This window comes from Brumimicrobium oceani (genome assembly GCF_003143775.1).
Lineage (GTDB): Bacteria > Bacteroidota > Bacteroidia > Flavobacteriales_D > Crocinitomicaceae > Brumimicrobium > Brumimicrobium oceani.
Map to the genome: position 1 here is coordinate 1 of NZ_QFRJ01000008.1, position 57,671 is coordinate 57,671.

Below are 57,671 nucleotides of genomic sequence, written 5' to 3' on the forward strand. Positions count from 1 at the left end.
TTAGCCAACTTAATTTTCAAAAATTAGGAGCTGTTTTGTTTTGTGTAGTTTTCATGATTTATGGCTTTTATGAACTTAGAAAGGTAAGGGGTTGAAATAATTTAGTTGAGTTTGTGATGTTTTGGAGGTGGGATTGGTGAGGATTTTTGTTAGATTTGGGTAGAAATATAGGTGGGATATGCACAATTGCGTATAGCCACCTGTTGTAAACAATTTACGAAAACCGAGAAACTGAAATAAATAATGGCAAAATTTTTAAACACGACAGGTGTTTCATATCATTTAGAAGAACTAATAAAAACAACAAAAGACCGACTGATTTTGATTAGTCCATATCTTCAATTTCACAAAAGAGTAAAAGACCATTTGGAAAATCTAAACATTCAAAAAAGAGATATCCGAATTATTTACAGAGAGAATAAACTACAAGTTGAGGAAAGTAATTGGCTTGAAAGTCAAATCGGAATTAGAACAAGTCTGTGTAATTCCCTTCACGCAAAATGTTATCTGAACGAAAATGAGGCAATTGTAACTTCAATGAATTTATATTCATTCTCACAGCAGAATAATGACGAAATGGGAATTCACGTTACGAAAGAAAAAGACGCTGATTTGTATAATGATATTTATGACGAAGTTCAGAGATTATTAGCGATTAGTGAGGAAATAAGAGTTTCTGTCAAAAAAGTTGATAAGGAAATAGAAAAGAAAACTGAAAGCACAATAAAAAAAGTTCAGGAGAATAAAGACTATTCAAAATCTAAATTATTGACCACTAAAGAATTGTCAAAACTGACTGGATTGAGCAGTCGGAAAGTTAATAAATGGTTTACCGACAATAAACTGATGTATAAAAAGGAGGACGATTGGATAACAACAAAACGTGGAAAAGAAACTGGCGGAATTGAAAAAAATGGACAATATGGACAGTTTGTTGTTTGGCCAGAAGATATTGCTAAACATATAACCGAATAAAAACTGTTTAAATAACTAAGTATTCGGCGTGCCGATTACGCCCTACGGTTGTGAGATCGCTTCGCTAAGTTGGCCAACGCTGAACTACGAAGTACTCATGAATACAAATAAAAAAAAACAGACAAGAATGAATAATACCATGTTGACGGATCCGGATTTCCTTAGCCCTACTGAGCTTGCCGAACGTATGGGGAAAGCGGTTTAATACATTATTTTTGAAAGATTATTTAGGCAATTATATTCACCCCGTTAGAAATATCTATCAATTTTCTAAACGGGTGAATTATCTTACCATTTCTAACGGGGCAAGTAGAGTGGCGATTTCTAATCAACGAATTTTAAAGCACACTGATGGCAAAGTTATCTTTGGATATAAAGACTATAAAAATGCTGGTTTAAGAAAAACAATGTCCCTTCCAGAAGAAGAGTTTATCAGGCGTTTTCTACAGCATATTCTTCCTTCAGGTTTTAGAAAAATACGCTACTTTGGATTTATGTCCTTACGGTTCTTAAAAGAGAATTTAGATAAATGTGTTGAAATATTAAACAAAGCGGTGTTTCTTCCTATGTTGGAAGGCTTAAACGCATTAGAAGTTGTCAGTTTTACTCTCAATAAGGACATGACTGCATGCAAAAAAGGAAGAATGAGGGCAAAACACAAAATCATTGCCTCACCTACATGAGGCACTTGATTTCATTGAACGTTCTTTTACTTATTGTAATGATCTACAAACGCTAAAAAAAGTGTAATGGGATAAATATGTCTTGTTGCAAATGAATTTATATGAAGAGCGTATTATTACATAACGAAATCATTTTATTTCTTCAATTTACCACTGCAAAAATGAAGGAAATATCTTTCCAAATCAAATCGGCCTTTTAGTTTACCCATAGCGACTACTTTTTAGACTCAACCACAGCGCGGCATAATTCAACTCCATTTTATCAATTATTTTCTATTCGTCATTTAATCGACTGTCTGGTTGATTTTTAACTTTTTACGTTTATCTTTAGCTATTGAAAGAAAACAACTGATAAAACGCTTATAAGTTATAGGTAATTAAACCAGAACAAATGAAATATTTAATAATTGCACTTAGTTTGTTAACCATTGTATCAAGTTGTGATACGAAAAAAATGTCTGAAACTCCAGACTCACAATTTATCGGTAAGTGGAAATTGTCGGAAAGAGGAATGCTCGAAGGAATCGAAATTGAAATATCTAAAGACAAAAAAGGAAATTTCATTGGATTAGTTACAAAGCTAAATGACGATAAATATGTCAATATGTTCATGGAAAAAGGCGATAAGCTCCTCTCTGCTATCAAACGTAATTCGAATTTTGAATTTGTAATAACAGAAAAAAAGATTGCAGCGCCATTGTTTTCTGCTTATGGACAATCTACAACTACTGAATTCAAGGCGGTATTTAGTGGGACAAACAAAATATTACTTGGAAACAATGGTTCAGATGGAACTTATCTCAAAGTAAAATGATACCTATAACAGCACCTACATTTCAAGCCTTTTTATGCTTATCTTGTGCTAACGGCTCGAAAGTGTAGCCGCAACTCGTTGGCAAACATTAAAAGATGCTCTATGATAAAACTAACGACTCTTTCAATATTTATATTAATAACTAATCTTGCATGTGGTCAAAACAGTATTTTTAATAATTATGACTTCAATACTGGAGATTATCATGTTCAAGGTATATACCTAAATGAACATAATTTCCCGAATATTGCAGATACTATTTCTGATTTTTTTATAGATGATATAAAAACATTAAACATGATGAAATCAAGTTGGCAATTTGCGGACTTGTCAGATAGATATATCGAATCATATACTTATCGAATAACCATTTTTAAAGATAAACAAGCACTAGAATCAATTTGGATTAATCTTATAAAAGGTGTAATTAGAACAAGTAAGGGCACATTTGTATTTGATTATAATTTATTTTTAGAATTGAGAAACAATTTAAATCCTATTACATTTCATGAATACAAATTTTCATCAGTTAAAGTCGGAAAAGACAGCCTCAATAATATTATCAACAATGACAGCATTCTATCTTATTTTTGTTACTGGGACAAATTTGACGGCACATTTTCGGCTAAAATACCAATCACTGAAGAACGATTAAGTACTGAAGATGTTAAATTGAAATTAGAAAAAGAGCTCTCTAATCAATTCCCTAATGAAACATTTCAATTAACCTATACTACCACTCTAGATTTTGCTGAAGGAGCCGTGCGATTCTTTGAAGTAAAATGCTCAGAGACCATGTATATTAATTTCAGGTGGGACAAATCTGAATGGAAAGGTTACGAACCTGTCTTATATCTAAGAATTAAAAATTAGAACGATTTGGCAACAAAACCTAAACTGCATTAAAACGCAGTTTAGCCAAACACGTTAGCATTCAGTGGGAGAAAACTCCACAACAAACATGAAACAGTAACAAAAACAGATAAGTAAAAACGAGTATTAACAATTAAAACAAGTAATATGACAAAAAACAAATCAAGACCGATAGTACTCCTCGTAGCAGGACTGCTATGGGCAGGCTTGACACAAGCTCAAGAAAGTGCAAACGCCTCAGGTGGTGACGCCACTGGAAGTGGTGGTACAGTTGCTTACAGCGTAGGACAGGTAGTTTACACCTCCAATACAGGAAGTAGTGGAAGTGTTGCCCAAGGCGTTCAACATGCCTACGAAATTTTCACCGTTGGAATTAAAGAAACAGCATTAAACATTTCGCTGTCTGTTTTTCCAAACCCAACAACAGAAAATTTAACCTTACAAATAAGCGATTACAACAACGAAAAATTGTCGTATCAGTTATTTGATATGCAAGGTAAACAACTAAGCAACGGACAAATAGTAGCACAGCAAACGCAAATTGATATGAACAGTTTGCCAACAGCTACATACTTCATAATCGTTTTAAACCAAGAAAACAAAAATGTTCAATCATTTAAAGTAATCAAAACTCAATGAGACAGTATTTTTGAAAAAATACGTAGTCGAATTAGTCCCGATAGCAAAGCGTATCGGGAACAAATAGTAAGAATATTAAGATTAAAATTAAAAAATTATGAAAAAGATAATTACAATTTGTGCAGCATTACTAATGACTGCAAGCGTGTTCGCTCAAGCACCCGAAAAAATGAGCTATCAGGCAGTAATCCGCAATAGCAGCGATGCTTTGGTTACAAACACACAAGTAGGCATACAGATTTCTATTTTGCAAGGCTCGGCAAGCGGAACAGCCGTTTATATAGAAACCCAAGCACCAACCTCTAATGCCAATGGTTTAGTAAGTTTAGAAATTGGAGCAGGTACGGTTGTAAGTGGAGACTTCACCACTATCGATTGGGCAAATGGACCTTATTTCATAAAAACCGAAACCGACCCAACAGGCGGTACAAGTTACACAATAACAGGTACAAGCCAGTTGTTAAGTGTGCCTTATGCTTTACATGCAAAAACGGCTGAAACAGTTACAGGTGGCATTACCGAAACCGACCCTGTTTTTGGTGCATCCGTAGCGAGTGGCATAACAGGAACTGATACTACTAACTGGAATAACAAATTAGACAGTTACACCGAAACCGACCCTGTTTTTAGTACATCCGTAGCAAGTGGCATAACAGGAACTGATACTACTTATTGGAACAACAAATTAGACAGTTACACCGAAACCGACCCTGTTTTTAGTACATCCGTAGCAAGTGGCATAACAGGAACTGATACTACTTATTGGAATAACAAATTAGACAGTTACACCGAAACCGACCCTGTTTTTGGTGCATCCGTAGCGAGTGGTATCACAGGAACTGATACTACTTATTGGAACAACAAATTAGATAGTTACACCGAAACCGACCCTGTTTTTGGTGCATCCGTAGCGAGTGGTATTACAGGAACTGATACTACTTATTGGAATAACAAATTAGACAGTTACACCGAAACCGACCCTGTTTTTGGTGCATCCGTAGCGAGTGGTATTACAGGAACTGATACTACTTATTGGAACAACAAATTAGACAGTTACACCGAAACCGACCCTGTTTTTAGTACATCCGTAGCAAGTGGTATCACAGGAACTGATACTACTAACTGGAACAACAAACAAGACCAATTAGTAGCGGGCTCAAACATTAGTATAGTAGGGAATACTATAAGTGCAACAGGTGGTTCATCCAACGACTTTTATTTGGGGCAAGATACCTTAGGTGGCATCGTGTTTTATATCTATTTAGATGCGAATGGAGACCAACGTGGGCTCATTGTAAATAAAAACGAAAGCACAGCACAATGGCAAAGCAGCGGCACAACAACCAATGCCACACGCAGTTGGGATGGCGTTTACAATACAGGATTAATGACAAGTAGCCCTGCTGCTAATTATGTAAATGGATTGACTGATGGTGGTTTTACAGACTGGTATTTACCATCAATTGACGAGTTAAGTATATTATGGCACAACCGCTTCCATGCTAATAATTCCTTAAATGCTGGAGGTTTTACACTGTTATCAAATACTGCCTTCTATTGGAGTAGTACGGAGTACAGTGCTTCAGGCGCGTTCCTCTTCGGCTTCGGCAATGGCTACGCAAACATCTACAATAAGTCAATAACTTATAGTGTGCGTGCCGTTCGGGCTTTTTAACCATTTAACTATTTATCAATTTAATACCGCGAAGCGGTCGATTTTAAAAAAATGGCACTATATTACGATTTACCAGTTTTTAAGGATGTTTATAAGCTCGTGTTGAAGATTTTTGATTATACCAAAGATTTTCCACGAGAGTATAAGCATACCTTGGGGCAAGATATGAAGCGAGACAGTATACAATTGGTAAGGAGTATATATAGAGCCAATAAAGCAAAAGAAAAAAGGGCGTATCTCGAAACATTTCTTGATGACTTTGAATTGCTAAAATTCGAGATACGCCTTTGTGTTGATATGAAAATTTTAGCAATAAAAAAGCAAGCCGAGCTATCGGGTTTAATGGACAGCATAGGCAAACAAATTACCGGTTGGCGTAATGCCAATCGGTAAATGCCGGAATTGTATGTGTTAAGGCATATACAAGCGAGCAAGGTTTAGTTTAAAAGCGATAAAGGGACTGTTCGGTGAGCAGTTAAAACGAGCGTTATTTGATGCTAAGTAATTAGTTTTGAGTAACTCTATAATAAATATGAGATGCCTTGTATTTATATGAACGCCTTTATTTTTGCGGTTGGCGGTTTTGCTAGTGCCTACTATTGGAGTTCTACCGAGAACAATAATAACAACGCTTGGAAACAGAACTTCGACAATGGCAACCAGAACAACAACAATAAGAACAACACAAATAGGGTTCGTGCTGTTCGGGATTTTAAACAAGCCATTTTTTCAGAAAACCTATCAGCGTCAGCAAAGGCGCTGATAGTGTTTTCTTTCTTAAAAAACATTAAACTTTACAAACTGATTTGTGCAACTTTCATTATTCGACATACCACAACCCAAAATTGAACTTGAAGAACTATTCACGGCCTATTTCGAATGTCGCAAAAACAAGCGAAATACTGCCAATGCGTTGGCATTTGAAATTGACTACGAAAATAGCTTGGTGCAATTAGGTGAAGAAATAAACAGCGGAACATACAAAATAGACAGGTCAATTGCTTTTATCGTAGATAAACCTGTTAAGAGAGAGATTTTTGCAGCCGATTTTAGAGATAGAGTGGTTCATCATTTAATTATCGGTAAACTAAACCATCTGTTTGAAAAACAGTTTATACACGATAGTTACAGTTGCAGGGTTGAAAAAGGAACGCATATTGGAATACAACGAGTTGACAGGTTTATTCGTCAATGCTCTGCCAATTACACCAAAGATTGCTACATACTAAAACTCGATTTGCAGGGCTTTTTTATGAGCATAAACAAAAACATACTTTTTGCAAAACTCGAAAAGTTTATAAAAGAAAAATACCAATCAACAGACAAAGATTTGTTGATAAAACTATGCAAGCAAATAATTTTGAACGCCCCCACAAAAAACTGCATTATTAAGGGGTACAAAAGCGACTGGGATAATTTACCACAAACCAAAAGCCTTTTTCACAGCAAACCTAATTGCGGCTTGCCCATAGGCAACCTTACCAGTCAGGTTTTTGCCAATTTTTATATGGACAGCTTCGACCATTTTGTAAAACACAACTTGAAAATAAGGTATTATGGCAGATATGTAGACGATTTTGTGATAGTGCATGAAGATAAAGAGTATTTGAAGAAACTTATTCCCATATTGTCTGAATATCTGCAAACAGAATTACAAACAACCATTCACCCCAAAAAAATATATCTTCAACACTACGGCAAAGGAGTACAATTTTTGGGGACGGTCATAAAACCCAACAGAATTTACATTGGCAATCGCACCAAAGGTAATTTTTTCAATGCCATAGAAAAGCAAAATAAGATAGTGCTCGACAACAAACCCACTAAAGAAGAAAAGGCAGCATTTTTGAGCAGTATGAACTCGTATTTAGGTATAATGAAGCATTATAAAACCTACAATCTGCGAAAAAGAATGATCTTTAAAAGGCTTTCAGGTTATTGGTTTAACCACGTATATCTCAGCGGAGGAATTGCCAAATTTGTATTGAAAGAAAGACCAGTTAAAAAGAACCAACGAAACGCTAAATAACTAAGTATTCGGCGTGCCGATTACGCCCTACGGTTGTGAGATCGCTTCGCTAAGTTGGCCAACGCTGAACTACGAAGTACTCATGAATACAAATAAAAAAAAACAGACAAGAATGAATAATACCATGTTGACGGATCCGGAGTTCCTTAGCCTTACTGAGCTTGCCGAACGTATGGGGAAATCGGTTTAATACATTATTTTGGTGTGTTACGCTTTGATTATGAGCGTGCATTTCGAATTTAATTTGGTTGATTACTATTCAGTGTCACGAAAACCACGCATTTATCAGGACTTTCGCCAGTTTGATGTCGATTTTACTAATTCTAAGCCATAACTTCCTCATTACGCGCTAGACGTTGCATTTATTCTGTTGATTTATTGATACTTAAAGTTTCTCTCCAGTTTTCTGGTGGACCTCTACCGTCAAAAAGTAAAACAGTAATGATAGAACCAACTTACACATCGTAAGTAAGCCTTCTCCTTGCTTGACAGATGTTGCAGTGTACTTAACAGGAGGACGATACCAATTCAACACCTTTTATGTAGACACAGATTTTCAAGGACTTTACATCATCCAACGAATTGATGATCTAAAAACTGTTTCTGTTTCACTAAATAATGGAGTTAAACCCACAACAATCGATAGTTTAGGATACGTTGCTATTCAGCAAAATCTTTCACCTTGCGACATTGACCACTTACAGCAACTGGAAGACAATTTTACTGAAACCTTAATCCAATCAAACCCGACAAAACTATTTACGGTTAAAGAAAATCATATTTTAAATGGAATCCTAATGTAAAAAACGATTACTTAAAAACAGATATAATAAACAAAAATATTCCCAAATGTAAAGAGCCATAATAATACCTTAGTAAGGTAGATCAATTAAATCTCAAGGCTTGCGCTAACTCACTATTTTTATTATTGTTACATGAAATCAAATTGAAAACCGCGTATGTAACTAATGTTACACGGTATATGAATTACAGCCCATACTTTTGAGGTAAAACATTTTCAATAAATGAAAAAAATAATTCTACTCTTAACTTCTAGTATTTTATTGTTCCTTAGTTGCAATGGAAAGCCGGAGAACACAAGTAAAGTATTAGGCACTGAAGAAATACCAGAAATTCAGAGCATCAATACACTGCACAAAAGCGAAGGTTTAAGTCTGCTTAAAAACAATTGTTTTTCTTGTCATAATCCGAACTCTGAATCGCACGACAATATGATTGCACCACCACTTGCAGGAATAAAACACAAGTACAAGCAACTGTACAAGACCGAAGAGTTATTTATAGCCCAAATGTCTGATTTTGTAAACAATCCTACAAAAGAAAATGCAATAATGAAAGGACCTGTTAAAAGGTTTGGTTTAATGCCAAAAACACCTCTCAAAAAATCTGAAATTCAGGAAATTGTTAAATTTATTTACAAAACAGAACTTCCAAAACCAAAATGGTTTAAGGAACACTTTGAAGAAAAACATAATATAGAATGGGAAAAAAGATAATCTTTCTAGTGCTGTTTTTAGGTCATACTGTTGTGTACGCCCAAAAATTAGAAAACAACCTCAAAAAACATATAGAAATATTAGCTTCAGACTCTCTACAAGGAAGATTAACAGGTACTATTGGAGAAGAGATGGCGAGTGAATATATTCAAAACCAATTTAAAGAGCTGAACCTTTCTCCACTGCCTAATTTTAACTTTATTCATAGCTTTTCTTTTACTTATAACCTAAATCCACATTCCAATCCTACAAATACAGATACTATTATCGGAAAAAACGTGGTTGCTTTTTTGGATAATGGTGCGACAAATACCTTTGTAATTGGCGGTCATTATGACCACTTAGGTCATAATGAATATAAGCTTTCTAGAGATACAAATTCCACAGGATTAATTCATAATGGAGCTGATGACAATGCTTCTGGGGTTTCAATGGTACTGGAACTCGCAAGAAATTATAGTCAAAATAATACAATAGAACCTGTTAATTTCATTTTTGCGTGTTTCTCAGGCGAAGAACTTGGATTGATGGGGTCAAAAGAAATTTCTAAAATTATTAAACAAGAATATCCAAATACTAGTTTAATGGTCAATTTTGATATGGTTGGTAGAATGGATGCGAGTAATAATTTAAGCATTGGAGGTGTAGGAACTTCACCAAGTTTTGCTTCCGTTTTAAATAAAAATAAGCCAAATGAAATAAATACAAAACTAGATTCTAGTGGTGTTGGTCCGTCTGACCATAGTTCGTTTTATTACCAAGATATTCCTGTTTTATTTTTCTTTACTGGGTTACATAGCGATTATCATAAACCAACAGATGATACTGAAAAAATCAATTTAAGTAAAATGGGAATGATTTTTTCCTATACAAAATCAGTAATTGATTCATTGGCTATAAATCCAAATTTAACTTTCACACCTACTAAATTAAAGAAAGAAACAAAAACACCTAGTTTCAAAGTTACTCTAGGAATTTTTCCAGATTATAAAGACTATGGGGATGGTTTGCACATTCAGGATGTGATAGAAGGTAAGGTTGCTCAAAAAAACGGTTTACAAAAAGGAGACATCATTACTAAAATAGGGAATGTTGAAATAACTGATATTTATACCTACATGGAAGCTTTATCAAAACTAAAAAAGAATAAAAAGTATAAAACAATTTACATAAGAAACGGTATTAGGAAAACCATAACAATAAAATTATAAGAACATGAAATTTATTAAGAACTACATTATTATCAGCTGTATTACATTGGTGTCATTGCCTTTATTTTCTCAAACAGCACCTTTCGAAATTAGTATCGAACCGATTAACATATCCGGCTTAGGTGGTATTCAATCCTATGCATATGGACAAGCAAATGGAAAGTGGCTTATCATTGGAGGAAGACTTGACGGACTTCATAGAAGACAACCATGGGCCTCATTTGACGTTGCCGGACACAACAATCAATTACTTGTTGTTGACCCGGTTTCACTTCAAAAATGGAGTGCACCATTAACATCATTACCTACTTCAATTCAAGAACAATTAAGTTCTACAAATATGGAGTTTTATCAGGAAGGAGACTATTTATATTGTATCGGTGGTTATGGATTTAGCCCAACAGAAAACGATCATACTACATTTGATAAACTAACAGCAATTAAGGTTTCTGATGTTGTGAATGGAATTATCAATAACACTACGATTTCTACTTTTTTTAGACAAATTACAGATACTCAATTTCAAGTTACCGGGGGTAGGTTAAAAAAAATAAATAATACATATTTCCTGCTAGGTGGTCAAAAATTCATTGGAAAATACAATCCAATGGGCCCAAATAACGGACCAGGCTTTGTACAAGAATATACCAATGCTATTAGAAAATTTAATCTTCTTGATGATGGGACAAATATTAGCATAACTCATTTACCTTCTCACTTGGATCCTACCAATTTACACCGTAGAGATTACAATGCTGAACAACAAATTTTACCAAATGGAAATGAAGGAATTACAATGTTTTCAGGTGTTTTTCAGCAAAATGTAGATTTACCTTTCTTAAATTCTGTAACTGTAGATGATAATAATTACACTGTGAATAATACTTTTCAACAATACTACAATCATTATCATTGTCCGGTATTGCCAATATATTCAGAACAAGAAAATGAAATGCATTCTGTTTTCTTCGGAGGTATTGCTCAGTTTTATGATAATGCCGGAACTTTAGTTCAAGATGATAATGTCCCATTTGTAAATACAATTGCTAGAGTTACTAGAGATAATTCTGGTAATATGGCTGAGTATAAATTACCTGTAGAAATGCCCTCACTTCTTGGTGCAGGAGCAGAATTTATTCCTAATTTAAACTTTCCTCATTTTAATAATGAAGTTTTTAAATTAGATAGTGTTTCCACAGATAATGTTCTAATTGGTTATATATATGGAGGAATAAGCAGTTCCCAACCTAATATATTCTTTATTAATGATGGAACACAAAGTAGTGCCAACAATCAAATATTTAAAGTTTTAATCAAGAAACCCACCGTTTTATCTGTTGATGATTTAAATGAATCAAGTACAAATAACTTAAATCTAAAAATATATCCTAATCCAAATGATGGTATATTAAAAGTTGCATTTAATTTAAAGGAAGTTGAGGATGTTAAATTAATTATTTACGATTTAAATGGTAAAATTATTGATCAAACGACATTGACTAATTTGTCAATTGGGAGTAATTTTTATGAAAAGGAGATTACCAAACTAATTAACGGTAGTGTATATTTCATTTCAATAGAAACATCGAATACAAAAACGACTCACAAATTAGTAGTAAAAAGGTAAAGAATCAGAATATACTATAAGCAATTGTACTGAAGTACGTTTGGTTGATGAGTTTGGAAATACAGACGATAAAAAAATATTTACTTGGATTTGCGATGGCGAGCAATTGTAAATATTTCATCCTCATTTGAAGGTAGAAGTTGAAAGTGAAATTATGTTTGTAGAATTAGGGTAATACTGATCGTCAAACGGTAACTGGGCTAGTTACATCTCTGTGTTAAATTCACGCGACAAAATGAGTACGAGTTGGGAATTATCATTAAGGATAAGACACATTAATCAACTTTTTATTAACTTTGAACAAAGAATTGAACCTGAAAAATAAATGGGGGTTTTTCAGCTAAAACACAAAATTTTGGAAAGTCTCTGCACAATTGCGTATAGCCACCTGTTGTATGCCATTAGAAAGATAGCTAAAACTTAAATAATTAAACTAAATTTGTAACTACTCACAAATTGATTTATGACATCAAAAAAACAGAAAGATAAAGCAAGACAATACAAACCATCTACTGTTAGACGTTTGGATACTCTTTCTGGAAACGAATGCGCCAACCCAAATTGTCAAAAAAAATTAATTGCAGAAGATAATATCTCTATTGTTAGTAAAATCTGTCATATTGCTGCAGCAAGCAAAGAAGGACCTAGATATGATATTAACATGAATGATGATGAACGAAGAGGATTTGACAATCTAATTTTACTTTGTGATGAACATCATGTAATAATTGACAATAAAGAAAATGAATCTCTATATCCGACTAGTCTTCTGAAAAAATGGAAAAGTGATCACGAAAAAAAGATTTTAGAATTAATATCAAGTAAAAATTTATTATCTAAACATCCTTTATCGTTAAACAAAGTGATTAATGCCATTGGAAATAAAATGGATGAAATCCTTAATTTAACTGAAGCTGTAAATGCTCCAAACACTGATTTGAAAATATCTTTTAATAATATTAATAGGTATGAGTCTATTATAAGAGAGTTTGCACCATATCAAGGAAAATTAAACAAGATTTACGAAGAAATAGAAAAAGAAGGTTCAACAAAGAAAGAATTAGTATTACATAACATTAAAAGAGTATACCTTAATATTAAAGCGGATTACAAAAATATAGATGAAATTAGAATAAATGCTGACATAATTTTTGATAGAGTAATCGAAAAAATATGGAATAACATTGATAAGGCTCCAAATAAACTTGATGAATATGACCAAGAAACAATAGACTTTAGTTTGATGATTGTAATTGTTGATGCTTTTATGCGTTGCAATATTTTAGAAGAACCTCCTAAAACTGTTTGAGATGATAGTAGATAAAAATACTAATCCAGAAAGAGATTTATACTATTTAGGAGGGATTTTAATTGATGTTATTGCAAACAAGAATAGCAGCGAAATTGATTATATGGATTTATACAAATTATTCAATCAAAAACAAGAAATAACTATAAATCTATATTCTTTAACTTTAGATTGGTTATTTATACTAGGACTCGTTACTAAAGGAGAAAATGGAAAAATAAAAAAATGTTTTTAAAAAATCTTAAAATAGAAAATAAGCTTGCTGTAATCCGTGAAATTGATTTTCATAAAGGACTCAATTTAATAGTGGATGAAACTCCTATAACCAACAAAAAAACTACGGGTAATAATGTTGGTAAAACAACATTATTAAGACTTGTTGATTTTTGTTTAGGCTCAAGTGGAAAAAACATTTATCAAGATTCTGAGTTTAAAGAACAAGAAAATAGTACAATTAAAGATTTCTTGATTAACACAGAAGTTGTTGTCACATTAAACATTGTTGACGACTTAGATTTTACTTCTGAATCTGTTCTTATAAAAAGAAATTTTTTAAAGTATAGTAAAAAAATTCAATCAATAAATGGGGAGACCATCTTAAATGATAAAGAATTTGATGCAAGACTTAAAGAATTAATATTTAATTCTGAAGCTGAAAAACCTACATTTAAACAAATTATTTCTAAAAATATTCGAGACGAAAAAAATAAGTTAGCGAATATTGTAAAAGTTTTAAATCCCTATACTAAAACTGAAGAGTATGAAGCTTTGTTTTTATTTTGGCTAGGTATAAATACAGATACACACAATCAAAAGGAACTCTTAGGGAAAGAAAAAACTAGAGAAGAAAGCTTTCAGAAAAGGCTAAAAAAAGAAGGAGAATTATCTTTAATTGAGCAACAACTTGAACTTGTAAATTCAAAAATTTCAGAGTTACAACAAGTAAAGTCCAACTTTAGTTTTAATGAAAAATTTGAAGCTCAAATTAAAGAGTTAAATGATGTAAAACTTAATCTATCAAAACTTTCTACTGAACTTAGTAGATTAAATATGAGACGAGAATTAGTTCTCGAAAGCAAGGGGGACTTAACAAAGGAAAGAACAAATATTGATGTAAGTCAAATAGAATCTCTTTATAATAAAGCATCAAAGTTAGTTCCTAATTTACAAGTAACATTTCAAGAAACAGTAAGTTTTCATAATGATTTAATTGATGAAAAAATCAAGTACATTGATAAAGAATTGCCTTCTTTAACAGAGAATTTAGTATCAATTTCAAAAAACATTTCATCCTTAAGAAGGAAAGAAAAAGAATTGTCGGAGTTTATAAGTGCTTCTGAATACAGTGACGATTATGATAAAATATTGATCGATTTAAACTCTTTATTTGAAAGAAAAGGAAATTTAGAAGAAAAGAAAAAATATTGGATTAATTCTAATGAAAAACTAAGTAGAATAAGCGAAGAGTTAAAAACAATAAATTCCGAAATCAACTCAAAAGATAGCATAATTCAAAACCGAATAACTCTTTTTAATAAGTTCTTCACAAAAATATCAAACGATTTATATGGTGAAGAATATTTGCTAAGCACGCAAAAAAATGAAAAGGGTTACGACTTGATTGTTACAAATATTGAAGGTAATCCGAGTACTGGAAAGAAGAAAGGTCAGATTGCAGCGTTTGACTTTGCATATATTTTATTTGCTGAAGAAATTGAAATGAAATATGTTCATTTTATTTTACACGATCAGTTAGAAAATATGCACGACAATCAATTAAGTACAATCTTAATTGACTTAGCAAACTCTATCAATTGCCAATTTATTTTACCGATAGTGACAGATAAAATTCCTGCTGACTTAGATATTGATAAGTACGTAATTTTAAGCTTGGCAGAAAACAACAAGTTATTCAAAGTATAAATAAGAAAACGGCATACAATAACTAAGTATTCGGCGTGCCGATAGGCCAACGCTGAATACCATGTTGACGGATCCGGATTTCCTTAGCCCTACTGAGCTTGCCGAACGTATGGGGAAAACGTTTTAATACATTATTTTTGAAAGATTATTTTGGTGTGTTACGCTTTGATTATGAGCGTGCATTTCGAATTTAATTTGGTTGATTACTATTCAGTGTCACGAAAACCACGCATTTATCAGGACTTTCGCCAGTTTGATGTCGATTTTACTAATTCTAAGCCATAACTTCCTCATTACGCGCTAGACGTTACATTTATTCTGTTGATTTATTGATACTTAAAGTTTCTCTCCAGTTTTCTGGTGGACCTCTTCCATCAAAAAGTAAAACTGTGATTAATTTTCCTTTTTTACACCTTGGACATCGCCTGTGATGTGTTGGGTTTTCCTTAATAATTTCGGACGTTTTCTTTTCATTCAATAACTTTTGAAGTTGGGGTAGCTTTATCTTTTTCCAACTGCTGCTTAATATTCCAAAATGTCGTATTCGAGTAAAGCCTTTAGGTAAAATATGTAAAGAAAACCGTTTAATAAAGTCGGAAGTTTTAAGTGTTATATCGTGTTTTTGTCCACCTTTTCTATAATTTTTAGCAGAAAATGTGACTGTTTTCTTAGTATAATCAATGTTCTTTATTCTGTGATTAGAAATAGCGATTTTGTGAGTGTATCTTCCAAGATACTGCACCCCGTTAGAAACCTAGAATTTGCCCCACCTTAGAAAATCTGTAAAATATTTTTCTAACGGGGCAAGCAAGTTCAGGTTTAAAGAAAGATTGTTTTGCATAAACGACCCATTTTTTAGAAAACACTTTATCGTAAATACCTTGTGGTATTTTTAATTTGCTTTTTCTAAGCAAAGCAATATACTTTGCCCGAAAAACGGTACTCATTGACTTCACATTGAACAAGTATTTTCCTTTACTTCGTGAAGACTTCCACTTGTTGTCTTTTGTCACGCCACCGCCAGGAACTATACAATGTAAATGAGGATGAAGTGACATATTTTGACCCCAGGTGTGCAATATGCTTATCATTCCCATTTTCCCTCCAAGATGCTTTGGATTATCACCAAACTGCTGCAAAGTCTGCCAAGCAGCTTTAAATAATGAACCATAAATGATTTTGCCTTCTCTTAAAGCATATTCATTAAATTCTGATGGAAGGGTGAACACAACATGAAAATACGGAACTTCTAAAAGTTCATTTTCTCGTGCATTAATCCACTCTTCTCGCTTGTGACCTTGGCAAGTTGGGCAATGTCTATTCCTGCAGCTGTTGTAACTGATGTGTAGTTTATTACAACAATCACACTGATCAATGTGTCCGCCCATTGATTGTGTTCTGCATCTTCGAATGGCGTGTAATGTACGTAAATGCCAAGTTGTGGGAGCTAATTTGAAAAGTTGATTTTGCTCTAATTCAAGAACATCGGCAACTTTATATTTACTCTTCAAGTATTGTAAATCAGGTCTAGCGGACTGTATTTTTTTGAAGAACCTGAGTTTGAAACATGTAGATAAACCAGCGTTGTTTCTATTCTAGCATGACCAAGTAGTTCTTTTAAGGCAAGTAAATTCAAACCACTTTCTAGTAAATGCGTAGCGTAAGAATGGCGAAGTGTATGTGCTGTTATCTTCTTTGAAGTCCCGATTTTACTTCGATTTTCTTTGAATACCCATTGTATTGCTCGAACTGTGATGGGTAGAGGTTTTCCATTATCAGTTACTTGACTGTTAAACAAATAAATACACGGATTCTCTGTTTTAATATACTTTTTCAGACCTCTCGATAAATGCGCACTCAGTGGAACATATCTATCTTGTTTCCCTTTTTGTTTTTTTATAAAAACAGTGTTTCGATCAAAGTCAACATCAGATAATTTCAAAGCACAAAGTTCATAACTTCTCAGTCCGCAACCGTAAAGCGTTGCAATTATAAGTCTGTGCTTTAAATATTTTGGCGCATTGATTAATTTTTTCACCTCCTCTAAACTCATCACCACAGGAAGATCGTTTTGTCTTTTTATTTCAGGAAGTTGAACTTTATGACCATCCATTCCAAGCAATTTGTAGATCGCCCTTAGTCCATAAATCGTGTGTTTGAAAAAACTATCCGAGGGAGTATTATGTTGGTTTTTACAGTGAAAAAGATAGTCATCAATGGCTTCTTTATCTAGATGTTCTGGACTTTTCTTGTAATGCAAAGCCAAGTGCGCAAGGCATCTGGAGTAGTTATTTAGGGTGCTTTCTGACTTTCCATTAATCGAGAAGCTTTTGGTTAGTTTCTCGTGCAAGTCTTCAAAACCTGCAACCTCCAAAATTGCAATTTCAACGAGGGTTTTACTTTTTTTTATACATAATATTTGATTTAATTTGTATTCAAATATAGTAAATTGCTAATTTAGAGGGTGAGAGAAGCTTCCGACGTTAGGAGGATTCGTTCAACTCTGTGTAATAAAAAAAAGCACCACCGGTGCTAAAGAAACAAAAGCATAACCCATGCAACTATTTGAAAAACTAGAATATTTCACAACCCAAATCGATACGACAATCATCGATGAAGAACGTGAAAAAACCCTTCAACCTTTAATTGAATTTATTCAAGAAAAAGTGGATAAAAACGATGAGGTCAAACTCAATTTCATTTGTACACACAATTCTAGAAGAAGTCATTTAGCTCAAATTTGGGCGCAAACGGCTGCGCATTACTTTAGTGTTCCAAACGTGCTTTGTTATTCTGGGATATGTATCCTATTAATTATTATAAGTGGCTTTTCTCCATCACATCTAGCTTTTAAAAATTCAATCCTACCTCTAGGTTTTGATCAAATCCAATTTGTTCGTTTAAATGTATTTTTTGCATTTTGGGAAATATCATAGTTTACTACAAACATTTAGATAAACGTACTGTGTCTAGCCAATCCTTCCCATCAAATATAACAATATTCTTATTTGAAAAGCCAAGGAATTCAAGCATTTTCAATGGCTTATATGGGAGATTCAAGACAACGGAATTATTAAGCGAATGTTCTAATCGCATAACTATTGATTTATAACATTGCTCAAAAAAACTTCACAAGTTATTGATTAGAAGCATGTGCGAATGTTAAATCCATAAAATATGCATATTTTTAGGGCCTAAATTAAAATTCTTAGCATGCATAAATTCATAGGCTCATTATTCTTTATTTTTGTTTGTATTATTTCGTTTGGACAAGAGATAAAATATAAAGGTTACATTGATTGGAATTCTAAAAATCAGTTTTGGGGACTGATCAAATTTGAAGAAGGAAAAGAGTCTGATACTGTTCTTAGAGATGTTTTTGAATACATCGATATTCGCAAGAACTCCATTGTCACTATTGAGCATTTAAATAAAAAAACGCAACAAGTTGCCACAAACATTAATATATATGATTACGATTTAAACTTATTAAAAAAATTCTCCGGTAAGCATGAGTATTATTACCACCAGATTTATATAAAGAAAGGAAATAAGACAAGTGTTTATGATGTTGACGCTAATAACTATATTTTAAAGGATGTTGTGAACATTCAAAAAATTGATAATGTTGGATTTATCAGCAATCATAAACAAGAAGCCATTCTTTACGATTTGGATGGAAACATTTTAGTAAGAACTCAAGGTAAAGGAAGCTTTGAATTTGATAAAGAGTACAACTGGTTTGTTTTAAAGAGAAATAAGAAATATGATATTTATTCACAAAACGGAAAGCCAATTGCAGCAAACGTAAAAAAGGTTACGCCTATTGAAAACAATAAAGAATTCAACTACAACAATCCCAATAACAATCTATTAATCAGTTTAACTCACGCTAATCTCACAGAAACAATTCTATTAAACACAGTTCACCAAGAAAAAGATGGCTATGGAAATTTACCTTATGATAACACTACCTTATCTTACCGAGTATTAATTAAGAAATTTCCAGGGACGTTTATTAAACAAACTAATCACTATGATAAACTTATTGTAAAAAAAGGAGAGGTTATGATGTTGGTAGACTCGAGTGGTAACCAAATATTCAAAGAAAGCTTTCAAAAAATATATCCACAATCTTCTGACACAAAAGATGTTTATTTAGTAAAAAATAATGACCAATATCACTTCTTTTCTGGGAATAATAACCTCGTCACAAATAAAGATTCTATTGAATATTTTGACGAAGTAAAAGTGGTTAATGGAAATTACAATACTTACATGTACTTAATGAGACAAAAAGATGTTGAAAAATACTATTTATACAATTCATCTGGTAAAAGATTAATTGAAAATCCAATTGAAGATGCCTTTTTTGGAGAAGAAAACCTTTTTCTAATAGCAAAGAATAATGGAATGTTTGCCTTTTCAGGTTTTAGTGATAGATTCACTTCATTTAAATATACGGGATACAATACCATCAATTATTTTGATTATGCTTTGGTGGAAGTTCTTGAAGGTGACAAAGCTAGTTTGTTTGTCTCAGACTTGGATTCTGTTATTCTTGCAGAATATAATTTCTCTCGAATCAAAGGAATTGAGGGAGATTCCGATATGATAAGTAAAACAGTAAGAGCTTTTAAAAAAGGATCTAACGAATTTGTGTTAGTTAGTATATTATTTTACAATTACGAAAACGATATTCAACTTCCATTCAAGATCATGGAAAACATTAGTTTTGAAGACTACATTTTTGATGCTAATCTCGTTGAAGAATATTTCTATGAATATGCTCCCTTGCTCGTGAAAAGTAATAGTAAATGGGGAATTATCAATATGAATACATGGAAAATGATTCTAAACCCAGAGTACGACAAATTAATATATAACGATTATAAATCATTGAATAAAGGTAGTATTGTGCTCAAAAAGGAGGGGAAATACGGACTGTTTAACATGTCGGGAAACCTTTCAATTTTTTCTAATAAAACAGTCAACAAAGATTCTTTAGGAAATGAAGATCGTGGCGTTTTAGAGCCAATATTTGAAGAAATTGAATTTCTTGATGAAGAATTTATGGTGACTAAAAAGGATGGCTTGTACGGGATTTGTTCATTAAGTTCAAACACAGTATGGTTCAATACTATTTTAAAAGATAAACCAAATAATATATATGAACTTATTGATTTGGATGATATTATCAATGCTCCTAACGCAGTAGTAGAAGGAAAAGAAATGCAGTGCTATTCTCAGTATGGTACAGTAACATGTTATGACAAGATTTACGCACCGGAATGGGGAAAGGAAGAGCAAATCAGAATAGCGCATAAAGAAGACTCCTTATTTGTGCTGAATTACTCTGGGGGGATAATAGTGAAAGGAATAATTGAAAATGTAAAAAGACATCCGAACCAAGATTACTGGATCACCAAAACAAATGGTAAATGGGGAATAAGAGGATATGACCTATCAGAAATCATAATTGAAGAAAAATATGATGAATTAATTAGTCAGAATGATGATAATGTAGATTTTCTTATGGCTCGCATAAATAAAAAGTATGGTGTAATACAAGGAGGTAAAGAAGTTATTCCTGTAGAATTCGATGAAGTAAAATTTGATGAGGATTATATATTTTTTCGAAAGGAAAAATTATGGGGTGGTAAAAAAGTATGGGGAGGAAAATCAATTCCCGCAGAACAATCATCAATTGATTCTGTGCGAGAGATACTTGAAAATCAATAATAGAATTTAAGGTATTTAAATTAAAGTGCTAATTTAATAGCTTGCCGAAATGGTCTCCATTGAGCCAGCCGAAATGTTGGCCAACTTGGCGAAGCGATCTCACAACCGAAGGGCGTAAAACCACCAATTTACCCCTTAAAAACAGAAAAAATCGAAGGTTTACAGTATTTACAGCCTAAAAACACATGAATAGTGAGAATGAAACTTAAAAAGTTCTAGAGCGGTTTTGGGTAAAAAGAACAGCTATTGTCAAAATCAATACTTAAAAACGCATTATCTCAGCAAATCAGAAGCTTAAAAGTGTTTCTGTTTGACAAAACAGCTTGTTTTTAAAAATAGAAAGTCCAATTTTTAGAAGTATAATTTGGGTTGGAGTGAATCAGTAGATGAAGCACTATGTTTTGGGTGGATTGACAGCACGAAAAAGACGATTGACAAAGAAAGTTTTATACAATGTTTTAGCAAGCGAAAAGCTAAAAGTAACTGGTCTCGTGTAAACAAAGAGAAAGTAAAGGCCTTAATTGACCAAGGACTGATGCGGGATGCAGGATTTAAAAGCATTGAAGTTGCGAAAGAAAATGGTTCTTGGACATTTTTGGATAGTGTTGAAGCATTGATTCTTCCAGAAGATTTAGCCGAAGAATTTTCAAATTTCGAAGGAGCACAGGAATTTTATGATGGTTTAAGCAATTCAGCCAAGAAGATATTATTGTACTGGGTTATTTCAGCTAAAAAGAAAGAAACTCGGCAGAAGAGAGTTATGGAAATCGCTGAAAATGCTGGCAATAATTTGAAACCAAAACAGTTTAGGTAAGTAGTAAACCAATTTTACCCCAGAATGACCATAAGAAATAAAGAGCTTTTCAGATTAAACATCATTTTAGGAATCGTTTTATTGATCCTAATATTATTGTTTTCTTTAGGATTCAGTGCATGGTTTTCCATTGGATTTGTTTTTGTGTCCATAATCTGGGGGAAATCAAAAGGAGTGGAATTTGATTTCAAAAACAGAAAATACCGTAAGTATAGCCAATTATTTATATGGAAAACTGGAGATTGGAAAGAAATTACTGACAAAATTGATCTGGTTATTTTAGTAAAACATGGAGTGAAATCAACTTCAGGGACGATGCTTACCTCAAGTTTAAAAATCAAAGGAGGATTTAGTGAATTATATTTCATGGATGAAAGTCACACCCAGAGATTTTACATAGCCTCATCAGAAAACCATGAATACATTGAATCGTTAGCTGATGATTTGAGTTCGAGATTGATGATTCCAATTGCAGCGTATAAACCGAGGACTTATTCAATTTGATTTCGTTATTTCCAAACATCTATTTTCTCTATTTCCCATTTCTTATCATACATCAATGCACAGGCTTTATGTTGTCCTTATCTTTGTATCAAAATAAAAACATAATTAACTAAAACATAAAAAAATGGGAACAACAGAAAAAGCAAAATGGAACATTGATTTAACTCACTCTGAAATCAACTTTAAAGTAAAACACATGATGATTTCTACTGTAACAGGTAGCTTCGGAAAATTTGATGCTAGCGTTGAAGCAGCTGACGATACTTTCAAAGATGCATCATTCAAATTTAATGCAGAGATTGACTCAATTAACACAAACAACAAAGACAGAGATGCGCACTTGAAGTCTGATGACTTTTTTAACGCAGAGGAATTTCCAAAATTAACTTTCGAATCAACATCTTTTGATGGAGAAAAAATGAAAGGAAATTTAACAATCAGAGACGTAACCAAAGAAATTACAATGGACGTAGATTTCAACGGAGTAGCTGTAGATCCTTACGGTCAAACAAAAGCTGGTTTCGATATGGAAGCAACAATCAACAGAAAAGACTTTAACTTAACTTGGAGTGCTGTTACTGAAGCGGGAAGTATTGTTGTAAGTGATAAAGTGAAATTGATTGCCAACGTTCAGTTTGTAAAACAATAGTACAATAGATTAGTACATATATTTTTTAAGAAAGGTGGGTTTGTCTTAGACGAATCCACCTTTTTTGGTTTAATGAGATCTATTACCTTATTTTAACCCCGAGAGAATAACTATAATAGATTGGCTAAAAGCTTTTTTTTTAATAGTAAATAATTGATTATTAACGTCTCCCCCTTTGGAGGGGGCTGGGGGGAGGATTTGATGAAATATACTTTTATTAAAAAGTACATTGCCAATCAAATCATTAATCGTAATTTTGCGATTGATATGGAGGTAAAGACAACAGCAACGAAAGAAAATAGATTCACCGAAGAGCAAAATCAGATTGCTTTGTTTGCAAAAGCACTCGGTCATCCGGCGAGAGTGAAAATATTACAGTATTTATTTGAAACGAAATCTTGTGTTTGTGGTGATATCGTCGATGAAATCGGTTTAGCACAATCTACAATTTCTCAACACCTCAAAGAATTAAAGAAAATTGGTCTTATTCAAGGTTCCGTGGAAGGAACTAGCGTTTGCTATTGTATCAATAATGAGAATTGGACTAAAATGAAACAGTTGTTAGGAGAATTTTTTAATCAAGACCAAGAGTTACAAGCTCGCGATAGCTTGATAAAAACTGATTGTTGTTAGTATAAACGAAAAGAAAAAAATTTGAAACAATTCATCGTAAAATCACGATGAAGTAAATGTAACTAAAAATTAATAAAATGAAATTATCAGAAGTAAAAACAGCTTTAACAAACTTGAAAACAATTGCATTTCAATTGCCAAATGGAGAATTAGTTCCTAATCATTTTCACGTTACAGAAGTAGGGAAAATCACCAAAAACTTTATCGATTGTGGTGGAACAGTGAGAAACGAAGAAGTAATTAATTTCCAATTGTGGAATGCCGATGATTACGATCACAGATTGCATCCAGGGAAATTGTTGAACATTATAGAATTGTCAGAAAAAGTATTGGAATTAAAAGACCAAGAAATCGAAGTAGAATATCAAGGTCAAACTATCGAGAAATTTGCTTTAGAATTTGATGGGAAAAACTTCTTGTTGACGACAAAACAAACAGATTGTCTAGCTCCAGATAAATGTGGTATTCCTGAAGAAAAATCAAAATTACAAATGATGGATTTAGGGAAAAATGAAGCTGAAGTTTGTACTCCAGGTAGAGGATGCTGCTAGAAATCAGTTTTGAGTAGGGAATTTTGAGTAGTGAGGCTAGATCAATTGATGATTGCTTTTATCTTGAAACCCCCATTAATTTTTTTTAGCTAGAAATACTCAAAAAAAATATATAATCATAGTTTCTCGGAAAAAGATGGTTCGGAGCACCTCTCCCTTTGGAGGGAGACACAGAGGGAGGATAATACATCAGAAATTAAAATCAAGTGAATTAGAATTTTATAGCAAGTAAAATGAAACTATTTGAAAAAATAACGGATTTCGTGACACAATTAGATGTGTCCACCGTAAACGAAGAAAGAAAACAAATTCTTCAACCACTTATTGACTTCATTCAAATGAAGCAGAATAAAAATGAAGTGATAAACCTCAACTTTATCTGCACGCACAATTCTAGAAGAAGTCATTTAGCTCAAATTTGGGCGCAAACGGCTGGGCATTACTTTAGTGTTCCAAACGTGCTTTGTTATTCTGGAGGAACAGAAGCAACTGCTGTATTTCCTGCTGTGATTGAAACTTTGAAGAATTCTGGATTTAATATTTGCACGATGACTTCCTCGGAAAATCCAAAGTATGCTATAAAATACTCTGAAAGTCAATCTTCAATTATTGGTTTTTCAAAGCGATGGGATGATACTTCAAACCCAAAAGATTCATTTTGTGCCGTGATGACATGCTCTGAGGCAGATGGCGATTGCCCGGTAGTTTTTGGTGCCGAAAAACGTGTTCCAATTCATTATTTAGATCCAAAAGCATTTGATAATTCTCCAGAAAAAATGGAGGAATACAATAAAACAAGTGTACAAATTGCAACCGAAATGAAATATGTATTCGGTCAAATCAAACAAACGAAGTAAGATGAAAAGCATGAGTTTTTTAGACAGAAATCTAACACTATGGATTTTTGTAGCAATGGCAATTGGAGTTGGAATCGGTTATTTCGTACCTACATTTCCAGATTTTGTAAATTCTCTAAGTAGCGGTACAACCAATATTCCTATTGCAATCGGATTAATTGTGATGATGTATCCACCTTTAGCGAAAGTGAATTATAGACTTCTTCCAAAAGTATTTCGGAACACCAAGATTCTTTCTATTTCCCTTTTTTTAAATTGGATTGTCGGACCCATTTTGATGTTCACTCTGGCAATTATATTCTTGAGAGATTATCCAGAATATATGGTCGGAATTATCTTGATTGGACTCGCAAGATGTATTGCAATGGTCATGGTTTGGAACGATCTTGCAGAAGGGAGCAGCGAATATGGTGCTGGATTAGTTGCACTAAACAGCATTTTCCAAGTATTTGCTTACAGCTTTTATGCATGGCTTTTTATTACAATCCTTCCTCCATATTTCGGATTCGAAGGTGCAATTATTGACATTTCAATTGCTACAATCGCTGAAAGTGTTGCCATTTACTTAGGAATTCCATTCTTAATGGGGATTTTAAGTCGACAAATTCTCATCAAGCAAAAAGGAGAGAAGTGGTTTACAGAGAAATTTATTCCTGCAATTTCACCTTTAACTTTGATTGCTTTATTGTTTACAATCGTCATCATGTTTTCCCTCAAAGGAGAACTAATCGTTGAAATACCAATGGATGTTGTGATCATCGCTGTTCCATTATTATTGTATTTTACCTTGATGTTTTTCATTAGCTTTTTCTTCACAAAAGCCATGGGTACTTCCTACGATAAAACCGCTTCCGTGGCATTTACCGCAGCAGGAAATAACTTTGAATTAGCAATAGCAGTTTCCATCGCAGTGTTTGGACTCAATTCAGGTCAAGCTTTCGCAGGAGTTATTGGTCCGCTGGTGGAAGTTCCAGTATTGATATTATTGGTAAAAGTTTCCTTGTGGATGAAGAAGAGGTTTAAAGTAATTCAAGCCTAGGAACTTGGTTTTAGCTATACAATCTATGCGGATCCTCAACTTGTTTTAACTTTTCTTTTTCGCGGTGAACCTTTATGTCAGCAAGCACAGCATAAGTGTGAAAGCTCTGCTTTTTTCTCTGTGAAATAAAATCAAGTGCCGAAGGTGCTCTCTTCGAACCTCTAAGCAGTTTTCCTTTCGTTCTTTCTTCTTATTTCCCTTCTTTTTCTCTGCGAATCTCCGCTCCTCCGCGTAACTCTGCGTAATTTTCTATCTTTACCCCAAAACGAAAACTCCCAAACATGAAACGTCGCGACTTCTTTCGAAACTCCTCTTTAACTGCAGCAGGCTTAGCATTGTCTCCACTGTTATTTTCTTCGGACGATAACACTTCTTTATTGCTCGAAGACCTTAACGATGAAGCCAAAAACATTATCTTTTTAGTGTCCGACGGAATGAGTATCGGAACGTTAACCATGGCGGATATGCATTTGATGTCAACCACAGGAAAACACACGACTTGGATTGAGAATTACAAAAACGGCCGATTCAAAAGAGCCATGATGGACACCGCTTCTGCGGATTCTTTGGTTACAGATTCGGCAGCAGGAGGTTCAGCTTGGGGAGGTGGAGTTCGTGTTCCAAATGGTGCTTTGAACATGGGAGCAAATGGAGAAAAGTACACACCAATTTTACAGAAGTTTAAAAACGAGGGTAAAAAGGTAGGTTGCGTAACAACGGTTCCAATTACTCATGCAACACCAGCTTCTTTTTGTGTGAATAACAAAAGCAGAAGGAATCAACCAGAAATCGCAGAACAATATTTGGACTTAAAATTTGATGTCATGATGGGAGGTGGAGATCAATATTTCTCAGCCGACAAGCGAAAAGATAAAAAGGATGTTTACGGAGGTTTCGCTTCGGCAGGTTATGATGTAGTGAAATCAAAATCTCAGTTGAATGCAGTTTCAAATTCAGAATCTCCACTTTTAGGCGTTTTTTCTGATGATCCTTTGCCATATACAATTGACCAGAAAAATGATAAAGAATTACAAAATACTGTTCCAACTTTAGCCGAAATGACTTCTGTTGCCATCAACAAAATGAAAGATAATTCTCAAGGATTTGTATTGCAAGTCGAAGGAGGAAAAGTGGATTGGGCAGCGCATGCGAATGATGCTCCAGGACTAATTTACGATCAAATCGCATTTGACGAAGCACTAAAAGTTGCTTTAGATTTCGCAATTGAAGACAAGAATACTTTAATAATCGTAACCACAGATCATGGAAATGCGAATCCGGGTTTGTTTAAAGGAAGAAAAGCCGATGAGAATTTTGCGCGCTACCAAACGATGAAGAAAAGTAATACTTGGGTAATGCAAAATCTTCATGCAAACTTAAAACCAAATCAACTGAAAGAATTAATTGAATTTGGTCAGGGTTTTGCCATTTCTGATGATGAGGTGAAAATTATTTTGAATCACGTGGAAGGATTAAACGAGGAAGAACTCCAAGACTACAACAAAATGCCCTATGAGAAATATGGTTTGATTCATAAAAAATACACCAATGTAGGCTTTGGAGATATGAGTCACTCCGCTGATTTTGTAGAATGTGCTGCTTTTGGACCAGGAAGTGAATTGTTAACGCCTTTTATAAAGAATACATTTTTACATAATATGATGTTGAAATCTGTCGGAATTACGTTCCGATAATTATCGGAATACGAATGAGAGAATTACGAACGGCGAAGCCCTCAACGAAGTTAATTGTGTGCTTCCCTAAATAGCGATATGCATTCTGATTAAAAATACTATGGAAAAATCCGTGTTAAATCCGCGTTCGAAGATCAGCGTCATCCGCGTGCCAATAATGCGTGTGGTTTGTTGTGGCTCATGACGGAACGCAGATGACACGGATGCCAGGGCAGCGCGGATAATCACGGATTTATTAGGGTCTTAATTCTATCAACTCTTTTGAGTAAACCAATTGCATATTCTGAATTTTCGCTGTTCATCATTTTCTCACTGTAAACATCAAATATTTCTTTTTGATCCTATTCATTTAATCTCTTTTCCTCCGCTGTCACATTCTTTCTCACTCTGAAATTCCATCCACCGTCCAATGAAAAAGCGGTTGCATTAAAGGCAATTCTCGCCAATTGAGTTCTTTACCATGAATCGTCCAGCCAAGTTCTTTTGATTTAATTTCTAATGTTTTTGAAGCATCAGAATAACTGTATTCTAATTCAATTTCTTCTTCATCATAATTGGTCAAAATGAGTTTGTTTTGTTGAATTTCTAAATGAAAATCCTCCATGGAATCGTCTTCATATTGAAAAATAAAATAGCCTTGTCGGTGAATAAAAAATCTTTTAATATTTAAGTTTTCTAGAATTCCATCGGGTTGACTTTTTAATATTTCATAAGCTCCGTGCATTGAAATTCTTGGCACTTTATCATCGTTATAATTTCCAGTTTGAATATAAGGAAAAAGCGATTCACTGATGATAAACAAAACAATAATTCCTTTTATCGAGAATCGTATAACTTTAGAATTGATAAGATTCTCTTTAGTAAAATAGGGAAGAGAAATCATTTTATTCAAGACAAAAAACTGAATGACGTTTTTTAAAGATGGCACCAATAAAATCAAGGTGATCAACAGTAAAAAAGTAGAAAATAATTTGACCGAAATGTCGAATCCGAGATTAACAAAAAGCACATTGAGTAAAACACCTGAAAGAATAAAAAGTCCAAGAATTCTCGTTTTTTTGAAGAGCAACATGAATGCAGGAATAACTTCTAATAATCCAATAAACACGTTGTAGGAATGTGAAGAACCAATTGTGCTCCAATACAAAATGTCTTTGTCTAACATTCCAAGCGGAGTAAATAAGGTATTGGGTTCTGGAAGATAAAACTGGGCTTTAAAAATCTTATCGAAACCGTATTTCAACATGATTAAAGCGAGATAATAAGCTAAAACCAATTGAAAAACAGTGATGATTTTTTGCTGATTATTCTTCCATAATCTTAAAAATTGTAGAATAGAATTTAGAAATACCGCCAATAAAATCAACACCAGAAACAACATATAAAAGGTCGTAGAATCTGATGATATTTCTGGATTGCTGACTTTAATTCCATCAAAGGAATTAGCTACTTCTAGAATTATATCTTCAAATAAAAATCGAGTTATATCGGATTGAAAACTCCAATTTCTGAATGAAAAAGGAATGAAAACGACTCCTAAAACTCCGAATATTAAGAGGGAAGAATAAAGAAAAGCAATCGATTTTCTCATTCTTGATTACTTTTTAAAACCAATAAATTCAACTTCATTTACCTTATTGGAAAAGTGAATTGGATATTCATTTTTGTGTATAGATTTTATAAATTTTAAGGAATTCTCTCTGTTCAAAAAGCTGTGATTATATAAAGTGTCTCTCTTTAAAGTGTAACTAGATTCATCTAAATCTTCAAAATTTACCCGTCGGGTAGCAAGACAAAAATTTGCAGTTCTGTGTACTAAAATGGTTGTTGAATCATTTATTGAAATTACAGAATCCAACATTACCGTTGGCGGAATATATGGATTCCCAAAATTTGAATTGTTGATTGTAAAAAGATTGTTTTTGTAAGCTTTTGAAAAGGATTTTACTGATCCGCTGTGACTTTTATGTGCGATGATTTTGGTTTGAGATTGCGCTAATAATCCAAAAAATAAAAAGGGAATTAAAATGTATTTCTTCATGATAAAATGTTTTTGTTTTCTCGATGTACATTTCAGAATGGAAATGGTTCATAATCAATTATGAATCGGGGAGCCAATGTGCGGTTAAGTCGCTCGGTGGTGCTCATGACGGAACGCGAATGACACGGATGCGAAGGCAACGCAGATAATCACGGATATTTTTAGCAATGCTATAAAGTAAAATAAATCCGTGTAAATCCGCGTTCGAAGATCAGCGTCATCCGCGTCCCAATACAGCGCAAGGTTTTGCCAGAATACGAACATGCTTAAATTGGAACAATACATTCAATTATGCGATGCGATTGATAATAATAAAAAGGAAGAATTATCAAGACGGCTAATGACAAAAGCGTTATAATTACAAATTCACCGCACTTTCTATCTGTATTCTCGCCATATCAAAGACATTTTTACCTTGTTTTGATAATGCAACAGACAATTCCGTACAGGCAATTACAACTGCATTTTCTTTCGAATATTTAGCAACAATTTGATTAAACTCAAGAAGCATTTCTTCTGTTTCTAAATTTTGATAAACTTGTTTTCTCACATGGTCGATAAAGATGATTTCTTCAATTGATGGGGTCAGTATTTCAATATGGTTTTCTTCTAATTTTGACTTTATATAATCCGATTCCATTGTGAATTTTGTTCCAAATATCATCGCTTTTTTGTGCTGAGATTTTTGAATTTCAGTTAATGTCAAATCAATAGGATGAATGATTTTGATTGCTAATTCTAAGCTGTCTATCGTTTCATGTAAAGTAATATTGGGAACTAAAATAGAACTGACTCCCAAAGCAATTAACTCCTCCAAATAGGTCTTTACAATTTTATCTAACTCGTCGGAAGTATTAGGCAATAAATTATTGATTTCATCAAAATTGGCATTCAACATTTTAAACGGAAAAGTGCTAAATCCACCATGTTTTTTATTGTAAAGCGCATTCAATTCTTTAATGTAAAAAAGAGTAGAATAACTTCCTAATCCTAAAATCCCAAGTTTATTTGACGCCATATTTTAATTGCGATTTAAAATGTAATTAGCGAAATAGTCTTTGCTATCTGTGAGTTTTGAAATAACAGAAAAATTAGTTTTCTCAATTAAATTTTGAATAATTTTATCATTGTATTTTCTTGAAATTTCTGTTGCGATTTTTTCACCTTTTTTAAAATGAAATGTCTTGTCAAGTTTTTCAATATAAACAACTTGCTCAGTTTGACTCACGATAAAACTTTTTGCAATTCCTTCTGATTTCTTGAAATTTGGATAAGCTAAATAGGAACTGTTTGTCCATTCCCATCGTTTTCCCCAATCAAATTTTTCTGATGCAATTTCCCATTCAAATTCATTTGGTAAACGCATGTTTTTCCATTCTGCATAAGCATAGGCTTCGTAATAACTGATGTGCGTTAAAAGAGAATCAGGATTAACTTTTTGCAAACCCGAAAGTGTGAAATGATGCCATTCACCGTCTATTTTTTTCCAGTATAATGGAGAATTAACTTCCTTTTTGGCCTTCCAATGTAATCCTTCTTCTAGCCATAAATTAAAATCTTCATATCCACCTGCTTCTATAAATTCAATGAACTCTCCGTTGGTGACGAGAGATTTACTGATTTCAAAATCGTTGAGATAAACTTTGTGTCGTCCCAATTCATTGTCATAACAGAAATCATCTCCTTGATGTCCAATTTCGTACACTCCTTCTTTAATAGCAGCAAAGCCTGAATCAGTATTTTGACTATTTATAATATTGAAATTAGCATCATAAACGGGATAGAGTGGGTTGCTGGCAAACATGAATTTCAAATCAGTAATCAATAATTCTTGGTGTTGCTCTTCGTGATTAATTCCTAACTCTAACAATTCCAAAACCTTTTCACTTGGATTTTGAGATAAGAATTCAACCATTTGTTCTGTCACATAGTTCCGGTATTCAAAAACCCTTTTTACAGTCGGACGCGTTAAATAGCCACGATTTGCTCTGCTGATTCGTTTCCCGGAATTATTATAATAACTGTTGAAAATAAAATTGAAATGCTCATCAAACAATTGATATTCTTCTTTAAATTGTTTCAAAATAAACTCTTCAAAAAACCATGTTGTATGAGCAATATGCCACTTAGTTGGACTTGTGAATGTTGCAATTTGAGCTACGTAATCTTCCGTTTCTAAGGGTTCGCATAATTTTTCTGTGTGTTTTCTAGTTGCTTTAAATTTGTCTGTGATGTTCATGGTAATTCTGTGTTTTAAGGATCAACTTTCGGTGAATTAGTGCTTTCTATAGCCGTTGGCACATGTCGAGATAAGATGGGATTTACTATTAAATTATCGTTTCCATCTTCTAGTTTTAACTCACTGCTTTATTCAAGATTCTTAAAAGTAACTGAAAATCACCACCTATCAAAGTTCAAAATGGTTAATAAAATAGAAAAGGAGAAATTCTCGCTGCTCTTTTTCATGCTGAAAAATGCTTTAGAAAACGAAATCGAATGGTGGCAGAGAGAGTAAAACTGTTGCTGGTGCTAGAGATGCTGGTTCAAAATCATCAATGTGCTACAGCTAAAGTGCCCAAGCTTACTTTAACATTTTTGTCATCTTCAAATACGGCCCTTGCAGCAAATTCTAGAGTTGCTCCTGTTGTTAAAACATCATCAATGATCATGACATGTTTTACCCCTAGAAGTGCACCTTTTTTCAAGGCGAATTTATCTTTTACATTCTCGTACCTTTCTTCCTTGCTTTTTCGGGTTTGAGATTTATCATGCCTTTTTCTGTACAAAACATCCAAAATAGGAATGCCTAACTCTTCACTAACGCCTTTTGCAATTAATAAACTCTGATTGTAACCTCGCGAAAATTTCTTTTTCGAATGAATGGGAACAGGAAGTAGCACTTCAATATCAGCAAATTTAGGATTGTTTTTTAATTTTCTTGCCAGCATTTTGCCCATGAAGTGAGCTAAATCAACCCCTTCGCTGTATTTTATGTGATGGAGAATCTTTTTTGTTGAGGTTCCTGCTTCATAATAGAGTAAAGCAAAAACATTTTCAATATTCAGCCTGCCCCAAAATACTTGGTCGGCTATTGAATAATCCTCATATTTTTCGAAGTAAGTGTAGTGCAATTCCTCCTCGCACGAGAAACATAAGTGCTCGGTTTTTTGATTTAATTCAGATCCACAAACAACACAAAAGTGTGGGAATATCAAGGAAGTAATTCCTTCAAAATATTGTTTTCCTATTTTTAGAAGTTTGGATTTCATTAGTAAATATGCTTTTAAGTACATATCAAGGTCCGGCTTTTCAGTGCAAGAAAACAAGTTTGAAATGTGTTTAAAGAACTAAAAATAAGAACATTTTATTTAAAAAATAGCTTAAAACTCATGAATTATAAATAAATACCTATCTCATTTCGTCAAAATCCTCTAACAATTCACAATTATCACCTATAAATCATCAATTGTAAAGACAATTCTTTAATTTTGGAAATCAAATTTAAATGAGAAAGAAATGAGCACAACAGACGCGATAAATAAGGGAGATGTAAAATATTCAATCAATGACAAAGGAATTGCAACAGTGGTTTTTAATCACCCGTTGAGTAATTCTTTACCGGGTCGTGTTTTGAAAAAATTAGCAGATACAATTACAGAGTTAGGTGAAAAAGACGAAGCAAAAGTTATCGTATTAAAATCTGAAGGTGATCGTGCTTTTTGTGCTGGAGCGAGTTTTGATGAATTAATTTCAATTAAGGATTTAGAGACGGGAAAGAAATTTTTTATGGGCTTTGCCAACGTGATTAACGCTTGTCGTAAATGTCCTAAATTAATTATCGGTCGCGTGCAAGGAAAAACTGTTGGAGGTGGAGTAGGACTTGCTTCGGCAGTGGATTATTGTTATGCTACAAAGTTTTCATCTGTGAAATTATCAGAATTAGCAATAGGAATTGGACCTTTTGTGGTAGGACCAGCAGTGGCAAGAAAAGTAGGTGTTTCTGCTATGAGTCAGTTGGCTACAAATGCTACAGAATGGCAAACAGCAGATTGGGCAAGAGAGAAAGGATTGTACGCAGAGCTTTTTGATACCGTGGAAGAAATGGATGCTGAAATTGATGTTTTGGCCCATAAATTAGCTTCTTCCAACCCAGAAGCAATGAAATTATTGAAAGGGATTTTCTGGGAAGGAACTGAAAATTGGGATACATTACTACAAGAAAGAGCTGCAATGAGTGGCGAACTTGTGCTTTCAGATTTTACCATCAACGCAATTAATGCATTCAAAAAGAAGTAATCACTAAATGAACGAACAGTTTTTTTTAGAATTGAAAGATAAACTCTTAGATTTTCTTTGGAGCATAGGGCCTACTTTTTTGAAGGCCCTTGTAGCTTTGGTTCTTGGTGTTTTCATTATTAGAATTTTAAAAAAAGTACTGAAGCGTTTTCTAAAAAGAACAAAAACAGAGCTCTCCTTAAAGACATTTGTTGAAAGCTTGACAACTTTCGTGTTGTACGGTGTCCTTTTCGCCACGGTGGGTATTATTTTAGGAATAGAAACAACATCTTTCATTGCTATGTTTGGAGGTGCAGCAATTGCTGTGGGGCTCGCATTGCAAGGAAGTCTGGCGAATTTTGCTGGAGGAGTTTTGATTCTTGCTTTTAAACCTTTTCGTGTGGGAGATCTCATCTACGTAAATAAAACGCTGGGGGTTGTCGAGCAAGTAGATATTCTCTATACCCGCATCAAAACGCACGATGGAAGAATGGTAACAATGCCGAATGGAAACGTTGCCAATAGCGATGTGGATAACCGAACCATGAATAATACACGAAGAGTAGATTTGAATTTTCGTGTTGCTTTAAACGAGGATGTCGATAAAATAAAAGCAATCGTAATGGAGGCTTTGTTAGTCCATCCTGATGTTTTAAAATATCCAGAACCTGATATCTGGTTAGACAATATTGAAGAATACAATTTAAAAATCACCGCACGATCTTGGGTTAAATCAGAAGAATATTGGCCTATGTATTGGATTCAATTGGAGAATGTCAAAAAAGCATTAGACGCTCACGGAATTAAAATTCCTGTTCCAAAGAGAGAAATATCTTATGCAACACCAGCGGAAGAACCAAAACTCTAATTGTTTGTCTATTATATTAAGTTGTTAAGTCATGAGTAAAAAGAAAGCGCTTTGTATGCAATGTAGACAATGGTCATATGACACAAATGTATGCGAGCATTGTGGTTATATTATTAGTCAAGAGAAGAAGGACGAAATTGAGCAGAAGGAATATGATAAATTAAATCCGCCAAAACCACCTTCCAAGTTAAAGAAGGCAATGGAGTATTTGCGCACCTCTAAGAATCCTTTGCTAAAAGTGCTTTACTATATTTTAATGGGGATTTGGATGTTTTATGTGGGGATTGTGATGATTGTAATGTATATCGCCTCGATGGCTGCAGGATAATGAAAACGATTGCTCATCCTCTTTTTATTGTATTGGCATTAATTTATGCCTCATATTACAGCTTAAAACAAACGGACTTAGTGTTTCCAGTTTTAATTTCTAGCTACCTTGCCGATTTACTCAGTATATTTTTGGTGAATACTTTCACACTCTGGTGCATCAGAAAAATCAAAAACAGACCAAGTTTAGAGCTTCCTCCAATCTTGGTACTGTTCAGTGTTGTAATGTTCTCAGTGTTTTTTGAATTTATTCTACCTCAAAAAAGTTCGCTTTACATCTACGATCCTTGGGATATTCTTTGCTACGCAATAAGCGGAGTTGCTTATATATTTTGGCGAAGAAAATAATTGGAAATTATTAATATGAGCAGTATGGACGATTTGCGAATCGTCCATACGTTATTCAAATTACTAAAATTTCAACAATCAATTATTATTTCAACTCTTCAATCAATTCACTCAATCTTTCAATGGTAACGTGATCCATTATTACAATTTTATTCCATTTTGGAGCAGCATGATTATCAGGAACCAATCCATATTTTTTAGCAATCTCGGGCGAAATAAATTCACTTCTAATGGTAATAATGTTTGAAGAAGGGTGACGATAATACTTAATTTTTAGCTTGTCTAGCTGTTCGCACATCCAGGCGGTTCTTTTTTGTAGAATGAAGACTTTTTCCATCCATCCAAAAGGGCCATATTTAGATAAAATCATCCAAACGGCTACTGCATTAGCTCCAGATCGACTACCAATTAGAGTAGAATCTTCTCCTTCAACATAACTAGCTTCTTTAGTATTTGCATATTTTATCAAATTTTTACGAATCACAAAAATACCTGTTCCATAAGGTGCTTGCGCCATTTTGTGAGCATCAAGTGTTACGGATGTGATTTTTGAGTTTCTGAAGTCTAAATGGTGTTCTTTTTGTGCAAAAGGGAAGTAAAAACCGCCATAAGCTCCATCAACATGAATAAAGTAATCAAGACTTTCTTTTTCTAAAACTGTAGCATAGAATTCTGGTTCATCTACAGAGCCAAACATCGTTGTCATCATGTTGGCCACAACAATAAAAGCTTTCACCCCCTTAGCTTTCTGTATATCTACGGCCGCTTGAACGCTTTCCTCCGAAATAAACCGACCATTATCCGAAACTCCTGCGTGTTGAACGGATATGCAGAAAATGTTTCCTGCTTTATCCATAGAGTAATGATTATCGTCGGAAGTTAAAATACAAATCTCCTCGTTTTTTAAACCTTTTACCTGGTTAAAGTAATTGCGATAAATCCAAATGGCTTGCATATTTGCTTCCGTACCACCAGAGGCTACATATCCATCATATTCATCATCCTCACCACTTAAAATGTCGTGAGCGCAAATCTTAATTAAGTCTTTCTCAATTTCTTGAGTACCTGCAAAAAAAGATTCAGAAGCCCCCAAAGTATGACAACCTATATGGTTTGGGTTTTTAATCATTGTGGAAAGAAATGGAGCATCTTTTAAAAATGCAGCATCATGATTAAATACATTCCTGTCTAAATAAGAGGCTGGAAGACCCAAAACATTTTGTTCATCGTAATTCACGTTTTTGGCCAAAGAACTAAATACAATTTCTTTGATTTCCTCTTCTGACTTTTTATCCCAATATTTATACATGATGTTTTCTTATTTTTTTGCAAATTTAAAATAAACTATAGATAGTAGATGAGGAAAGTATATGACCTTAATCAGTATTTTTTGGTCTATATTACAGCAAACGATTTAAAGCTGCTGCCCTCCGTTTAATATCTTAATCAATGATTACACGTAAAGTGCAACTTATCATAATAGTTCAATACTATTCATTACTTCTCAATTCTTACCCGAATATCTACTGCTTTAACGCTGTTTTTGGTCGCTAATAATGGGTTCAAATCTAACTCTAGAATTTCTGGAGCAATGTGAACCAAAGCACCTACACGTACAATAATATCTATAAATCTTTCCTCGTCTAATGGTGGGTTTCCTCGGTAGCCTTCAATAATTGGGTAGCCTTTTAATGAACGAATCATGTTTTTCACCTCGTGTTTTTCCAATGGAGCTAAGGCATAAACCGTGTCATTTAGAAGCTCTAGGAAAATACCTCCAAAACCAAAAATCACCAAGTGACCAAACTCTCCTTGTTTTATAGATCCCACAAATAGCTCTTCCCCCTTTATCATTTCTTGTACTAGAACACTTGTCGCCTTTGGAATTGCCATTAGCTCCTCAAAAGCGGTTTCCATCTCTGCGGGTGAGCTTATATTTAAACGAACTCCCTTAACCTCTGTTTTATGAACAGGACCCACGACTTTCATTACCAATGGGAATTGAATGCTTTTTTGAATTGTCTTTAATTCTTGACTGCTTTTACAAGTGAATTGCTGGGCGATAGGCACTCCTGCTGCTTTCATTAAGTCAGCGGCGTCGTTGGCGTTTAAGAAGCCATTTTTGGATGCGTTTATAATTCCACGAATACTTACAATGTCCATTTTGGGCAGCTCCACATCAAAGTAATCCGATTTGGGCATGGAGTAAACATGGGCTAAGGCATTGCCTAAAACCACCTCGTCTGCAAAATTCACCCTGCCGTTTTTTAAAAAGGATTGAATTTCGTTTTTGGCGTTCATGACTGATGGCAATACTGGATAAATAGGATGCTTGCAGCTTTTCATCTTTTCCTCTAAAACTTCATAAACGTCTTTTACATTAAACAAGCCGGGACTTCCAAAAACAACGACCATTCCATCAATTTGTGGATGTTGATCACAGAAATCAATAATTAGTCCCAATTGCTTGGCATTTCCTGTAGCCAAAAAATCTATGGGATTATCTACGGAAGAGCCAGGGTGTAGTTGTTTTAATAATTCTGCCGTGTCTTTGGCGTCCAACTGTGGAATTTGCATACCTTTTGAAGAAAGTGCGTCGGTAAGCATAACTGCGGATCCTCCGGCGTGGGTAATGATGGCTATGTTTTTTCCTTTTAAAGGTTTGGTTTGGAAAACACTTGCAACGGCAATTAATTCTTCCCTCGAACTGCAATAAACAATTCCTGCTTTTTGGAATAAAGCGCGCACCACTGTGTCAGAAGTAGCTAAAGCTCCTGTGTGTGAAGAGGCGGCTCTTCCTCCGGCTTCAGAGTATCCAGATTTTATGGCGGCGATTTTACATCCCTTTTTGATGAGCGAAGTGGCGTGTTTTAAAAATTTGAAAGGATGTTTAATTTGTTCCAAATAAAGTAGTTTTACTTTTGGACTCGTTTCAGGATCAAAATTTTGATCCATGTGTTCCAATACTTCCTCCACTCCAATATGAGAAGCGTTTCCTATTGAATAAATGTTGGAAAAACGCAAGCCATTTAAAATTGCTGCCTCCATAAAGAACACTGCTGTTGCTCCTGAGCTAGAAATTAACTCGCAACCCTGAGGGTCATATTCCGGGATAGGAGAAGTGAAAACTCCTTTGTAGTTTTCATTGATTACACCAATGCAATTGGGTCCAATCAGTGAAGCATTTGCATTCTCAATGAGAGCTAATAATTCCTTTTCTAACTGAATTCCTTCTTCGCCAGCTTCCGAAAAGCCTGCTGAATAAATTATAAATGCTTTTGTACCCGTTTCAATAAGTTCTTTTATGATTTTCACACACACTTTGGCGGGCACAGCTAAAATGGCTAAATCAACTGTTTCGGTCAAATTTTGAACTTCTTCAACATGAGTTACACCTTGAATGTCGATTGGTTTTTTATTCAGCGCATAAATCTCACCTGTAAATCCACCCTCTAGCAGGTTGAGAATTACTTTACCTCCTGGTTTTTGTTCGTTCATTGATGCGCCAACAACAATAATATTACGCGGTGATATAAGTTGGGAATTAATCATTTTAGTATAAATTTTAGCTTGAATATAAAGTCTGTTTAACCCTTTTCAGCTTTGTAAAATTGTTTGAGGTCAAAAGATAACCGTATTCTTTTTTAGATGAAAATATATTTTTCCGTTCATAAAAAACAAGAGCCTAAATTATGTTTATCTGTTGAATAAAAGATAAAATCATCCAGTTTAAAGCTTTTTACTGAGAAAAATCATTTATTTCGGCTCATTTCGGATTCAAAAGATTACAATTGTCAGTTAATTCACTAATTTTGTCGCACAATTTTAAATGAAAACCTGTTTTAAGGTTATGGCTAAGAATTCAAAAATTAAAGATTACGGACTATTTACCAAATTTAGGTTATCATTTTCTGTGATTATTTCTGCCTTGTCGGGATTTCTATTTGCTGGTGGCGGAACATGGATGGAAGCTTTTTACCTTTTAGTGGGTGGACTTCTTGTAACGGCGGCAAGTAACGGGAGTAATCAAATATGGGAAAAGGAACTCGACAAAAAAATGTTGCGTACCGAAAAACGTCCGCTTCCACGCGGTTCCATGAGTCTTGCAGAAGCCTACACAGTTGTTGTTGTTTCCTTAGCAGTGGGTTCCTGGATGCTATTTCAGCTCAATCTCAACGCCATGATTTTGGGATTAGTCGCCTATGTTTCCTATTCTTTTATCTATACACCACTAAAACAAGTTACACCTTGGGCGGTAATTGTGGGTGCATTTCCTGGTGCAATTCCACCAATGTTGGGAGCTATTGCGGTAACAAATGAATTTTCAGCTATGCCAGGCGCATTGTTTTTTGTTCAATTTGTATGGCAGTTACCTCACTTTTGGGCCATTGCTTGGGTTGCACATGAGGATTATCAGAAAGCTAATTTTTATTTGTTGCCTTCAATGTCGGGGAAATCAAAAACCTCTGCATTTAGAATTGCGCTTTCTGCACTTTTATTAATCCCTTTTTCGCTTTTTCCTTGGGTTCTTGATTTTGTAGGTCCTTTTAGCGTTATGGCGGCTTCAATTTTAGGATTAATTTTCTTCCTGTATGCCTATAAATTGTATTTGACATTAGATGACAAAGACGCTAAAAAATTAATGTTTGCATCATTCATTTATTTACCTTTGATCCAGTTTGTCTATGTCATTGATAAATATTTCTTTTTTACATAGTTCGAATTATACGTTTAAGAAGGAAGAAAATAAATAATAAGTCATGAAAAAGAATTTCGACGATTCATATCCAAGAGAAGTACAAGCGAAAGTTAAAAGAAACTTAGTTTGGATCGTTTGTGTTAGTATTAGTATGATGTTTGCTGGTTTTACATCAGCTTACATTGTATCCATGGGTGGAAGCTTTTGGGTAAAAGTAGACCTACCAACAGCATTTTTTATAAGCACAGCACTCATCGTGTTAAGTAGTATTGTTCTGTTTGGAGCCACAAGAGCAGCCAAGGCGGGAAATGTTTCTCGTGCCAGAATGCTGGTTGTTCTGACGTTGATGTTAGGTATAGGCTTTGGAGTTTTTCAATTTCAAGGATACAAAGCACTGGTTAAGAGTGGAGCGCATTGGGTAACCAATATTATAGTAGATGATGGACGTTACGGAGATTATTTTGAAATCAAGAAAGATGGAGAATATCTAACGGTAGATAATAATCAGTATTACTTTAATGATGAACAGTTGGAAGGTGAGGACAAAAAACGTTTACAAGCTTTTGCAGATCAATTCACAGTTCCAACTTTAAACGATTTAAAGGGTAAAAACATCGACTATGGTGAATTTACACTTTTATACAAAAGTGAGCCGTTAACATTTTTAGATGGAGAATTTATTCGTCCAAATGGAGAAAGATTAGAAGAGCTAGATTTTGGGAGATTAAGAGATTTAGCACAGAATATTAGGGATGATAGAGCAGATTTTTTCATGCAGGGAGAGATGGGGAAAGATTTCAAATTATTCTATAATGGAAATGAGCTCGACTATAAAGAGCGTACCTTAATGTATAAAGGAAAGCCGCTTAGTGCAAACCTTCAGAACAAACTATTACGAGGGAATAAAGATATGAGTACTGCTTATTTCTATGTAATTACTATATTGCACCTTTTACATGTGGTGGCCGGATTAATCATGCTCATTGTGATGTCAGTTCGTTCATACACAGCAGAAAATGCTTATAAAATGGCCATGTCCCTAGGCGCTGGATCTATCTTCTGGCACTTTTTAGGCGTTTTATGGTTATATTTATTACTATTTTTACTTTTTATTCATTAAATTCGCACACAATAAATAATTGAGAGATGGCAGGACACGCTTCAAATGAAATTAATGCTAATGTCGGTTGGGACGGAAATGGTTCCCCGTTTAGCGTAGGTTACGGTAAGTTAATGATGTGGTTTTTTCTTGTTTCGGATGCATTAACATTCGGAGGATTCCTAATCGCTTATGGTTTTACAAGGTACTCTTACGGAGGGGCTTGGCCAATTGGTGAAGAAACTTTTGATGCTTTACCATTTTTACAAGGTAGTTATCCATTGGCCTATGTGGCGTTGATGACTTTTATATTAATTATTAGTTCGGTAACTATGGTGCTTGCAGTTGAAGCAGGTCACAGAATGGACAGAAAAGGAGTAACGAAATGGATGCTTGCAACTGTTTTAGGTGGACTTATTTTCGTTGGTTCTCAAGCTTGGGAATGGTCACACTTCATTCACGGAACAAAATTCGGTAGAGTAGAGTTGAGCGATGGTTCCATTGCCACAGCTAAGGGTGATTTTGGTAAAATTCAAAGTTTCGAAATTGTGAAGCCTGGTGCTCATTATGCTGGAATTGGAGAATTAATCACCAACGATAACATCACTAAGGAAGACGGAGATTTAATGCACGCATTTCAGCATGCTGCAGCAAAAAGAAACTTGTCTGGAACTGCAGGTGCAATGCTGATTACCTTGCACGATGGAACTGTGGCTAAAGTAAATAAGGAAGCAGACAAAAATTTAGAGCTAATCGTTAAAGTAGCTGGAAATAACCATGCAGTTTCTGTTGCAGCAGACGAGAGTACACGCATTAATGAAGAAGAAGGTTCCGTTGCACTTTATTACGAGGCACTTTCCAAAGGGAATGTTGTTTATGGAGCTAACCTTGATGAAAATGAATATGGGCCACAAACTTATGGTCACTTCTTTTTCTTCGTAACAGGGTTCCACGGTTTCCACGTTACCATAGGGATTATTCTTAATATCGTTATCTTTATTAACGTATTAAAAGGTACTTACCACAGAAGAGGTCATTATGAAATGGTCGAAAAAGGTGGACTTTATTGGCACTTTGTCGATTTAGTTTGGGTGTTTGTATTTACATTCTTCTACTTAATTTGATATAACTTTTATTGTATCAACAGTTATTCACTTGTATATATTATAAAATGGAACAAAGAGACGACATTATAGAATATTCTTTATATAACCATCACTCAGAAGAGGAAGGGAAGAAATTAAGAAAAAAGATTTGGAAAGTTACACTTATTCTTTCAGTTGTTACTGCTGTAGAAGTACTCTTGGGTGCTCTAGTAAAACAAGGTAGTGATATGTGGCTGACAGTAAAAGTTCTTTTCATTGTATTGACAGTTTTAAAAGCAGCCTACATCGTAATGACCTTTATGCACTTAGGTGACGAAAAAAAGGCCTTGAAATGGATTGTACTTCTGCCTTACCTTATTTTTATGGCTTACCTTATTTTTATAGGGTTAACTGAAGGTGCTGCAGTTGCTGCAAAAATGTAGTTACTCCCATAAAAACATATTGTTTTGACAAATAAAAAAAAGAGAGGCGGTTTTTTTAAGCCGCTTCTTATGATGGTAGTGGTTTTTGGTCCGGCGGTAATCCTAATCACGATTACAATGGGGAAGTGTGAACACAATTTCCAAACATTGCCGGTTTATTCCGAAATGCCAGACTATGAGTTTATTGGCGCTAATGGTGAAGTGGTCAACAACAAAACGCAAGAAGGAAAAGTTACATTGTTTACTACTCTTCAAACCACTTGTCCTCAAAACTGTGCGATTGATATTTTTAAATTCAATCTTCAGATATATCAAGATTACAGAAAAAACCAAAAGAGTCTGGGCCATGTGAAAATCGTTTCTGTGGTTACCGATGAAAATGGTAACCCCGTGGACAATATAGACGAGTTACTTTACACCATGAATGATATGATTGAAGGTTACGATTCAACAATCTGGAATCTTGTAACAGGCGATCCTAAGCAAATCTATGACATCGAAAACAATGGTGTTAATCTATACTCTACAACTTCTGATAGTACTTTTGCAGGAAAGTCTTTCCTTGAAACAATGTTGATTGTAGATAAACAAAACCAATTACGACTTGTTAGAAGAGGAAATCAAGAAGGATTAATTCGAGATTTTAAGCAACACGTTGCACTTTTACAGAAGCAGTATGATAAAGATGCCAGAAATTCAAACGAGGAAAAGTAGAAATTTAATTTTTACTACACTTTTCTTGTTCTCCCTATTTACAGCCTGTTCAAACGACAAAGCAGGACAAAACTCAGTAAATCTCCCCTATATTGGACATCATGATGTGGTCTATGAGGCTGTAGAAGGCTATGAAATTGGAGATACAATTTTCCACAAAGTTCCAAAATGGGAATACCTAACCCAAGATTCTACGGTCTTAAGTTCGCAGGACATCGATAACAAAGTTTGGATAGTGGATTTCTTTTTTAGTTATTGCCCAACTATTTGTCCACCTATGACCAAAGCTATGCGTGGAATAAGTGATAGCTTATCAGACTACAGTGAAGACTTTAATATTCTTTCGTTTTCTATAGATCCAGACAGAGATACTCCGGCAAGGTTGCGTTTATATAGAAAAAGGCATGAGGTTACTTCAGAAAATTGGTTTTTCTTAACCGGAGACGAGGAGGAAACTCATACATTGGGGATTGAAGGTTTTCAAATTCACGCCAATGCCGATGAGCAAGCGCCAGGTGGTTTTGCTCACAGCTCTAACTTTGTTTTGATAGATAAAAACCAACATATCCGTGGAGTTTATGATGGCTTAGAGCCAGAGAGTAGAGAACAACTTATTATTGACGCTAAAAAATTACTAAATGCAAACTAAAGAGAGAACACCTGCGCAAATCAAATCCTTTAAGAAATTGATTTTGGCCCTTTCAATTATTATTCCTTTGGCAGTTGCCTTACTTTTTGAAATTAAGATAAAGCCAGAAGGAATGGATTTTTCTTTTTTGCCTTCGGTTTATGCAACTATTAATGGAATTACGGCGGTTTTGTTGGTGAGTGCATTACTAGCTGTTACCAACAAGAAGTATAAGTTGCACGAAAATTTAATGAAAACATCCCTTGGTTTTTCTTTATTGTTTTTAGTGCTTTATATCATTTATCACATTACGTCGGATAGTACGAGCTACGGAGGACAATTTCCAATTATCTATTACACAATTTTAATTTCCCACATAGTACTGAGTGTAGGAGTAGTTCCCTTGGTGCTTTTCACTTATTTCTATGCATGGCAAGGTGATTTTGTAAAACATAAAAAATGGACGCGTTTCTCCTTTCCAATCTGGCTGTATGTTGCCGTAACTGGTGTTGTGGTTTATATCATGATTTCGCCTTTTTATGGTTTGGAAGGGTAGTTATTCTGGTTCCTTCGGCAATCTATCTAAATTTTTTACGTAGCGCTCAAGATTAAAGGTATTCTTGTTTTTTATTACATCGTAAAATTCTAAGCTTAAACAGTGGGCGATCATGTTTTTAGCATTAAAATCATCATAACCTTCCTTCTTTAGCCTTTCCAAAGTTTTTTTTGTTTGAGGTGGGTCATTTTGACGGATCTGATTCTCAATTGTATCAAAGATTGCATTTTTCATGTATTCATTCTCTTCCATATTCTTTGTTGTTTTAGGGAGTTTATGTCTATATCGGAAATTAATTTGATTTTTTATCTACACAGTACTTAAACATCCTGCATCTTTCCTACTTGTTTCAATAACGCTTTTTTGGGGAGTAATGGAATTAGCTTAAACATTAGTTTTTGTCCTAAACTTAAACCTCCCAAAACATCCAACTGTCCTTTAAGCATCCCATTGTATCCGTCTTCGGCTACTTTCCTAGCACTCACGGGGTTGTTGAACATTTGTGTTTTATCCATCCCTGAAAGCTTTCCAAACTCAGAAGCGGTAGGGCCGGGCATTAAATTAGAAATGGTGATGTTTGTTTCTTTTAATTCCTCTGCAATTGCATTACTAAAAGAGGTGACATAAGCTTTTGTTGCATAATAAACCGCTTGATAAGGACCGGCCATAAGACTAGCGGTGGAGGAAACGTTGAGAATCTTTCCCTTATTCTTTTGGATAAAATCTTGTAAGAAGTGATGTGTTAATGCCGTTAAAGAAGTAATGTTTAAATTAATCATGGCGATGTCATTTGCCAAATCTCGCTGGTTGAATTGGCCTAATCCACCAAATCCTGCATTATTGATTAGATAATCTACCTGTTTCCCTATACTTTTTACTTCATCGTAAACTTCTTGGGCTGCGCTAGCACTATCTAAATCTTTTTGGATGACCATTACGCTGATTTTATGTTTTGTCTCCAGTTCTTTTTTAAGCTCGTTTAATTTATCGATGCTTCTGGCGACAACGATTAAATCTCCTCCTTTCTCTGCATGTATATGGGCAAATTCTTTTCCTATTCCGCTGCTCGCTCCTGTTATTAGTGCAGTTTTTTTCTGTGACATTATTCCTTCTTTTTAATAAAATAATAGGAAACCATCTATGGAATTCCTAATCATCTACAATAGTTCTTTATTAGTAATCAATGTTTTATGCTTACACTTATTGGTTTACGTAAAAGGCATAAATTACTCCTGGTACCCACCCTACCAATGTAAGGAGAAGGCTAATTAAAAACTTTCCACTTAATCCATGGTTTAAAAATACCGCCAATGGTGGCAGCAATACACTCAAAATTATCATAAGTAAAGACATAATAGTTGTTTTTGGTTTAAGCACCTGCAAATAAGAAAAAAATCCAAATGGCGCTGTGCTTAGGTTATTTCTGTAAATGTTGTTTTCAAGATTTTGTGAGTGATCATAAATTTATAGTCTCCCGTCTTTATTGGTGTTTGCTAGAATAACTGTGTGTGTTGCTCATGATGAGTCGAATTCTAGTGAGGTTAATATTTCTAAAATCTTAACATTATCAGAAATGAATCAATAAAATTTTGATATTTTGAAGTAATTATTGAGCAATTTATTTTCAAACGCAATTATTATGGCCAAACAAATTATCCAGAATCAAGCAACGGTATCTACTATTGAACAATCATTTTTAGAATTCTTTAATCGGTTTATCCACTCGCTACCTGGGGTTGGATTAGGACTCCTAATCATAATTTTGGGCGTATTAATAGCAACGGTAATTGGAAATTTTGCTACAAAACGGATTTCTAAAAGAACGCAAGACCCTTTGATGAGTAAGTTCCTGGGAAAAGCAATTAAAATAACTTTTGTTTTAATTGCGACTATGATTGGACTGCAAGCTGCTGGTTTAGGATATATCGCCTCAGGAATTTTAACCGCAGCAGGAGCAAGTGCATTGGTTCTAGGATTTGCATTTAGAGATATTGGAGAAAACTTTATTGCAGGTGTAATTCTAGCTTTTAGCCGACCGTATGATGTAGATGACACGGTGCAAATAGGAGAAAACTTTGGAAAAATAAAATCATTAGAATTTCGCTATACAAAAATAAAAACCTTCGATGGTAAAGATGTTTACATTCCAAATAGTGATGTGTTAACAAAGCCAGTGACTAATTTCACTGAAGATGGTTTTTATCGTTGGGATTTTATTGTAGGAATAGCTTATGAGAATAATATTAACGAAGCCAAAAACGTAATTTTAAAGGCGCTTAGAGCAGAACCCAATGTCATGGAAGATGAAGAACATGAAAACTTTGTTACTGAAGACGAATTAGCTACAAGTACCGTAAATCTGAAAGTGTATTTTTGGGTAGATACTAAAGACTTCAGGAAAAGCGCCATTATAACAAAAGGTAACGTGGTGCGAAATGTGAAAGAAGCACTTGAGAATGCAGGATTCTATATGCCGGCAGATATTCAAGAAGTTAAATTGTATGGTGCCGAAAAAGACTTTAAAATTCGTTTTGCTAAAGACGATGATGAAGAGGTGGATAAAATTGAAGATTAAATGCCTATCCGATACTTTACCAGTAAATATGTCTAAGCCAACCATAATTTGATTCAGCGGTAAACTAACAAGATCCTTCGCAAATTTCTATTTCCAACCAGTTGAAAAAAGAAATCCGCTTCAGGATGACATTAAGCTAGGGTCATATTTTAAGTGAGAGGGGAAAAGCAAAAGCGCTAGAGCGCCTACAACTGTCATCCTGATCAGGGTTGAAAATTAAGATTTTTAACCCTGGAAGGATCTGGCCTGATTAATAGAGAGTACTTTTTATTGTAGTATATTAAATAGCTGGTAAAGTTACCGATAAGCATTAAAGATTAAACAAATTCCTGATCTATCTGTTCTATTCCCAAAGAAAACACAAATGTATCAACTAAGACATAAGAAGTTCATCGCTACAGATATAGAAACATGTTGGGATTTTTTTTCATCGCCGAATAATTTGAAGAAAATTACACCTCCATACATGGGGTTTCTGGTGAAAAATGAAATTCCGGAGAAAATGTATGAAGGTTTAATGATAGAATATACTGTGACTCCAATCATGAAAATTCCCATGAATTGGATTACCGAAATTACTCATGTCGAAGATTTAAAGTACTTCGTGGATGAACAAAGAAAAGGTCCCTACAAAATTTGGCACCATGAACATCATTTCAAAGTCGTTGAAGGCGGAGTAGAAATGGAAGACATTTTAACCTATGTTTTACCGCTCGGCTTTCTTGGGAAAATTGCTCACGCTTTATTCGTTAAAAATAAAGTGAAAGAGATATTTGAATTCAGAAATAAAAAGGTGGAGGAGATATTCAGAGTCTAATTCTTTTTCAAAATACATCGTCGTATTTTAGGATTTCAATTTTTCATTTTTTAATTCTTCACTTTTCATTTTTAATCCTACCTTTGCGGCGTCTCTAAGGGGTGTCCAGGCGATAAATGTCTAGACTGAGATTATACCCATTGAACCGGATCAGGTTAGTACCTGCGGCGGGAAGATGACTAAGAAACAATAGTGTTAATTCGAATTTTTTATTAAATCCAAGAATTAGCCCCTGATTCTTGTTAAATGTTTAAAAGCATGAAAGCAAGAAATGTTATGAAAGCCTTGACAGCGGCCTTGTTGTTGTCATCAAGTGCAATCGCACAACTTCAAATCTCTGGTAAAGTCCAAAATGATTATGGTGAAGCCCTCCAAGGTGTAACTGTAAGTATAAAAGGAAAAAACACCGGAACTATTTCCAAATCAGGTGGTCAGTATACCATCAAAAATCTAAAAAGTGGTACCTATGATGTAAGAGCAAGTTTCTTCGGTTATGAAACTCTAACGAAGACAATTGTTTTAGAGGAAAATCAAGTGATTAATTTCTCTTTAAATTCAACTTTCTTCATGCAGGAAGGAATTGATGTAAGGGCCGTTCGTGCGAACAAGAAAACACCTACGACTTATACCAACATTAGCGCAGAGGACATTGAAAAACAAAATTATGGTCAGGACCTACCGTATTTGCTAGAATCAATGCCTGCAACGGTTGTAACGTCAGATGCCGGAGCGGGAATCGGATATACATCGTTTAGAATCAGAGGGGTTGATCCAACAAGAACCAACGTTACCGTAGACGGAATCCCTATGAATGATGGTGAATCTCAAGGCGTGTTTTGGGTAAATATGCCAGACTTCTCTTCATCGGTAGAAAGTATGCAAGTACAACGTGGTGTTGGGACTTCTTCAAATGGAGGTGGTGCTTTTGGAGCAAGTATCAATATTGCCACTAATAAACTCCAACAAAAGCCGTACGCTGTAATTGACAATTCTGGTGGTTCTTTTAATTCAATCAGAAATTCTGTGAATGTAGGAACAGGAATGATCAATAATAAATTTACTGTAGATGCGCGTCTGTCTCGTATAAAATCTGATGGTTATATCGATCGTGCAAGTGCAGATTTGAAATCTTATTTTCTCTCGGGAGCTTATCATGGTAAGAAATCAACTTTGAGATTAAACATTTTTAGTGGGAAAGAAAAAACGTACCAAGCTTGGTATGGAACTCCGGAAAGTAGAGTAAATGGAGACGAACAAGAAATGATAGCCTACGCCGGCAGAAATGGATTGTCGGATTCAGATGTAGAAAACCTCTTGAACTCAGGAAGAACTTACAACGCATATACCTATGAAAACGAAACTGACAATTATCAACAAGATCATTATCAATTACACTATGCTTATCAATTGAGCAAAAACTGGAACATGAAGGCAGCAGCGCATTACACGAGAGGTTTAGGTTATTATGAAAATTATGAAACAGATGATAAATTCTCAAAATATGGATACGCGCCAATCGTTGTGAATGGGGATTCAATTGACAGGATGGATTTAATTCGTAGAAGATGGTTAGATAATCATTTTGGTGGAGGAATTTTCAACTTTAATTACAAAGGTAATAAAGGATTAGAGCTCGTTTTGGGTGGAGGAATTAACAAATATGTTGGTGACCATTTTGGTGATGTTATTTGGGCAGAGTATATGCCAGACAATCAAAAGGGGGATAAATATTATGACAATACTTCTACAAAATATGACGGAAACTTATATGCAAAAGCAACTTACCAATGGAAAAAGTTTACCTTCTTCGCTGATGCACAATACCGCCACATCGATTATCAATTTGAAGGTATCGACGAAGTAAGTGGACAAATAATTAATCTAGACCAAAGAGTGTTTTACAATTTTATGAATCCAAAAGCAGGTTTGTCTTATCGTTTCAACGGAAATCATTCTGTTTATGCTTCCTATGCAATTGCAAACAGAGAACCAGTTCGAAAAGATTTCAGGGAAAAGACCATTGCCAACAGACCAGAGCATGAAGTTTTATATAATCTTGAAGCCGGTTATCGTTTAACACACAAAAAAGCATTCTTAAATGCAAACATTTACCACATGTTATATGAAAACCAGTTGGTGTTAACAGGCGAAATCAATGATGTTGGTGGATATACAAGAACAAACGTTGATGAAAGTTACCGTTTGGGATTAGAAATAGAAGGAGGTTACCAAGTTTATGAAAAATTGGGGATAACAGGAAATCTTGCATTAAGTCAAAATAAAATTGAAAATTTCACGGAATATGTGGATAGCTATGATGCTTCTTTCAACACTATTCCACAGGAGGTTATAGAATATGGAACTACTGATTTGGCATTTTCTCCATCTATAATTGCAGGTTTGTCATTAAACTATGCTCCTGTAAAAGGTGTAAGAGTGAGTTTGATTAATAAGTATGTTGGAAAACAATATTTAGACAATACTTCTGAAGATTCAAGAGCGCTAGATGCTTATTTTGTGAGTCATTTAGATCTTTCTTATTCTTTCAAATCATTAGGGTTTGAAGAAATTACAGTCGGAGGCCGAATTAATAACCTATTCAACGAAATGTATGAAAACAATGGTTATACTTTCTCTTATATTGTAGGAGGAGACCGTACACAAGAAAATTTCTATTATCCTCAAGCTGGAACCAATTTTATGGTGAGATTGTTGTTGAAATTATAAAAATCGGCTTTTCAAATCAGATATTAAAGTTAACTATTTGAACGAGTAAGGGAGTTTCTTCGGGAACTCCCTTTTCTATTTTTAATAATAGGGTGTTTAGAGCTAAAGTTTTAAATTTTTATTGCTTTCACCATACCGTTTTAAAACGTTTTTACACCCTACTAGTCATGTGCTCAAATAGTTACTGGTTTGAATGCGTTTTTGTGTGATAAAAAACCTACTAAAAAGCTCTGTAATCCAAGCTATACTTAACATTTAGAAGTGTAAATCTTTTTCAAATCTTTAACAATTTTACAGTCTTAAAACATGGATTTAAAGCTATGTTTGGATCCAATTATAAACTATATACAAAAATACATGAAGAAAAATTTACTTAAAGGTTTGATGCTTTTCAGTGCTTTTGCATTTGGCTCAAATCTTAATGCACAAACGTATTGTGATTACACCATAACATCAAGCTCTCCTAAACACATTAATAACTTTGTAACAACGGGAGCTATTGCCAATATTAATAACGTAGCATCAGGTCCAGGAACTACAACACCTGGTTATTCTGATTTTACTTCAACTGTTTTACAGTCTTATGAGACGCAAACAGTTGATTTCACAATAGAAGCGAGTAACACTTCTACTTATGGAGTGTCAATTTTTATTGATTGGAACAATGACTTTACTTTTGACCCGGCTGAAAAAGTTTACGGAACAACAGGTTACACATCATTGCCATTGTCTAATTCCTTCACGGTTCCAGCAGGAACGGCAATGGGGCAATATCGAATGAGAGTTATTGCAGCATATTTAGGAGGAGGAACTCCTGGACCATGTGGACAATCAGATGCTGAAGCAGAAGATTATACTATTGAAATAGTTGCTGCTCCATCTTGTTTGCCTCCACAAAACATTTATACTTCAAGTTTATCTGCTACTTCAGCAGAGATTGGTTGGACAGAAATTAATACAGCTACATCTTGGAACGTGGAGTATGGAGCTGCTGGATTTGTGCCTGGAAATGGAACTATAGTAAATGGAGTTACGAGTAATCCTTACACTTTTACAGTAACACCAATGTCAGATTTTGAATTTTACGTTCAGTCTGATTGCGGAAACGGTGATTTAAGTGGATGGGCTGGTCCTTTCTTCTTCTCTAATAATTATTGTGATTTTACAATATCAAGTTCTTCTCCTCAACACATCAATTCTTTCACAACAACGGGTGCAGTTCAGGACATTAGTAACTTGAACTCTGGAGCTGGAACAACTACTGCAGGTTATTCTGATTTCTCAGCGATTGTTTTACAAGCTTATGAAACTCAAATTATTGACTTCACAATCGAAGCGAGTAATACTTCAACCTATGGGACTTCTATTTTTGTTGACCTAAACAATGATTTTGTTTTTAGTCCAGCAGAAAAAGTTTACACATCTTCAGGGTACACTTCAATGCCTACTTCTGGCTCGGTAATGATTCCTGCAGGAACACCAGTTGGACAATACAGAATGAGAGTAGTTTCTGATTACTTAGGAAGTACGCCTAGTGCTTGTTCAGGAAGTAGTGCAGAAGCTGAAGATTATACTTTAGAAATAGTTTCTCCTCCATCTTGTCTACCTGTATTGGATATCGATACAGTGAGCACAACTACAAACGCTGTTGAGTTAACATGGAATGAATTAAACAGTTCTACTTCATGGAATATTGAGTATGGTATCAGCGGATTTACTCCTGGTACGGGGACAATGGTAACGGCTACGAGTAATCCATTTACAGTTACAGGTTTAAATCCAAGTATGCAGTATGATTTCTATGTGCAATCTGATTGTGGAAATGGAGACTTAAGTACTTTTAGAGGTCCATTCTCTGTTTATACTGCATGTGGAATTGCTATTGCGCCTTTCTATGAAGGCTTTAATAATGCTGCTCAACCACAATGTTGGGACAACACTTCATCAACAGTGAGTACAAGTGCAAATAACACGTGGAACTTTAATGACCAAGGAGATTATGGTGCAGCTAATAACGGAAGAAACGCAGGTGAATTCACGAAAGTTGATGGGAACTCTCCTTACGCTGATAGTGTGATGTTGGTTACTCCACAAATTGATATTGCTCAATTGAATAATCCATTTTTATCATTTGAGTGGTTCAGTAACAACACTAACAATCCTGGAGATAATGTTCCTTTGATCATTGAACTGTTTGATGGTAATAGCTGGAACTTTATTGATACACTAAAAGGCGATAGCCCAAATTGGGAATTTGTAAACTACGACTTGAGTGCATATTCTAATAATATTATTCAAATTCGTTTCATGGTAAATAAATCGGTGACTACGAGCTATTCTTATTACAACGATATTCTTTTAGATGAAGTGAGAATTGATGATTGTAGTGATCTTGGTGGAGTTGATGGTGTGTTAAACGTTTGTAGATTAGACAATACGGTTAATTTGAATGATAACATTATTGTTAAACCAAACGGTGGCGGAGAATGGTCATTCCTAGGAGAGCCAAGCTACCTAACACAGGATTCAATTTTAACAGTGACCTATTTACCAACAGGTTCATACGAAGTTTTCTATGTTGAAAGAACAGTTTGTTATGATACAACTTTCGCTACAATCAATGTATTCGGAAAATCTTCTGCAGGTAATGATGGAACAATTTCAGTATGTAAAAATGCGCCAATTAATCTTTTCGAAGCGTTATCTGGTAATGTAGATATGGGTGGTCAGTGGTTTAATTACACGAATACTTTACTTCCAAATTCTCAGCCTAAAGCAGAAAACCTTCCAGGTCAATATAATTATACATATGTTGCAAACAACGGGGTTTGTCCTGCCGATACAGCAATTGTTGAAGTAGATGTAAAAGCAGATTGTGATTTCTTGTCGGTTGCAGAAGAAATGTTTACTGATATTTCAGTTTACCCTAACCCAACTACAAGTATAATAAACATTACTAATCCAGCTAACACAGCTTCTCTGAAGGTTGAAATGCTAGATATGAATGGACGTATAGTGTTGGTTGAAAACAAAGCACTAAATAATGCATCAAATGCTACATTAGCAATCGGTCACCTTGAAAAAGGGGTGTATACCTTGCGAGTGTACAATAATGAAGGTCAAAAAACTTTCAAAGTGGTGAAGCAGTAAAACACTCATAAAAAGGTGAAATAAAAAAGGAGATGCATTGATTTGCATCTCCTTTTTTGTTTGGATTATTGTGGCATAAATCAACTGTTTTTAAAAGTTTATTCGCTAATTGAAAGAAATTACCAGTCAAATCTTCTGAAATTTAACGTTCTACATTCTTGTTTAGAATAATAATAATTTATATTCGTAGCATTAAATGACTAAAACAAAAACTTATGAAAAAAACTTTACTCAAAGGAATGCTATTATTTGCATCCTTAACATTTGGGATAAACTCGAATGCTCAATGTCCACAAACACCGAACGATCCGATAGCGAATCCTTCCGTGTTTAACTTTTGTAGTGGAGTTTCCTCCGCTATGATTACCGCTGAAACCACAACAGGAGGTCCAGGTTCATTAGCAACTACAAACCAAAATGGAGGAAATGGTTGTGGTGGTGGAGTAATGTTTGATGTTACTAACAATAGTGCATACGACATTTCAATCACATCGCTTGATGTATTATTAAACACAACTGTTAATCCAACTGCTTCAGTTTATTACAAAACTGGTACTTATCTTGGTTCTGAAACAGTAGCTGCTAACTGGACACTTTCTGGAACTTATCCAGTTACTGGCGCAGGTGGTACATTTGAAAATATTGATGTGATTGATTTTGTCATTCCACCAGGAGTGACTTTCGGTATTTTTATCAACTACTATGGTAGCTATACAACTATATCAGCTCCAGATGTTGTTACTAACGGAGACATCACTATAACTTCAGGAGCCGGTTTATGCTCCCCTTTTGGTGGTTTAAATGCTAATCGAGGTTATAATGGTACAGTTAACTATACCTCAGCTATTCCAACAGCTGCGATTTGGTATGATGCCCCAACAGGAGGTAACGTTCTAGGAACAACTAATCCTTTTGAAACTGTTGGGACTAGTGTTATGCCAACTGCTACATTTGGAACTTATGACTTTTATGTTTCTTCTGGTGTTCCAGGCTGTGAAAGTGTAAATAGAACTTTGGTTACTGTATCTATTGACCCAGTATCTGTAGTTTTAGATGGAATTGATGTTTCTTGCAATAACGGTAGCGATGGATCTTTTGCTTTAACAACTACAAATTGTGGATCAAGTCCGTTTACTTACTCTGTTGATGGTGGTGCTTTTGGACCAATACCAACTAATTTAGCAGTAGGAACTTATGATGTAGTTGCGAAAGATGCAAATGGTGATGACAGTCCTTCTTATGTAATTGTTGTTGGAAATGCCGATGCACCAAGTAACCTAGGTGTGGCAAATATCACTTCAACTTCAGCAGATTTATCTTGGACGGCAAACGGAAGTGAAACATCATGGGATATTGAGTTCGGAGCACCAGGATTTGCTCCTGGAACTGGAAATTCATTAGGCGCAGCGAATACTTCAAATAACCCTTACACTGCCACCCTTACGCCAAACACAAATTATGAATACTATGTAAGGGCTGATTGTGGAGGTTCTACTCAAGGTACTTGGTCTGGTCCATATGTGTTCTCAAATGCTTATTGTTTACCAGTATATACAAGTACATCAGAGTATCTTTCTTTAATTGAAACTGTAGGAGCCATTGCAGATGTTTCGCATACAGCAACATCATTCCCTTCGCCTAATGGGTACACGGATGAAACAGCACAGACTATGCAGGTTTATGAAACGATGACTTTTGATTTGAGTACCGCTTATAGTCCAACAAATTACTCTTATGTTACAAGAATGTGGGTAGATTGGAATGGCGATTTCGTATTCGATCACGCTACAGAATTAGTGTCCTCTGCTTCAGGTGGCCCTGGTTCATATACACAGCAGGTTACAATTCCAGCGGGAACACCAGTAGGAACTTACCGCGTAAGAGTGCGAGGTGAATATGGTTCAAGTTCAAACCCATTACCATGTAGTAGTGAAACTTGGGGATCGGCTGCAGACTTCATGATGGAAGTAATTACTCCTCCAACTTGTCTTCCAGTAATGGATATCGATACCGTAAATGTTTCAACAACTTCTATTGAATTGGACTGGGTTGAATTAAACACAGCTACATCATGGATTATTGAATATGGTCCTGCTGGATTTACACCAGGTACAGGTACATTTGATACTGTTACCACTAACCCATATACGATTACAGGATTAAGCCCTAGTTCTCAGTATGACTTTTACATTCAAGCAGATTGTGGCGGTGGAGACTATGCTGCATGGAGAGGTCCATTCTCAATGTATACGGATTGTGGTATAGCTGTGGCACCATTCTATGAAGGGTTCAATAATGCAACTCAACCACAATGTTGGGAGAATATCTCTTCAAACACGAGTACAAGCACAAACAACTTCTGGAATTTTAATGATCAAGGAGATTATGGTGCAGCAAATAATGGAAGAAATGCGGGAGAGTTCACAAAAGTAGATGGAAACTCACCTTATGGAGATAGTGTTATGCTCATTACGCCTCAAATTGATATCTCTCAATTAACAATTCCATATTTGTCATTCGAATGGTTCAGTAACAATACAAACAACCCTGGTGATAATGTTCCATTAATCGTTGAGTTATTTGATGGTACTTCTTGGAACTTACTTGATACTTTAATGGGAGATAGTCCAGAATGGGAGTTTGTAAATTATGACCTTAGTGCATACTCAAACAACATTATTCAAGTACGATTCATGGTAAATAAGTCAGTAGCGAATACGGCTTTCTATAACGACATTCTTTTGGATGAAGTAAGAATTGATGATTGTAGCGACTTAGGCGGAATTGATGGATCATTTGATGTTTGTAGATTAGACAGCATGGTTAATCTAGATGATAACATTATTGTAAAACCAAATGGTACAGGAGAATGGTCCTTCCCAGATCAGCCTAACTTCTTGGATGATTCAACATTCTATGTTTCTCTGCTACCAGCTGGTTCTTATGATGTGTTCTATGTTGAAAGAGCTGTGTGTTATGACACTACATTCGCAACAATCAACGTATTTAGACCTTCATCAGCAGGGTTTGATGGAGCCGATACACTTTGTATGAATGCACCAATCGATTTGTTTGGAGCGTTAAGCGGAAATGTTGATAATGGTGGACAGTGGTTCGATTTCTCAAACACTGCACTTCCAAACTCACAACCAAAAGCACAAGCAATTCCAGGTAATTACAATTACTTCTATGTTGCTGATAATGGCGTTTGTCCAGCAGATACATCAATTGTTACGATTACAGTGGATGGAACATGTGATGAATTGTCCATAGGTCAAGAATTGTTTACTGATATTTCAGTATATCCAAACCCTACAACAAGTCAATTAAATATCGTAAATCCTTCTAATGCCTCTGATTTAAAAATAGAGATGTTAGATGTAAATGGTAGAGTTGTACTCGTTGAAAATAAAGAGTTAAACAACGCTTCTGAAGCTTCATTAACAATTACACACCTTGAGAAAGGAGTTTATACGTTAAGAGTTTACAATGGAGAAGGTCAGAGGACTTTCAAAGTAGTGAAGCAATAATTATAAAAACTGATGATTGTTCAATCATCAA

General features: G+C 34.6%; 52 protein-coding genes and 2 pseudogenes. 42 read left to right on the plus strand and 12 right to left on the minus strand.

Annotation, left to right across the window (positions count from 1 at the left end; genetic code table 11):
* Positions 1-243: 243 nt before the first annotated feature.
* From DIT68_RS10515 to DIT68_RS10590, 16 genes and pseudogenes are all read left to right on the plus strand, one after another.
* Positions 244-975 (plus strand): phospholipase D family protein, encoded by a 732-nt coding sequence (locus DIT68_RS10515; RefSeq protein ID WP_109359767.1) that lies wholly within the window; start codon positions 244-246, stop codon positions 973-975.
* Between the two features lie 215 nt (positions 976-1,190).
* Positions 1,191-1,658: a transposase gene (locus tag DIT68_RS10520; RefSeq protein WP_158276165.1), complete on the plus strand. Its 468-nt coding sequence runs from the start codon at positions 1,191-1,193 to the stop codon at positions 1,656-1,658.
* A 391-nt stretch (positions 1,659-2,049) separates the two neighbouring features.
* Positions 2,050-2,472: a hypothetical protein gene (locus tag DIT68_RS10525; RefSeq protein ID WP_146194189.1), complete on the plus strand. Its 423-nt coding sequence runs from the start codon at positions 2,050-2,052 to the stop codon at positions 2,470-2,472.
* Positions 2,473-2,574: 102 nt separating this feature from the next.
* Positions 2,575-3,345: a hypothetical protein gene (locus tag DIT68_RS10530; RefSeq protein ID WP_109359770.1), complete on the plus strand. Its 771-nt coding sequence runs from the start codon at positions 2,575-2,577 to the stop codon at positions 3,343-3,345.
* Between the two features lie 147 nt (positions 3,346-3,492).
* A complete protein-coding gene (locus DIT68_RS10535; protein WP_109359771.1) occupies positions 3,493-3,984 on the plus strand; it encodes a T9SS type A sorting domain-containing protein in 492 nt (163 codons plus the stop codon).
* A 97-nt stretch (positions 3,985-4,081) separates the two neighbouring features.
* Positions 4,082-5,659 carry an Lcl C-terminal domain-containing protein gene (locus DIT68_RS10540; protein ID WP_109359772.1) on the plus strand — a complete coding sequence of 526 codons (1,578 nt, stop codon included), beginning with the start codon at positions 4,082-4,084 and terminating at the stop codon, positions 5,657-5,659.
* 51 nt (positions 5,660-5,710) lie between these two features.
* Entirely contained in the window at positions 5,711-6,052 is a 342-nt protein-coding gene (locus DIT68_RS10545; RefSeq protein ID WP_109359773.1) for a four helix bundle protein, read from the plus strand.
* Between the two features lie 144 nt (positions 6,053-6,196).
* On the plus strand, positions 6,197-6,508 hold the full coding sequence (locus tag DIT68_RS10550) for a DUF1566 domain-containing protein (RefSeq protein WP_109359774.1): 312 nt from the start codon (positions 6,197-6,199) through the stop codon (positions 6,506-6,508).
* Complete coding sequence (locus DIT68_RS10555; RefSeq protein WP_109359775.1) at positions 6,468-7,688, plus strand: RNA-directed DNA polymerase; 1,221 nt, start codon at positions 6,468-6,470, stop codon at positions 7,686-7,688. The genes DIT68_RS10550 and DIT68_RS10555 overlap by 41 nt, the downstream gene beginning before the upstream one ends.
* A gap of 458 nt (positions 7,689-8,146) precedes the next feature.
* Positions 8,147-8,491, plus strand: a pseudogene (locus tag DIT68_RS10560) (hypothetical protein); the annotation flags it as partial.
* A 222-nt stretch (positions 8,492-8,713) separates the two neighbouring features.
* Positions 8,714-9,205, plus strand: coding sequence for a c-type cytochrome (locus tag DIT68_RS10565; protein ID WP_109359777.1), 492 nt, complete (start codon positions 8,714-8,716; stop codon positions 9,203-9,205).
* Complete coding sequence (locus DIT68_RS10570) at positions 9,190-10,416, plus strand: M28 family peptidase (RefSeq protein ID WP_109359778.1); 1,227 nt, start codon at positions 9,190-9,192, stop codon at positions 10,414-10,416. The genes DIT68_RS10565 and DIT68_RS10570 overlap by 16 nt, the downstream gene beginning before the upstream one ends.
* A 4-nt stretch (positions 10,417-10,420) precedes the next feature.
* Positions 10,421-12,043, plus strand: a complete 1,623-nt coding sequence (locus tag DIT68_RS10575; RefSeq protein ID WP_109359779.1) for a T9SS type A sorting domain-containing protein — start codon at positions 10,421-10,423, stop codon at positions 12,041-12,043.
* Positions 12,044-12,506: 463 nt separating this feature from the next.
* Positions 12,507-13,352 (plus strand): ABC-three component system protein, encoded by an 846-nt coding sequence (locus DIT68_RS10580; protein ID WP_109359780.1) that lies wholly within the window; start codon positions 12,507-12,509, stop codon positions 13,350-13,352.
* Between the two features lies 1 nt (position 13,353).
* A complete protein-coding gene (locus DIT68_RS10585; RefSeq protein ID WP_109359781.1) occupies positions 13,354-13,587 on the plus strand; it encodes an ABC-three component system middle component 6 in 234 nt (77 codons plus the stop codon).
* Complete coding sequence (locus tag DIT68_RS10590; protein ID WP_109359782.1) at positions 13,578-15,275, plus strand: DUF2326 domain-containing protein; 1,698 nt, start codon at positions 13,578-13,580, stop codon at positions 15,273-15,275. The genes DIT68_RS10585 and DIT68_RS10590 overlap by 10 nt, the downstream gene beginning before the upstream one ends.
* Positions 15,276-15,588: 313 nt before the next feature.
* Here DIT68_RS10590 and DIT68_RS10595 read toward each other — a convergent pair.
* Together DIT68_RS10595 and DIT68_RS10600 are read right to left on the minus strand one after the other, a co-directional pair.
* Positions 15,589-16,786 (minus strand): annotated as a pseudogene (locus tag DIT68_RS10595) (IS91 family transposase).
* Complete coding sequence (locus tag DIT68_RS10600; RefSeq protein WP_233244185.1) at positions 16,783-17,649, minus strand: tyrosine-type recombinase/integrase; 867 nt, start codon at positions 17,647-17,649, stop codon at positions 16,783-16,785. The pseudogene DIT68_RS10595 and the gene DIT68_RS10600 overlap by 4 nt, the downstream one beginning before the upstream one ends.
* A 181-nt stretch (positions 17,650-17,830) precedes the next feature.
* Between DIT68_RS10600 and DIT68_RS16440 the strand changes: the two genes are divergently transcribed.
* From DIT68_RS16440 to DIT68_RS10650, 10 genes are all read left to right on the plus strand, one after another.
* The gene (locus tag DIT68_RS16440) at positions 17,831-18,211 is read left to right on the plus strand and encodes a hypothetical protein (RefSeq protein WP_199223416.1); all 381 of its coding nucleotides are present in this window, start codon (positions 17,831-17,833) and stop codon (positions 18,209-18,211) included.
* 277 nt (positions 18,212-18,488) lie between these two features.
* A complete protein-coding gene (locus DIT68_RS10610) occupies positions 18,489-21,017 on the plus strand; it encodes a WG repeat-containing protein (RefSeq protein ID WP_109359783.1) in 2,529 nt (842 codons plus the stop codon).
* Between the two features lie 364 nt (positions 21,018-21,381).
* Positions 21,382-21,831: a YdeI/OmpD-associated family protein gene (locus DIT68_RS10615; protein ID WP_109359784.1), complete on the plus strand. Its 450-nt coding sequence runs from the start codon at positions 21,382-21,384 to the stop codon at positions 21,829-21,831.
* Between the two features lie 24 nt (positions 21,832-21,855).
* Positions 21,856-22,335, plus strand: a complete 480-nt coding sequence (locus DIT68_RS10620; protein ID WP_109359785.1) for a hypothetical protein — start codon at positions 21,856-21,858, stop codon at positions 22,333-22,335.
* A 124-nt stretch (positions 22,336-22,459) separates the two neighbouring features.
* Complete coding sequence (locus tag DIT68_RS10625; RefSeq protein ID WP_109359786.1) at positions 22,460-22,984, plus strand: YceI family protein; 525 nt, start codon at positions 22,460-22,462, stop codon at positions 22,982-22,984.
* Positions 22,985-23,251: 267 nt separating this feature from the next.
* On the plus strand, positions 23,252-23,617 hold the full coding sequence (locus DIT68_RS10630; RefSeq protein WP_109359905.1) for an ArsR/SmtB family transcription factor: 366 nt from the start codon (positions 23,252-23,254) through the stop codon (positions 23,615-23,617).
* A 77-nt stretch (positions 23,618-23,694) separates the two neighbouring features.
* Entirely contained in the window at positions 23,695-24,168 is a 474-nt protein-coding gene (locus DIT68_RS10635; protein ID WP_109359787.1) for a DUF6428 family protein, read from the plus strand.
* 233 nt (positions 24,169-24,401) lie between these two features.
* Positions 24,402-25,025 (plus strand): low molecular weight phosphatase family protein, encoded by a 624-nt coding sequence (locus tag DIT68_RS10640; RefSeq protein WP_109359788.1) that lies wholly within the window; start codon positions 24,402-24,404, stop codon positions 25,023-25,025.
* A 1-nt stretch (position 25,026) separates the two neighbouring features.
* Positions 25,027-26,064: an ACR3 family arsenite efflux transporter gene (arsB, locus tag DIT68_RS10645; protein WP_109359789.1), complete on the plus strand. Its 1,038-nt coding sequence runs from the start codon at positions 25,027-25,029 to the stop codon at positions 26,062-26,064.
* A 281-nt stretch (positions 26,065-26,345) separates the two neighbouring features.
* Positions 26,346-27,758 (plus strand): alkaline phosphatase, encoded by a 1,413-nt coding sequence (locus DIT68_RS10650; protein ID WP_109359790.1) that lies wholly within the window; start codon positions 26,346-26,348, stop codon positions 27,756-27,758.
* Positions 27,759-28,140: 382 nt separating this feature from the next.
* Here DIT68_RS10650 and DIT68_RS10655 read toward each other — a convergent pair whose 3' ends face one another.
* From DIT68_RS10655 to DIT68_RS10680, 5 genes are all read right to left on the minus strand, one after another.
* On the minus strand, positions 28,141-29,349 hold the full coding sequence (locus DIT68_RS10655; RefSeq protein WP_109359791.1) for a hypothetical protein: 1,209 nt from the start codon (positions 29,347-29,349) through the stop codon (positions 28,141-28,143).
* A gap of 6 nt (positions 29,350-29,355) precedes the next feature.
* Positions 29,356-29,799 (minus strand): hypothetical protein, encoded by a 444-nt coding sequence (locus DIT68_RS10660; RefSeq protein WP_109359792.1) that lies wholly within the window; start codon positions 29,797-29,799, stop codon positions 29,356-29,358.
* A 358-nt stretch (positions 29,800-30,157) separates the two neighbouring features.
* Positions 30,158-30,817 (minus strand): aspartate/glutamate racemase family protein, encoded by a 660-nt coding sequence (locus tag DIT68_RS10665; RefSeq protein ID WP_109359793.1) that lies wholly within the window; start codon positions 30,815-30,817, stop codon positions 30,158-30,160.
* A gap of 3 nt (positions 30,818-30,820) precedes the next feature.
* Positions 30,821-32,038 (minus strand): ergothioneine biosynthesis protein EgtB, encoded by a 1,218-nt coding sequence (egtB, locus tag DIT68_RS10670; protein WP_109359794.1) that lies wholly within the window; start codon positions 32,036-32,038, stop codon positions 30,821-30,823.
* A gap of 313 nt (positions 32,039-32,351) precedes the next feature.
* Positions 32,352-33,068, minus strand: a complete 717-nt coding sequence (locus tag DIT68_RS10680) for a ComF family protein (RefSeq protein ID WP_158276166.1) — start codon at positions 33,066-33,068, stop codon at positions 32,352-32,354.
* Positions 33,069-33,315: 247 nt separating this feature from the next.
* On the opposite strand from DIT68_RS10680, the gene DIT68_RS10685 reads away from it, so the two are divergent.
* Genes DIT68_RS10685 through DIT68_RS10700 form a run of 4 tightly spaced genes read left to right on the plus strand, consistent with a single transcriptional unit; the run spans position 33,316 to position 35,617 of the window.
* Positions 33,316-34,095 (plus strand): enoyl-CoA hydratase/isomerase family protein, encoded by a 780-nt coding sequence (locus DIT68_RS10685; protein WP_109359797.1) that lies wholly within the window; start codon positions 33,316-33,318, stop codon positions 34,093-34,095.
* A gap of 7 nt (positions 34,096-34,102) precedes the next feature.
* Positions 34,103-34,942, plus strand: coding sequence for a mechanosensitive ion channel family protein (locus tag DIT68_RS10690; RefSeq protein ID WP_109359798.1), 840 nt, complete (start codon positions 34,103-34,105; stop codon positions 34,940-34,942).
* Positions 34,943-34,973: 31 nt separating this feature from the next.
* Complete coding sequence (locus DIT68_RS10695; protein WP_109359799.1) at positions 34,974-35,270, plus strand: hypothetical protein; 297 nt, start codon at positions 34,974-34,976, stop codon at positions 35,268-35,270.
* Positions 35,270-35,617 carry a hypothetical protein gene (locus DIT68_RS10700; RefSeq protein WP_109359800.1) on the plus strand — a complete coding sequence of 116 codons (348 nt, stop codon included), beginning with the start codon at positions 35,270-35,272 and terminating at the stop codon, positions 35,615-35,617. The genes DIT68_RS10695 and DIT68_RS10700 overlap by 1 nt, the downstream gene beginning before the upstream one ends.
* Before the next feature lie 85 nt (positions 35,618-35,702).
* Here the strand turns inward: DIT68_RS10700 and DIT68_RS10705 are convergent, their stop codons facing one another.
* Positions 35,703-36,926, minus strand: a complete 1,224-nt coding sequence (locus tag DIT68_RS10705) for a pyridoxal-dependent decarboxylase (RefSeq protein WP_109359801.1) — start codon at positions 36,924-36,926, stop codon at positions 35,703-35,705.
* 188 nt (positions 36,927-37,114) lie between these two features.
* The gene (locus DIT68_RS10710; RefSeq protein ID WP_109359802.1) at positions 37,115-39,169 is read right to left on the minus strand and encodes an acetate--CoA ligase family protein; all 2,055 of its coding nucleotides are present in this window, start codon (positions 39,167-39,169) and stop codon (positions 37,115-37,117) included.
* Between the two features lie 298 nt (positions 39,170-39,467).
* Between DIT68_RS10710 and cyoE the strand changes: the two genes are divergently transcribed.
* The 7 genes from cyoE to DIT68_RS10745 all read left to right on the plus strand — a co-directional run bounded on the left by cyoE (position 39,468) and on the right by DIT68_RS10745 (position 44,841).
* A complete protein-coding gene (gene cyoE, locus DIT68_RS10715; RefSeq protein WP_158276167.1) occupies positions 39,468-40,334 on the plus strand; it encodes a heme o synthase in 867 nt (288 codons plus the stop codon).
* Between the two features lie 43 nt (positions 40,335-40,377).
* Positions 40,378-41,436 carry a cytochrome c oxidase subunit 3 gene (locus DIT68_RS10720; RefSeq protein WP_109359804.1) on the plus strand — a complete coding sequence of 353 codons (1,059 nt, stop codon included), beginning with the start codon at positions 40,378-40,380 and terminating at the stop codon, positions 41,434-41,436.
* A 26-nt stretch (positions 41,437-41,462) separates the two neighbouring features.
* Positions 41,463-42,539, plus strand: a complete 1,077-nt coding sequence (locus tag DIT68_RS10725; RefSeq protein WP_233244186.1) for a cytochrome c oxidase subunit 3 — start codon at positions 41,463-41,465, stop codon at positions 42,537-42,539.
* Between the two features lie 47 nt (positions 42,540-42,586).
* A complete protein-coding gene (locus DIT68_RS10730; RefSeq protein WP_109359805.1) occupies positions 42,587-42,943 on the plus strand; it encodes a cytochrome C oxidase subunit IV family protein in 357 nt (118 codons plus the stop codon).
* A gap of 69 nt (positions 42,944-43,012) precedes the next feature.
* Positions 43,013-43,657, plus strand: a complete 645-nt coding sequence (locus DIT68_RS10735) for an SCO family protein (RefSeq protein WP_146194191.1) — start codon at positions 43,013-43,015, stop codon at positions 43,655-43,657.
* Positions 43,620-44,306, plus strand: coding sequence for an SCO family protein (locus DIT68_RS10740; RefSeq protein ID WP_109359807.1), 687 nt, complete (start codon positions 43,620-43,622; stop codon positions 44,304-44,306). The genes DIT68_RS10735 and DIT68_RS10740 overlap by 38 nt, the downstream gene beginning before the upstream one ends.
* The gene (locus tag DIT68_RS10745) at positions 44,296-44,841 is read left to right on the plus strand and encodes a DUF420 domain-containing protein (RefSeq protein ID WP_109359808.1); all 546 of its coding nucleotides are present in this window, start codon (positions 44,296-44,298) and stop codon (positions 44,839-44,841) included. Before DIT68_RS10740 ends, DIT68_RS10745 begins: the two co-directional genes overlap by 11 nt.
* Here DIT68_RS10745 and DIT68_RS10750 read toward each other — a convergent pair whose 3' ends face one another.
* The 3 genes from DIT68_RS10750 to DIT68_RS10760 all read right to left on the minus strand — a co-directional run bounded on the left by DIT68_RS10750 (position 44,842) and on the right by DIT68_RS10760 (position 46,194).
* Positions 44,842-45,093, minus strand: a complete 252-nt coding sequence (locus DIT68_RS10750; protein WP_109359809.1) for a DUF1841 family protein — start codon at positions 45,091-45,093, stop codon at positions 44,842-44,844.
* Between the two features lie 68 nt (positions 45,094-45,161).
* Entirely contained in the window at positions 45,162-45,944 is a 783-nt protein-coding gene (locus tag DIT68_RS10755) for an SDR family NAD(P)-dependent oxidoreductase (RefSeq protein WP_109359810.1), read from the minus strand.
* A 97-nt stretch (positions 45,945-46,041) separates the two neighbouring features.
* Positions 46,042-46,194, minus strand: a complete 153-nt coding sequence (locus DIT68_RS10760) for a YqaE/Pmp3 family membrane protein (RefSeq protein WP_109359811.1) — start codon at positions 46,192-46,194, stop codon at positions 46,042-46,044.
* A 286-nt stretch (positions 46,195-46,480) separates the two neighbouring features.
* Here DIT68_RS10760 and DIT68_RS10765 point away from each other — a divergent pair, with 286 nt between their 5' ends.
* The 5 genes from DIT68_RS10765 (at position 46,481) to DIT68_RS10785 (ending at position 57,640) form a co-directional block, all read left to right on the plus strand.
* Positions 46,481-47,416 (plus strand): mechanosensitive ion channel family protein, encoded by a 936-nt coding sequence (locus DIT68_RS10765; protein ID WP_109359812.1) that lies wholly within the window; start codon positions 46,481-46,483, stop codon positions 47,414-47,416.
* 364 nt (positions 47,417-47,780) lie between these two features.
* On the plus strand, positions 47,781-48,233 hold the full coding sequence (locus tag DIT68_RS10770) for an SRPBCC family protein (protein WP_109359813.1): 453 nt from the start codon (positions 47,781-47,783) through the stop codon (positions 48,231-48,233).
* Positions 48,234-48,491: 258 nt separating this feature from the next.
* Positions 48,492-50,960, plus strand: coding sequence for a TonB-dependent receptor (locus DIT68_RS10775; RefSeq protein ID WP_199223417.1), 2,469 nt, complete (start codon positions 48,492-48,494; stop codon positions 50,958-50,960).
* 357 nt (positions 50,961-51,317) lie between these two features.
* Positions 51,318-54,110 carry a GEVED domain-containing protein gene (locus DIT68_RS10780; RefSeq protein ID WP_158276168.1) on the plus strand — a complete coding sequence of 931 codons (2,793 nt, stop codon included), beginning with the start codon at positions 51,318-51,320 and terminating at the stop codon, positions 54,108-54,110.
* A gap of 215 nt (positions 54,111-54,325) precedes the next feature.
* Positions 54,326-57,640 carry a GEVED domain-containing protein gene (locus tag DIT68_RS10785; RefSeq protein ID WP_109359815.1) on the plus strand — a complete coding sequence of 1,105 codons (3,315 nt, stop codon included), beginning with the start codon at positions 54,326-54,328 and terminating at the stop codon, positions 57,638-57,640.
* The last annotated feature ends 31 nt before the right edge of the window (positions 57,641-57,671 follow it).

Excerpts from the sequence above, each read along its gene's own strand:
- DIT68_RS10515 (WP_109359767.1), top strand. The coding sequence starts at position 244 with ATGGCAAAATTTTTAAACACGACAGGTGTTTCATATCATTTAGAAGAA.
- DIT68_RS10525 (WP_146194189.1), top strand. The coding sequence starts at position 2,050 with ATGAAATATTTAATAATTGCACTTAGTTTGTTAACCATTGTATCAAGT.
- DIT68_RS10530 (WP_109359770.1), top strand. The coding sequence starts at position 2,575 with ATGATAAAACTAACGACTCTTTCAATATTTATATTAATAACTAATCTT.
- DIT68_RS10535 (WP_109359771.1), top strand. The coding sequence starts at position 3,493 with ATGACAAAAAACAAATCAAGACCGATAGTACTCCTCGTAGCAGGACTG.
- DIT68_RS10540 (WP_109359772.1), top strand. The coding sequence starts at position 4,082 with ATGAAAAAGATAATTACAATTTGTGCAGCATTACTAATGACTGCAAGC.
- DIT68_RS10545 (WP_109359773.1), top strand. The coding sequence starts at position 5,711 with ATGGCACTATATTACGATTTACCAGTTTTTAAGGATGTTTATAAGCTC.
- DIT68_RS10550 (WP_109359774.1), top strand. The coding sequence starts at position 6,197 with ATGCCTTGTATTTATATGAACGCCTTTATTTTTGCGGTTGGCGGTTTT.
- DIT68_RS10565 (WP_109359777.1), top strand. The coding sequence starts at position 8,714 with ATGAAAAAAATAATTCTACTCTTAACTTCTAGTATTTTATTGTTCCTT.
- DIT68_RS10570 (WP_109359778.1), top strand. The coding sequence starts at position 9,190 with ATGGGAAAAAAGATAATCTTTCTAGTGCTGTTTTTAGGTCATACTGTT.
- DIT68_RS10575 (WP_109359779.1), top strand. The coding sequence starts at position 10,421 with ATGAAATTTATTAAGAACTACATTATTATCAGCTGTATTACATTGGTG.
- DIT68_RS10580 (WP_109359780.1), top strand. The coding sequence starts at position 12,507 with ATGACATCAAAAAAACAGAAAGATAAAGCAAGACAATACAAACCATCT.
- DIT68_RS10585 (WP_109359781.1), top strand. The coding sequence starts at position 13,354 with ATGATAGTAGATAAAAATACTAATCCAGAAAGAGATTTATACTATTTA.
- DIT68_RS10590 (WP_109359782.1), top strand. The coding sequence starts at position 13,578 with ATGTTTTTAAAAAATCTTAAAATAGAAAATAAGCTTGCTGTAATCCGT.
- DIT68_RS16440 (WP_199223416.1), top strand. The coding sequence starts at position 17,831 with ATGCAACTATTTGAAAAACTAGAATATTTCACAACCCAAATCGATACG.
- DIT68_RS10610 (WP_109359783.1), top strand. The coding sequence starts at position 18,489 with ATGCATAAATTCATAGGCTCATTATTCTTTATTTTTGTTTGTATTATT.
- DIT68_RS10620 (WP_109359785.1), top strand. The coding sequence starts at position 21,856 with ATGACCATAAGAAATAAAGAGCTTTTCAGATTAAACATCATTTTAGGA.
- DIT68_RS10625 (WP_109359786.1), top strand. The coding sequence starts at position 22,460 with ATGGGAACAACAGAAAAAGCAAAATGGAACATTGATTTAACTCACTCT.
- DIT68_RS10630 (WP_109359905.1), top strand. The coding sequence starts at position 23,252 with ATGGAGGTAAAGACAACAGCAACGAAAGAAAATAGATTCACCGAAGAG.
- DIT68_RS10635 (WP_109359787.1), top strand. The coding sequence starts at position 23,695 with ATGAAATTATCAGAAGTAAAAACAGCTTTAACAAACTTGAAAACAATT.
- DIT68_RS10640 (WP_109359788.1), top strand. The coding sequence starts at position 24,402 with ATGAAACTATTTGAAAAAATAACGGATTTCGTGACACAATTAGATGTG.
- arsB (WP_109359789.1), top strand. The coding sequence starts at position 25,027 with ATGAAAAGCATGAGTTTTTTAGACAGAAATCTAACACTATGGATTTTT.
- DIT68_RS10650 (WP_109359790.1), top strand. The coding sequence starts at position 26,346 with ATGAAACGTCGCGACTTCTTTCGAAACTCCTCTTTAACTGCAGCAGGC.
- DIT68_RS10655 (WP_109359791.1), bottom strand. The coding sequence starts at position 29,349 with ATGAGAAAATCGATTGCTTTTCTTTATTCTTCCCTCTTAATATTCGGA.
- DIT68_RS10660 (WP_109359792.1), bottom strand. The coding sequence starts at position 29,799 with ATGAAGAAATACATTTTAATTCCCTTTTTATTTTTTGGATTATTAGCG.
- DIT68_RS10665 (WP_109359793.1), bottom strand. The coding sequence starts at position 30,817 with ATGGCGTCAAATAAACTTGGGATTTTAGGATTAGGAAGTTATTCTACT.
- egtB (WP_109359794.1), bottom strand. The coding sequence starts at position 32,038 with ATGAACATCACAGACAAATTTAAAGCAACTAGAAAACACACAGAAAAA.
- DIT68_RS10680 (WP_158276166.1), bottom strand. The coding sequence starts at position 33,068 with ATGAAATCCAAACTTCTAAAAATAGGAAAACAATATTTTGAAGGAATT.
- DIT68_RS10685 (WP_109359797.1), top strand. The coding sequence starts at position 33,316 with ATGAGCACAACAGACGCGATAAATAAGGGAGATGTAAAATATTCAATC.
- DIT68_RS10690 (WP_109359798.1), top strand. The coding sequence starts at position 34,103 with ATGAACGAACAGTTTTTTTTAGAATTGAAAGATAAACTCTTAGATTTT.
- DIT68_RS10695 (WP_109359799.1), top strand. The coding sequence starts at position 34,974 with ATGAGTAAAAAGAAAGCGCTTTGTATGCAATGTAGACAATGGTCATAT.
- DIT68_RS10700 (WP_109359800.1), top strand. The coding sequence starts at position 35,270 with ATGAAAACGATTGCTCATCCTCTTTTTATTGTATTGGCATTAATTTAT.
- DIT68_RS10705 (WP_109359801.1), bottom strand. The coding sequence starts at position 36,926 with ATGTATAAATATTGGGATAAAAAGTCAGAAGAGGAAATCAAAGAAATT.
- DIT68_RS10710 (WP_109359802.1), bottom strand. The coding sequence starts at position 39,169 with ATGATTAATTCCCAACTTATATCACCGCGTAATATTATTGTTGTTGGC.
- cyoE (WP_158276167.1), top strand. The coding sequence starts at position 39,468 with ATGGCTAAGAATTCAAAAATTAAAGATTACGGACTATTTACCAAATTT.
- DIT68_RS10720 (WP_109359804.1), top strand. The coding sequence starts at position 40,378 with ATGAAAAAGAATTTCGACGATTCATATCCAAGAGAAGTACAAGCGAAA.
- DIT68_RS10725 (WP_233244186.1), top strand. The coding sequence starts at position 41,463 with ATGGCAGGACACGCTTCAAATGAAATTAATGCTAATGTCGGTTGGGAC.
- DIT68_RS10730 (WP_109359805.1), top strand. The coding sequence starts at position 42,587 with ATGGAACAAAGAGACGACATTATAGAATATTCTTTATATAACCATCAC.
- DIT68_RS10735 (WP_146194191.1), top strand. The coding sequence starts at position 43,013 with ATGATGGTAGTGGTTTTTGGTCCGGCGGTAATCCTAATCACGATTACA.
- DIT68_RS10740 (WP_109359807.1), top strand. The coding sequence starts at position 43,620 with ATGATAAAGATGCCAGAAATTCAAACGAGGAAAAGTAGAAATTTAATT.
- DIT68_RS10745 (WP_109359808.1), top strand. The coding sequence starts at position 44,296 with ATGCAAACTAAAGAGAGAACACCTGCGCAAATCAAATCCTTTAAGAAA.
- DIT68_RS10750 (WP_109359809.1), bottom strand. The coding sequence starts at position 45,093 with ATGGAAGAGAATGAATACATGAAAAATGCAATCTTTGATACAATTGAG.
- DIT68_RS10755 (WP_109359810.1), bottom strand. The coding sequence starts at position 45,944 with ATGTCACAGAAAAAAACTGCACTAATAACAGGAGCGAGCAGCGGAATA.
- DIT68_RS10760 (WP_109359811.1), bottom strand. The coding sequence starts at position 46,194 with ATGTCTTTACTTATGATAATTTTGAGTGTATTGCTGCCACCATTGGCG.
- DIT68_RS10765 (WP_109359812.1), top strand. The coding sequence starts at position 46,481 with ATGGCCAAACAAATTATCCAGAATCAAGCAACGGTATCTACTATTGAA.
- DIT68_RS10770 (WP_109359813.1), top strand. The coding sequence starts at position 47,781 with ATGTATCAACTAAGACATAAGAAGTTCATCGCTACAGATATAGAAACA.
- DIT68_RS10775 (WP_199223417.1), top strand. The coding sequence starts at position 48,492 with ATGAAAGCAAGAAATGTTATGAAAGCCTTGACAGCGGCCTTGTTGTTG.
- DIT68_RS10780 (WP_158276168.1), top strand. The coding sequence starts at position 51,318 with ATGAAGAAAAATTTACTTAAAGGTTTGATGCTTTTCAGTGCTTTTGCA.
- DIT68_RS10785 (WP_109359815.1), top strand. The coding sequence starts at position 54,326 with ATGAAAAAAACTTTACTCAAAGGAATGCTATTATTTGCATCCTTAACA.